We start from the raw sequence: 50554 nt of genomic DNA on the forward strand, positions 1-50554 counted from the left end.
CCCCTCCGGAGGGGCCCCGCGACCGGGTCCGGCATGGCGTACGCCACACTGTGCGGCGGACCGGGGTATGACGTGGACCACGTGTGACCACCCCGAACTCGCGTACGCTGGCGAATCACTCGCCCGTCGATGCCGGGCCCGAGGGACGCGCACCCCACTCGTCACCGTCGGTCCGCCGAGCGCGAGGGACTCATCGGGAGGTACGTAGATGTCCGGGACGACCACGGCCGGGGTCCGGCTGCGCAAAGCCGCCGACGACGCCAACCGCTGGGTCGTCCTCGTCGTCCTCTGTCTCAGTCTTCTGGTCGTCGCCCTCGACGCGACCGTGCTCCATGTCGCGGTTCCGTCGCTCACCGAGGACCTGCGCCCGAGCGGTACGGCCCTCCTGTGGATCGTCGACGCCTACCCCCTCGTCTGCGCCTCGCTGCTCATCCTCTTCGGCACGCTGGGTGACCGGATCGGCAGACGGCGGGTGCTCCTGATCGGTTACGCGCTGTTCGGGGTCGCCTCCGTGCTCGCCGCGACGGCCGACAGCTCCGGCGTCCTGATAGCGGCCCGCGCCCTCCTCGGCGTCGGCGGCGCGATGATCATGCCCGCGACGCTGTCGATCCTGCGCCAGGTCTTCCCCGACCGCCGCGAGCGTGCGCTCGCCATCGGCGTGTGGACCGCGGTCGCCGCGGTCGGCGCCGCCACCGGTCCTGTTGTCGGCGGCTTCCTGGTCGAGCACTTCTGGTGGGGCTCGGTCTTCCTCATCAACATCCCGCTGATGGCTGTGATCCTGCCGCTCGGTCGCTGGCTGCTGCCCGAGTCGCGCGGCGGCGACGACGGCCCGTGGGACGTGCTGGGCGCGCTCATGGCCGCGGCCGGGGTACTCGGCGTCGTCCTGGGCGTCAAGCGCCTGGGCGGCGGCGCGGGGCTCCTGGATCCGGTCGCGCTCGGCCCGCTGGCCTTCGGTCTCGCTCTCCTGATCCTCTTCGTCCGAAGGCAGAAGCGCCGCAGGCATCCGCTGATCGACGTCTCGATGTTCGCCCGCCCGGCCTTCTCCACCGCCGTCGGCTGCATCGTCCTCGCCATGCTGGCCCTGGTCGGCCTTCAGCTGATCGCCGTCCAGTATCTCCAGCTGGTGCTGGGGCTCACCCCGCTGGAGACCGGGCTGCGCCTGCTGCCGCTGACCTTCGCGGCGATGGCGGCGGGCGCCACCGGCTCGTACACCCTGCGCCGCTTCGGTCCCCGGCGCATGGTCGGCTGGGGCTTCGTCCTCACCGCGTCCTCGGTCCTGGTGCTCACCGCGATGGGTCAGCACGACCGGCCGGGCCTGCTGACCGCCGCGTTCGTCCTGCTCGGTTTCGGACTGCAGACCACGCTCTTCGGGGCGTACGAGTCGATGCTCAGCGACGCCCCGCCGGAGCGGGCGGGCGGCGCGGCGGCGATCGGCGAGACCTCCTACCAGCTGGGCGCGGGCCTCGGCATCGCCCTGCTCGGCAGTGTCATGAACGCCGCCTACGCCCCCGGCCTCGCCTCCCTCGGCGACAAGGGCGTCCCGGCCCGCGCCGGAGCCGAGGCCTCCCACTCGCTGGGCGAGGCCTACCAGGTCGCCGCGCAGCTCGGCGGCCCGATGGGCGATCTCCTGCGCTCGACTGCCCGGCACGCCTTCATCGGCGGACTCCACATCACGCTCTTCGTCAGCGCCGGGCTCCTGCTGCTCGGGGCGCTGGCCGCCCTGCGGCTGCCGAAGGTCATGGAGTGCCCGCCGAAGGAGCCCTGCCGCCGGAGCGAGGCAGAGCCGGCCGAATCAGGCGAGGCGGCCGAGGCTGTCCGTCCGGCCGCGCCGAACCGCCGGGTCCCGCGCCCGATGGTGCCCGCGCGCCGCGAACCGGCCGAGGCGGCGGGCTCTGGACGAGCGGCACACTGACCCGTAACGTCAGCACGACGCCCTGACTACCACTGCTAGTTTTCGGAGGGCGGGCGTCTCCCGGTCCCTCCGAGCACCGTGCGAGCCGCCGGAGGCACCCTCATGTCCAGCACCGAGTCCGCGAAGCCGTCGAAGCTCCCGCCGTTCGACGCCACGGATCCCCTCGGCATCGACGACCTGCTCGGCCCGGACGACCTCGCGATCCGCGACACCGTCCGCACCTGGGCCACCGACCGCGTCCTGCCGCACATCGCCGAGTGGTACGAGAAGGGCGAGCTGCCCGGCATCCGGGAGCTGGCCCGCGAGCTCGGCGCCCTGGGCGCGCTCGGCATGTCGCTGGAGGGCTACGGCTGCGCCGGGGCGAGCGCCGTCCAGTACGGGCTGGCCTGCCTGGAGCTGGAGGCCGCCGACTCCGGGATCCGCTCGCTCGTCTCCGTACAGGGGTCGCTCGCCATGTACGCGATCCACCGCTTCGGCTCCGAGGAGCAGAAGCAGCGGTGGCTGCCCGGCATGGCGTCCGGCGAGATCATCGGCTGCTTCGGCCTGACCGAGCCCGACCACGGCTCGGACCCGGCCGGGATGCGGACGTACGCCAAGCGCGACGGTGAGGACTGGATCCTCACCGGCCGCAAGATGTGGATCACCAACGGCTCGGTCGCCGGGGTCGCCGTCGTCTGGGCGCAGACCGACGAGGGCGAGGACGGCCGGGGCATCCGCGGGTTCGTCGTACCGACCGACGCCCCCGGTTTCTCGGCCCCGGAGATCCACCACAAGTGGTCGCTGCGCGCCTCGGTCACCAGCGAACTGGTCATGGACGAGGTGCGGCTGCCTGCCGACGCGGTGCTGCCGGACGCGAAGGGGCTGCGCGGCCCGCTCAGCTGTCTGAGCCATGCGCGTTACGGCATCGTCTGGGGGTCCATGGGCGCGGCGCGGGCCAGCTTCGAGTCGGCCCTCGACTACGCGCGAAACCGGGAGCAGTTCGGCCGCCCGATCGGCGGCTTCCAGCTCACCCAGGCCAAGCTGGCGGACATGGCCCTGGAGCTGCACAAGGGCATCCTGCTCGCCCACCACCTGGGCCGCCGGATGGACAAGGGCGGGCTCCGGCCGGAGCAGGTCAGTTTCGGCAAGCTCAACAACGTGCGGGAGGCGATCGAGATCTGCCGCACCTCGCGCACGATCCTCGGGGCCAACGGGATCTCGCTGGAGTACCCGGTCATGCGGCACGCGACGAACCTGGAGTCGGTGCTCACCTACGAGGGAACCGTGGAGATGCACCAGCTGGTACTGGGCAAGGCGCTCACCGGTCTCGACGCCTTCCGGTGACGGAGGTGCGCCGTGACGCACACGCCGACCGGCGGCGTTGACCGGAACGTTCCGGCGAGCGCCCTGCTCAGCTCTGGTTGAAGAAGCCGTCGGTCTTCCGGCCGGCGGCTTCGCCCGCCACCACCTGGGTGTCGGCGGGGGAGAGCAGGAAGACCCGGGTGGCCACCCGGTCGATCGAGCCGCGCAGACCGAAGATCAGCCCGGCGGCGAAGTCCACCACGCGCTTGGCGTCGGCGGGGTCCATGGCCGTGAGGTTGACGATCACCGGGACGCCGTCCCGGAACAGCTCGCCGATGGCCCGGGCGTCCCGGAAGCTGTCCGGGGTCACCGTCGCGATCCGGCGGTCCCGCTCCTCGGCCGCCTCGGCGGCCACCTGCACCCGCGGGTCGGTGACCCAGGCCTGGTTGCCCGTACCGGTCTCCGTGCCCTCGTTGTACTCGTCGTCGTAGTACCGCTCGTCGTTGTCCTCCACGAGGCCCAGCCAGGCACTCGCCTTGCGCACCGATCCCATGGACGCCTCCTCTCACCGCGGTTCTGTGGCGTTCCGCATCTCTTTCGTATCCCTATGGTCGTCCATGATGCGGATAGCGCGCCAAGTAGATAGTCGGCTCGCAGGCGATTCGTGACGCTACTGGTGCAGAGGATGTGGCTATTCGTCAGGGTTCGTCCTGCATAAGGGGGGTTGCGAAAAGAAAATATGACGCTTCGAGCCGTACGGGTGATCCTGCCGACGGACGGGTGAACGGATGGCTCGATACGATGCACGACGCCCCGGTGCACGAGCGTCGCGCACCGGCTGAACGGCTCACGGGGGATCGTCGTGTTCGGAATCGTCAGGCCCTGCACCCACCGCCTCTCCGAAGGGCTGAGAGTCGAGTGGATGGCCCATCTCTGCGGTCTCTGCCTGGCTCTGAGGGCGGATCACGGACAGTTCGCCCGTATCGTGACGAACTATGACGGCCTCATCGTTTCCGTCCTGACGGAGGCTCAGGCGGGCCCCGCCCCGGGCGGACGGCGCACCGCGGGTCCCTGCCCGCTGCGGGCCATGCGCACCGCACCGGTCGCCCAGGGTGAGGGGGCCCGGCTCGCCGCCGCCGTCTCGCTCGTCCTCGCCTCGGCCAAGGTCCGCGACCACGTCGCCGACCGGGACGGGCTGTTGGCCCGCCGTCCGGTCGCCGCCGCCGCGCGCCGGGTGGCCGCCGGGTGGGACCGGGCGGGTGCGCGGACCGGGGCGGCCCTCGGCTTCGACACCGCCCTCCTGGTCGACGCGGTCGACCGGCAGACCGGGATCGAGACGCTCGCCGGACTCGGCACCCCGCTGCTGACGGTCACCGAACCCACCGAGACCGCCACCGCCGCCGCCTTCGCCCACACCGCCCACCTCGCCGGGAAGCCGCAGAACGTGGCGCCCCTCGCGGAGGCCGGCCGGCTCTTCGGACGGCTTGCCCACTTGTTGGACGCGGTCGAGGACCGGGAGGCGGACGCCGCGTCAGGTGCCTGGAACCCGCTGACGGCCACCGGCACCCCCCTCGCCGAGGCGCGCCGGCTCTGCGACGACGCGCTGCACGGCGTACGGCTCGCCCTGCGCGAGGTGGAGTTCACCGACGGCAAGCTCGTCCACGTCCTGCTCGCCCATGAGCTGCGCCGCTCGGTCGACCGGGCGTTCGGCACCTCCTCCTGCTCGCATCAAGAGGGACAGGGGGGTCAGGGGCTGCTGACCCCGGACGGCTCCTTCGGGCCGCCGCCGGGCAATCCGTACGGTGCGCCGCCCGGCAACCCGTACGCCCCCGGCGGTCCCGGCTCACCGCCGCCTCCGCCGCAGCCGCCCCGCGACCGGCGCGGGCTGATCGCCGGCTGCCTGGTCTGGGTCGGGCTCGCCTGCACCTGCCAGATGTGTTGCGGGAGCTTCGAGGACCCCTGGAGCAGGGAGCAGCGGCAGTCGCCGTGCCAGAGCTGCGGCGACTGCTGCGAGGCGTGCAACTGCTGCGGTCAGTGCGGCGAGGGCTGCTGCTGTTGCGGCGATTCCTGCGGCTGCGACTGCTGAGGCCCGCCTGCCTCCCCGCCTCGCTGACGCCGGGTCACTTCAGCTCGGGCGGCGAGATCTCGGAGGTCTCGATCGCGGACTCGGTGGTGCCCCGAAGTCGGCCTGGACGACGTGGTCGACCGGGTCGTCCCGCTCCTCCAGGAGAGCGGCGCGTTCCGCTCCGAATACACCGGCTCCACGCTGCGGTCGCACCTCGGCCTCCCGGAGCCGGTATGGAAAGGTTGACCGCATGAGCACGGACGCACAGCAGCAGGAACAGGGCGGCGGCGGGCCGGACGCCGCGCGGGACTGGCAGCGGTGGCACGAAGGGCGCGTCGTCGCCGTCGCCGCCCCGTACGGCCCGCTCTCCCTGACCGGAACCCACTGGCTCTCCGATTACCCGGAAGGGCGAATTCCGGCCGTCCCCGGTCTCTGGTGCGAGGACGACGACGAGGTGGTCCTCACGGCCGCCGCCGAGGACGGCATCGTCGTCGACGGCAGGCCCCTGACCGGCGAGATCCGGCTCGGCGCGGACCGCGGACCCATCGACGACTCCCGGGTCGCGCAGAGAGAGCGGCGTCTGGTGGTCCTGCGTCGCGAAGGGCTGTGGGCGGTACGGGACTTCGACCCGGGATCACCGGCCCGGCACGCCTTCTCGACCATCGAGGCCACCCCGTACGACCCCCGCTGGACGCTGTCCGGGACCTTCCGCCCGTATGCCGACCGGACCGTACGGGTGGCCAACGCGGACGGGGTCGAGCGCGGTCTCGGGCTCGGCGGGGAGCTCGCCTTCACGGTGGAAGGACAGGAGCACACGCTCCAGGTCGCGGTCGAGCCCGACGGGTCGCTGTGGGCCGTCTTCGCCGATGTGACCAGCGGGAACGGTAGCTACCGCTTCCGTTTCCTGCGGCCCGGGGCGCCCGCCGCCGACGGCAGCGTGAGCGTCGACTTCAACCGCGCGCTGCTGCCGCCGTGCGCCTTCGCCGACCACTTCATCTGCCCTTTCCCGCCCCCGGGCAACACGCTCACCGTGGCGGTCCCGGCGGGGGAGCGGAACCGGATCGACGCCTGACCCGTGAGCGGTCACTCCGGCCCCGGCAGCCCCACGGCTCCCGGGGCCGGATGCGTGTGGGACCCGCGTGGCCGAAAGGCATTCTTGCGCCTCCCGACCGGGCCCCTCGATACTCCGGTCAGCGATTGTCAGGGGCACGGCAATTCCGGAATCCGGACAGGCCCCCGACTGCGCCTCACGGGCCCGCCACCCCACAGGAGGGCCCCCGATTCCCCTCGGAGGAACCCGACGTGAGGATCAAGCGCACCAACAACCGCTCCAACGCGGCGAGACGCGTCCGTACCACGGCCGTCCTCGCGGGGCTCGCCGCCGTCGCGGCGATGGCCATCCCCACCGCGAACGCCGAAACCCCCCGGACGTTCAGCGCCAACCAGCTGACCGCGGCGAGCGACGCCGTGCTCGGCGCCGACATCGCGGGCACCGCCTGGAACATCGACCCGCAGACCAAGCGCCTCGTCGTCACCGTGGACAGCACGGTCACGCAGGCGGAGATCAACACGATCAGGAAGTCGGCGGGCGCCAACGCCGACGCGCTGCGCATCGAACGCACCCCCGGCAAGTTCACCAAGCTGATCTCCGGCGGCGACGCGATCTACTCCAGCACCGGCCGCTGCTCGCTGGGCTTCAACGTCCGCAGCGGCAGCACCTATTACTTCCTCACCGCCGGACACTGCACCGACGGCGCGACCACCTGGTACGCCAACTCCGCCCGCACCACCGTGCTGGGGACAACCTCCGGGTCCAGCTTCCCGAACAACGACTACGGCATCGTGCGCTACACCAACACCACGATCCCGAAGGACGGCACGGTCGGCGGCCAGGACATCACCAGCGCCGCCAACGCCACCGTCGGCATGGCCGTCACCCGCCGCGGCTCCACCACAGGCACCCACAGGGGATCGGTCACCGGACTCAACGCCACCGTCAACTACGGGGGCGGCGACGTCGTCTACGGCATGATCCGCACCAACGTGTGCGCCGAGCCCGGCGACTCCGGCGGCCCGCTCTACTCCGGCACCCGGGCGATCGGTCTCACCTCCGGCGGCAGCGGCAACTGCTCCTCCGGCGGCACGACCTTCTTCCAGCCGGTCGTGGAGGCGCTGAACGCGTACGGCGTCAGCGTGTACTGACCGGCCCCGCCGATCAGGTACGGAGCTGTCCGTACATACGTGCCCCCGTCCGGAATTCCGGACGGGGGCTCCCGCTCGCCGGGGGGCTCTTGAGAGGATGTCGCCACGACGGATCGTCGTGACGGGGCGGCAGGGGGCGGGGGCGCTCCCGGGGTGCGCTCCGCTGGCATCAGGGGGTAGCAGGTCCGTGTATCGCATCGGAGTGACCGGTCACCGCTCCATCCCCGCCGAGGCGGAGGCTCATGTGCTCGCCGGAATGCGGGCCGCTCTCTGCGGCCCCGACCGCCCCGGCCAGGCCCTCTCCAGTCTGGCGGTCGGCGCCGACCAGCTCTTCGCCGACCTCGCCCTCACCTGCGGCGCCGAACTGACCGCCGTGATCCCCAGCGGCGACTACGAGGCCTGTTTCGACAACGCCGACGACCTCGCCCGCTACCGGACGCTCAAGGCGCGCGCGGCACGGGAGGTCCGGCTCGACTTCCCGCACTCCACCGACGAGGCGTACTACGCGGCGGGCGCCTATATCGCCGACCACTGCGACCGGCTGCTCGCGGTCTGGGACGGCCTCCCCGCCCGGGGCCTCGGCGGCACGGGCGACATCGTGACGTACGCCCGCACGCTCGGCCGCCCCGTCACCGTGATCTGGCGTGACGGGGTGCTGCGCGGCTGACCGGGGCCGGGGCGGGGAGCGGGTCACACGCGGTGTCTGACCAGCCAGTCGGTGTGCTCGGGCGACACGATCCGCTCGGTCTCGAACACCGCCGCCGGCCAGTGCCGTTCGGTGAGGGTGGTCTCCATGGCGGCCTGCATCGACTCCAGGTCCTGCTCCACCAGCGAGTGCGCCGAGATCAGCGGATGGTGCCGGCGCATCTCGTTCCAGGCGAGACAGGCCGCCGCCGCGGCGGACAGCGCCCCCGTCAGACCGAACGACCGGCCCACCCCGAAGGTCTGCAGCACACTCAGCGCCAGCGCGGGGAGCGTCAGCGCGACGATGGCGCCCGACCACATGAGCGCCCCGCGCCGGGAGGCCTGCTGACGTCGGCGGTACCAGCGGCGCTGCTCGATGAGCCGGTCCCGTACATACGTCTCCTTGCGGACCGTGTACGCCTTGTTCCGCAACGCCCGCATGGACTCCGTGATGAGGCCGCCGGAATCCGGCAGCTCCTCGCGCGGGTCGGCCCAGCCCACCTTCCGCAGCTCCTGGAGACCGTCCTCCAGACGATTGGCGAACAGCGCCTCCGGATGCTCGGACGCGCTGTCGAAGGGGGCGCCGTGCACCGCGTAGCGCCAGCAGTTCGATTTGATGAACTCCGCCGCGGAGCGGTTGAGTTGCCAATGCGACTTTGCTTTGCGCTGGGAGGCGAGGAAGGTCGTGAAGAGCACGCCCAGATAGGCCAGCACCGCCGCACCGTACAGCGCCCGGGCCGCGGGCCCGTCGTCGGCGTGCCAGGGCAGCGCCGCGGGCACCGTGCCGGCCACGAGCAGCGCCAGCTGCACCCGGGTGGTGTTCACGGCCTCGCGCTGGCGGGCCACGGCGACCGCGTCCGTGTGATGGAACAGCTCGGGCAGGTCGTCGTTCCTGAAGACCATGGATCTCAGCGGCTCGGGCAGCGCCGTCATGGTCGCCTCCGTCTGCAGTTGTCGTATGACCCGGCCGGCCGTCACGCCTGACCCGCCCGGGGCCACGAGAGTAGGGGGGAGGGAGGGGCCGGGCAAGAGCGCCCTGGCCCCCCGGACGGCCGCCACGACGGGGTTCGGCCACCTCCGCGAAGGGTGCGGCGAACAGGCCGGGCCGCCCCGTGTCCGGGCCGGGGGCCGGCGCACGGACCTCATGGCCGCCGCGCGGAAGGCGACCTACCCGGCCCGAAACCGGTGAACGAGTGAATTACCGACCTCGCCAGGGCGTCCCGGCGGCTCCGCGAGGCCGTGGCGGACGCGTCACGGTTCGCGCGAGCGCCTCCTCTCCGGGCCGGCTCCGAAGCCGCCCGCAAGCCTCCCACCTGCGAAAGCCGGCGGCGGACAAGCCGGCTCTCCCGCCCGAAGCCTCCGCCGCTCGTGGCCCGCTCACCCAAGAGGCCGAACGGAAGGGATGTTTCGACTTTCGAAACACTGAAGTGCAGGCTGTTCCGCCGGCATGTGGAGGGGCCCCACCGGTAGTAAAGTGCGCGTGCCGGGACGTGTGATGACACGGAATCCGGCAGCGTTTCAATGTCCGGAAACAGACCCCCTCAGGATCCCCCTAGGACGGCCGTGAAGACCTACGGAACCACCCCCGACTTCGCCCCTGCGAAGACCCGCGCAACCCTCGCGGCGACCGACGTCCGCAGCGCCGACATCGTCACCAAGATCAACCGCGTATGCGGTGCGACCACGGCCCGGTCCACCCGGATCTCCACGTTCAATTCCGCTCTCTGAGCAGGCGTCAGAACTGGCTAGAATGGCGGAATGACAGGACCCCTGGTCCCCTTCCGTGAATTCGTTCTCAAAGTGCACAGCAGGTGCGATCTCGCCTGCGACCACTGCTACGTCTACGAACATGCAGATCAGAGTTGGCTGACCCGACCGAAAGTCATCTCCGACGAGGCAATTTCCTGGACGGCCCGGCGTCTGGCCGAGCATGCCACCACCCATGCGCTTCCCTCCGTCACAGTGATCCTGCACGGCGGGGAACCGCTCCTGGCAGGGCCCGCGCGACTGCGCCGGGTCTGCGAGGAGCTCGGCTCGGCCCTGAACGGCATCGCTGAGCTGGACCTCAGGATCCACACCAACGGCGTCCAGCTCAGCCCCCGTTACCTCGACCTCTTCGACGAGTTCCACGTCCGCGTCGGGATCTCGCTCGACGGCGACCGCGCCGCCAACGACCGCCACCGCCGGTACGCCGACGGACGCAGCAGCCACCCGATGGTGCTGCGCGCGGTCGACCTGCTCCGCGAGGAGCGCTACCGCCATCTGGACCTCGGCCTGCTCTGCACGGTCGACATCCACAACGACCCGGTGGCCGTGCACGACGCCCTCGCCGAGCTCGAACCCCCGCTCGTCGACTTCCTGCTGCCGCACGCCACCTGGGACGACCCGCCGCCACGCCCGGACGGCTCGCCCACCGCGTACGCCGCATGGCTCCTGGCGGTCTTCGACCGCTGGACGGAACAGGGCCGTCCCATGCCCGTCCGGATGTTCGCCTCGGTGCTCTCCAGCCTGAACGGCGGCCCCAGCCTCACCGAATCGCTCGGCCTCGCCCCCACCGACCTCGTCGTCATCGAGACCGACGGGAAGCTGGAGCAGGTCGACTCGCTCAAGAGCGCCTACGAGGGCGCCGCCGCCACCGGGTTCGACGTCTTCAGCAATACGTTCGACGAGGTCGCGGCCCACCCCGGCGTCCGGGCCCGCCAGCTCGGGCTGGCCGGAGTCAGCGAGACCTGTCGCCGCTGCCCGGTCGTGCGGTCGTGCGGCGGCGGGCTCTACACCCACCGGTACCGCTCCGACCACGGAACCGATGGCGGCTTCGACAACCCCTCGGTCTACTGCGCCGACCTGGCCGCGCTGATCCGCGGCATCGAGGAACGGACCGCCGCCGCCACCGAGTCGCCCGCCGTCCGGGCGCCGGACGCCTTGCTCGCCGCCCACCTGGACCTGACCCGCACCCTGCTCGCCGCGCTCCACGACACCCTCGACGGACAGGGCGGAGAGCTCTGGGACGAGGCCTGGCGGCTCGCGGCGAGCGTGGAGGCCGACGCCCGGGGCGCCGACGCGCTCGACACGGTGCTCGCCCACCCCTACACCCGCACCTGGCTGATCGGCGCCCTGGAGGATGTCCACGCCGGCCGCGGCCTGACCGAGCCCGCCACCGAACGGCTCGGCGCCTGTGTGGCCGCCGCCGCCGTCCGGGCCGGACTCGACCTGCCGGTGCCGGTGGCGTACCGCGACGGAAGCCTGCATCTGCCCACCCTCGGCACCGCGGTCGTCGGCGGGCCGGGGGAGCGGGGTGTGGCGCTGGTGCGCGCCACGGGCGACGGCTTCCTCGTCCGCCGGCCGGACACAGGCACCGACGCCGTGCCCGCCGTTCACGGCCCGGAGCTGCGTATCGCGCGTGAGGAAGCGGAGGGCCCGCACTGGCGCCCCGTCCGCGTCCTGCGGCGGATGCCCGCTCCGGCCCTCCTGCTGGACGACCTCGACCCCTTCCGCGACGGCTTCGGCACCGCCCCGGCAGACCGGCTCACCGCGGAGCGGGCCGAGGCGTGGGGGCACCGGATCGCCGGCGCCTGGGCGCTGCTGGCCGACGCCGTTCCGGAGCAGGCGGCGGAGGCGGCCCGGACGCTCACCACGATGACCCCGCTGACCGCAGGTACGGCCGAGCCGGGTCGGTACGGCCACGGCGCGCTCGGCGTCGGGGAGGCGGCCGACGGCAAGGCGCTGGCACTCGGCCTGCTCAGCGGATTCCGCCGCGCGAAACTGCGCGCGCTCGGTGAAGTGACGGATCTTTACGCCCTGGACGGTACCTGGGACCATCGAACGCCCTGGGGGAGCGAACACGTGACGTTCTCCCGACTGCTGGCCGAGACATTCGAACGGGCGGGGCTCGGGCTGTACGATCCGCGCTTCCTCACGGGTGTTCCGGAAGCGCTCGACATGATCGAAAACGCGGCGGAGGTGACGGTCGACGGAAAACAGCTGATCGCCGCTGTCCGCAAGGAGATCAGCGGAACGCGGAGTGCGGCCGGGAAAAGTCGCGGCAGGAGCCTCTCGCCGTCCGGTCCGGTAGCGAACGTCCTGGCCTCTGACCGGAAAGTGACGTTCGAATGACCGAACGGGAGGGCCTGGAATGCGGCCCGCTCCGGAATGATGAGTTCGCTTGCACTCCCTTCCTCCTTCCGGGATGCGAGTGCTCATACAGGACGGGGGTCGTGTGCACGCATCGACGCAACAGCGAGCGGTGGGCCATCGGCCGTATTTCTTTCTGAGTTACGCCCACACGCCGGGGTACGGCGCCGGCACGGACCCCGATATGTGGGTCGAAAGGCTTTTCCAGGATCTCTGCGGCCATGTGATGGCCATGACCGACTTACCCGCCGGCGCGCCCGCGGGCTTCATGGACCGGGAGATACGCTCCGGCGAGGGCTGGTCGGAACGGCTCGGCGACGTCCTCGCCACCTGCCGGGTCTTCGTTCCGCTGTTCTCGCCGCGTTACTTCGCCAGTGAGATGTGCGGCAAGGAGTGGTACGCCTTCGAACAGCGGGCCATCCACCACCGGGCCCGCTCCAACCAGCCGGCCGAAGCCATCGTCCCCGCGCTCTGGGTGCCGGTGCCACCGAGCCAACTGCCCGGCTCTGCCGAGCGATTGCAGTTCAACCACCGCGACTTCGGCGAACGGTACGTCAGCGACGGCCTCTACGGTCTGATCAAGCTCAGACTCTTCGCCGAGGAGTACGAACGGGCCGTCTACGAACTGGCCAAACGCATCGTCAGCGTCGCCGACTCGGTCCGCATCGACACCGGCCGACCCGTCGACTACCGCCTGGCCCCCAGCGCCTTCGGCTCCCCCAGCAGCGGAGTCGGCGCACCCCGGCCGATGCAGATCACCATCGCGGCGCCCACCCGCCACGATCTGCCCGAGGGACGCAACAGCGACCACTACGGCGACCATCCCCAGGACTGGAACCCGTACTATCCCGCCTCCGCCCGGCCGCTGGCCTATGTGGCCGAGGAACTGGTCCGCTCGCTCAACTACCAAGCCGTCATCACCTCGTTCGACGAGGACCGGCACGACGGCAAGGCGCCGCCCAGCACTCCCGAGATCCTGCTCGTCGACCGCTGGGCCCTGAGGGACGAGGACCACTGCCGCAGGCTCGCCGCCTTCGACGCGGAGAACCGGCCCTGGGTGACCATGGTCGTCCCGTGGAGCCGCGAGGACCACCAGAGCCGAGCGGCGGAGACGGAGCTCACCGAGAAGCTCGAAGCGGTCATGCCGGTCAAGATGGGCCAGGGCCGGGCCCTCTGCCGCGCCGCCGCGAAAGGAGTGCCGACGATGGAGGCGTTCGGCCAACTCCTGCCCCAGGTGGTCGAGGTGGCCGCCCAGCAGTATCTGAAACACGCGAAGGCCTACCCGCCCGGATCCGGCGGCGGATCCGGCGAGCGGACCCGGCTCACCGGCCCCATGGGCAACACGAGCTACATACCCGACCCGCACGACCCTGCGACGGAAGCGGAGGACCTATGAGTGCCGGTCGTGACGGGCGCATCGTCACCTTCTACTCGTACAAGGGCGGTACCGGGCGCACCATGGCGCTCGCCAACACCGCCTGGATCCTCGCGGCCAACGGCAAGCGAGTGCTGGCCGTCGACTGGGACCTGGAAGCCCCCGGACTCCACCGGTTCTTCCACCCCTTCCTCGACCCGGCCACCCTCGGCGCCACCACCGGCGTGATCGACCTGATCACCGAGTACGCCTGGGCCGCGACCAGCCCCGCCCAGCGCGCCGAGGACTGGCACCGCGACTACGCCCGTATCCAGCCCCACGCCGTGTCGCTGACCCCGGAGTCGCTCGGCTGGGAGTTCCCGCAGGGCGGCACGCTCGACTTCGTCTCCGCCGGACGGCAGAACCGCGAGTACAGCGCCACGGTCTCCACCTTCGACTGGGACAACTTCTACGACCGGTTCGGCGGCGGCCACTTCTTCGACGCCCTGCGCGACGACATGAAGGCCAACTACGACTACGTCCTCATCGACAGCCGGACCGGCCTCAGCGACATCGCCGACATCTGCACCGTCCACCTCCCGGACGTCCTCGTCGACTGCTTCACCCTCAGCGACCAGTCCATCGACGGCGCGGCCTCCGTCGCCCGCCAGATCGCCGAGCGCAACACCGGCCGCCCGATCGCCCTCTACCCCGTACCGATGCGGATCGACGAGGGCGAGAAGGAGAAGGCGGACGCCGGACGGGCGCTGGCCCGGCTCAAGTTCGACCGGCTGCCGCGCGATCTGTCCGGCGACGAACTCACCGCCTACTGGGGGGCGGTGGAGATCCCGTACCGGCCCTACTACGCCTACGAGGAGACCCTGGCAACCTTCGGCGACGAGGCCGGGCTCACCAACTCGCTGCTCTCCGCCTTCGAACGGCTCACCGCGGTCATCACCGACCGGGAGATCACCTCGATGCCGCCGGTCGGCGAAGAGGTCCGGCTGCGGATCCGCGACGCCTTCACCCGGCGCAGGCCCGCCCTGCCCGCCGATCTCCACCTCAGCTATGTGGCGGAGAACCGGATGTGGGCCGACTGGCTCGAATCGATCCTCACCCGGGCCGGTTTCCGCGTCGTTCCGCGCGACGTCTCCGCCGAACGCCCGCCCGAGGAGCCGGCCGACACCACCGCCGAGAACGCCGCCCGCACCGTGGTCCTGCTCTCCAGCGCCTACCTCAAGTCCCAGCGCGCGGTCGAGCTGTGGGAACGGAGCGCATCCGAGTCCGTGGGCAGCGGCCGCCGCCGGCTGGTCCCGCTGCGGGTCGGGGACGTACGCCTGACCACCCCGTACATCGACCGGAACCCGATCGACCTCTACCGGCTGGACGAGGTGCACGCCACCACCGCCGTGATGCGGGCCCTGGACCGCCCGGTGCAGGTGACCGACGGGGTCTCGCCCGGGCCCCGCTTCCCCGGCACCGTGCCGAGGATCTGGAACGCGCCGCCCCGCAACCCCGGCTTCACCGGCCGCTCGCTCGTCCTGGAGCGGATGCGCGACCAGCTCGGCGGCGGCCTGGCCGTCGTCCTGCCGCAGCCGCAGACCCTGTACGGACTCGGCGGCGTCGGCAAGACACAGGTGGCCCTGGAGTACGTGCACCGCTTCATGGCCGACTACGACCTGGTGTGGTGGATATCGTCCGAGCAGCCCGACGACGTCGTCGCCTCGCTCGCCGAACTCGCCGGCCGGCTCGGCGCCCAGGGCGGCGACGACATGGCGGCCGCCTCCCAGGAGGCCGTCGACCTGCTGCGGCGCGGGGTGCCCTCCGACCGCTGGCTGCTGGTCTTCGACAACGCGGACGACCCCGAGCAGCTGCGCCGCTACTTCCCGCAGGGCGGATCCGGCCACATCCTGGTGACCTCCCGCAACCAGAGCTGGTCCCAGCACGGCGACGCGCTGCCCGTGGACGTCTTTCTCCGCGAGGAGTCCATCGAACACCTCCAGCGTCGGGCCCCGGGGCTCAGCGACGAGGACGCCGACCAGGTGGCGACCGCGGTGGGCGACCTGCCGCTGGCCGTGGAGCAGGCGGCCGCCTGGATCGCGGAGACCGCCACCCCCATCGGCACCTATCTCGAACAGCTCGCCCAGCAGGCGACCCAGGTCCTCGCGCTCAACCAGCCGGCCGGCTACCCGGAGCCGGTCGCAGCGACCTGGAACATCTCCATCTCCCGGCTCAAGGAGCGTTCGCCCGCCGCCGTTCGGCTGCTTCAGCTCTGTGCCTTCTTCGCCCCGGAGCCGATCTCCGCGAACCTCCTCTACAGCAAGGAGATGATCGACGCGCTGAAGCCGTACGACTCCTCGCTCCAGGAGAAGCTGGTGCTCGGCCGGGTCATCCGGGAGATCGGCCGCTTCGCCCTCGCCAAGGTCGACCAGGTCTCCAACTCCATCCAGGTGCACCGCCTCGTCCAGGCCGTGATCAAGGCACAGCTCAGCGAGGAGGAGCAGCGCGAGGCCCGGCACGTCGTGCACCGCATCCTCGCCGGGGCCCGGCCCGACGACGACGAGCCGATAGACAATCCGGCCACCTGGCCGACCTTCGCCACGATCTGGCCGCACCTCGGCCCCTCCGACGCCCGCAACTGCACCGAGCCGGAGACCCGCAGGCTCCTGATCGACCGGGTCCGCTACCTCTGGAAGCGCGGTGACGTCAGGACCGCGTGGGCGCTGGGCGAGGATCTGCGCGAGCTCTGGCGCGAGAAGCTGGGCGAGCGCGATCTCCAGTACCTCTACCTCCGCTTCCACCTCTCCAACATCCTGCGCACACGCGGACGTTACGTGGAGGCGAGGGAGCTGGACGAGGTCACCCTGGAACGCCAGCGCGAGGTGCTGGGACCCGAGCACCCGCACACGTACATGACCACCAGCAGCCTGGCCATCGACCTCGGGCTGCTGGGGGATTACGCGGGGGCGATCGAGATGGCGACCGAGGCCCACGAGGGGTTCGGGCAGATCTTCCACGACTCCCACCCCCGGACCCTGGCCGCGGCCAACAACCTGGCGCTGAACCTGCGCAGCGTCGGCCAGTACGCCCGCGCCCGGGAGATCGACCAGGACGTCTACGACCTCCGCTCCCAGGTGCTCGGAGCGGAACACCCCTACAGCCTCTCCTCGGCCATGAACCTCGCCCGTGACCTGCGGGAAGTCGGGCGTTACGAGGACTCGGCGGCACTGCTCAGCACGACGTACAACAGCTTCAAGGAGACGATGGGCCGCAGCTTCCCCGCGACGCTGAGCGCCGCGAAGAGCCTCGCGGTGTCGTTGCGCAGGGCGGGCCGACTGGAGGACGCGCGCCGTCTCACGGTGGCGACCCGCGCCCGGTACCGGGCGAAGTACACCACCGCCAACCCCGATTCACTGGCCTGCGACCTCAACCTCGCCGCGGACCTGTTCGCGGCCGGGGAGAGTGCCGAGGCGAGGGACACGGCGCAGGAAGTCGTCGACCAGTACATGAAGGTGCCGGGGGAGAAGCACCCGTACACCCTGGCCGCGCAGAACAACCTCGGCGTCTATCTGACCGGGGCCGGAGAGCCGGAAGCGGCGGAGCGGGTGCTGAAACTGGTCGTCGCGGGCATGCGCGAGGCCTTCGGCCGGGAGCACCCCAACACCCTGTTCTGTGTGATGAACCTGGCCAGCGCGACGGCGGACCGGGGTGAGCTGGACATCGTGCTGGAGACCGAGCAGCGGCTGTGCGGCCAGTTGCGGGATGCGCTCGGGGCGCACCATCCGGAGACCCTGGCCATGACCTCGAACATGGCGGTCACGCTGGACGCCATGGGGCGCGAGGAAGAGGCGGTGCAGTTGCGGGCGGACATCGTTCCCGACCTGTCGCGCCAGCTCGGCGACGATCATCCGCTGGTCCGGATCGCCCGGTCCGAGGAGCGGTTCCGGCGGGAGCTGGAACCCATGTCGGTGTGACACACCTCGCGCCGGGAGGCTCGGGGGCATCCGGCCCTGATCCGCCGGACACCCCTCGTCCTCCCGGCGCGAGGCGGCCGGGGTCAGTTCCCGCCGCAGTGCTCCCGCTCGTCCAGCAGCCAGTCGAGGATGCGGGGGAGCATGGGGAACGCGTCGAAGTGCGCCGCCCTCGGCTCCAGTACGGTGGTGGCGCCCGGGATCTGTCCGGCCAGCCAGCGGGAGTGGCCGACCGGGGAGAAGACGTCCTTCTCCCCGTGCCAGAGCAGCACCTCGCCGACGATGTGGGCCGGGTCGAAACCCCAGGGGCGGCAGAACGCGATGGCGTCGTCGATCCAGCCGTACGCCGAATGGCGCAGCCCCTCGCTGAAGTTGCGCAGCAGCATGGACCGGATGCCCGCGTCGTTGACCACCAGCCGGTCGGAGTCCGTCAGTTCCCGGCGCAGATCGTCCAGCAGCCGGACCGGGTCCTGCCGGATCTGTGCCGAGCGGACGATGAAGGACTGCGCCAGGGACTCCGGGTCGTCGGCCGCCGTGGAGTACGCGAGCACATTGGACGCGCTCATCCCCTCGAACCAGTCGAGCCCGGCCGCGTCCCGGGGTGCGAGACTGACCAGGGCCGCGGTCCGGGTGACCCGTTCCGGCATCAGCGCCGCGCAGGCCAGGGCGTGCGGCGCCCCGCCGGAGCGGCCGACCACGGCGAAGCGATCGAGTTCCAGCGCGTCGGCGATGGCGCGGACGTCCTCGACGACGTCGCTGATCCGCCGGCCCTCGTGCCGGTCGCTGCCGCCGTAGCCCGGGCGGTCGTACGCGATCAGCTGTGTATGGCGCTGGTAGAGGACCATGCCGCGGGGAGCGGGGCCGAGTCTGCTGCCCGGAGTGCCGTGGAGGAGGAAGACCGGTCTTCCCCGTGGATCGCCCATCCGCTCGACCATCAGATGCCGCCCGTCCGCCGCGAGCACCCGATCGCGCACCCGTGCCTCCCCCGCTCGGTCACCCGGTCACCCGGCGGGCCCGGACCCGATGCGCTCCCGGTGCCTGCCGCCGTTTCGATGATGACCCATCAGGGGCGTTACGGGGACCGTTCGTCGACGAGGAACTGTGAAGGTCCTGGGAGGCCGTCGGCGGACGATTCCCGCCGCCATCCGGACGGACCGCACCATCATCCGGACCGAGGGGGCGAAAATCGGACAGGACTAGTCCTCACCCTGGGGCCGCCGACGGTTGCACCGGGTGTTTGCGAAGGGAACCGACATGGCATGACCGTGGGTAAGTGAACGACCCGAGGGTGAAGCGTCGGTGTCGTGTGCACGTCCGGAAGTCGGCCTTGTGTGCGTTTCCCGGCCTCGGAATAGTGGGCGCCCCATCCTCCGTGTACGGGCACCCCACATGATCCGTGCACGGCCCCACAGGAGGTCGAAGTTGAAGCATCGACGCATATCCAGGAAGCGCGCGACGCTGGCCGGCTCGGCCGTCGTTGCCCTGGTCGCAGCGGGATTCACGTTCCAGTCTGCGAACGCCAGTGACGATGTGCCGCAGTTCGCGGCCAAGACCCTCAGCGCGGGCGCGGCCGGAAAGCTGGCCGACACCCTGGACCGTGATCTGGGTGCGGACGCGGCGGGCTCGTACTACGACACCTCGGCGAAGGCCCTCGTCGTGAACGTCGTCGACGAGGCCGGCGCCGAACAGGTCCGCCAGGCGGGCGCCAAGGCCAGAATCGTGGAGAACTCCCTCGCCGAGCTGAAGTCGGCCCGGCAGACCCTCACCGACAAGGCGACGATCCCGGGCACGTCCTGGGCGGTCGACCCGGTGACCAACAAGGTGAAGGTCACCGCCGACAGCACCGTCGACGGCGCGGCCTGGAAGAAGCTCTCGGCCGTGGTCGACGGCCTCGGCGGCAAGGCCGAACTCGCGAAGACCAAGGGTGAGTTCAAGCCGCTGATCGCGGGCGGCGACGCGATCTTCGGCTCCGGCTCCCGCTGCTCGCTGGGCTTCAACGTGGTCAAGGACGGCGAACCGTACTTCCTGACCGCCGGCCACTGCACCGAGTCGGTCACCAGCTGGTCGGACTCGCAGGGCGGCGCGGAGATCGGGGCGAACGAGGGCTCCAGCTTCCCGGAGAACGATTACGGCCTGGTCAAGTACACCTCGGACATCGAGCACCCGAGCGAGGTGAACCTCTACGACGGCTCCACCCAGGCGATCACCCAGGCCGGTGACGCGACGGTCGGCCAGGCGGTCACCCGCAGCGGTTCCACCACCCAGGTGCACGACGGCGAGGTCACCGGGCTGGACGCCACGGTCAACTACGGCAACGGCGACATCGTCAACGGCCTCATCGAGACGACGGTCTGCGCCGAGCCGGGCGACTCCGGCGGCGCCCTCTTCGCGGGCGACACCGCGCTCGGTCTGACCTCGGGCGGCAGCGGCGACTGCTCCTCGGGCGGTACGACCTTCTTCCAGCCGGTACCGGAGGCGCTGGCCGCCTACGGCGCCGAGATCGGCTGACACGCACCACCGCTCCACCGTACGACGGCGCGAGGAAGGGCCCCCGGTTCGCCGGGGGCCCTTCTCGTATGTCCTGACGCGGACGGGCTCAGGCGGCCTGGGGCAGATTGCGGGTGCCCGCCTCCGCCGGGGAGACGCCGAAGACCTTCACGGCCTGGTAGTAGGTCCAGGCCGTGCTGTTGCACGAGGTCTTCGTCGCGCCCGAGTAGCCGGCGCACACGCGCTTGAGGTCCTCGTAGAAGGCGGAGTCGATCCGGGCCTTGTTGGCGGAGAACGTGCCCTGGGCCTTGTAGTTCCGGTACCCGAAGTCGTGGCGGGCGCAGGATTTCTGGAACGGGAAGCCGAAGGGGTTGTCGGGGGAGCTGCTGCAGTAGTCCGTCGACCAGTCGAAGCCGTACGCGGCCCAGGCGCCCTGGTTGTTGCGGGCCGAGTTCCAGGCGTTGTAGCTGGAGGCGCTCGTCTGGGTCCAGGAGCTGAGCACCTGGGGCTTGTCGGCGGGGGCGGCCGAGGCGGAGACGGCGGAGCCCAGGGTGAGGGGGAGCGACAGGGCGACGGCGGCGAGCGGAACCGTGAAGCGACGACGCATGGACGACCTCCGTGGGGGTGAATGGAGTTGCTCCTGAGGTGCTCCTCGCCGGGTGGTGCGAGGGAGCAGGAGCAGCATGTCGTCATGAACGCGTCATGCCAAGATGTCGCACCGAGCGGACATCAGGAATTGTTCGTCCGGCACCGGGAGTTGGGGTGTTCGACGGGCGGGGGCGCCGAGGTGTCCTCGGGGCGGCGTTCGCGCGCCGCGTGCGACCGTCGGGCACGGATCACGTGTGGCTGAGGATCACCGTCAGGGCCACGAACTCCGCGAGGAGCTGGGCGGCGAAGGCTCCTTGGCGTGTGCGTACGGCCGTCGCGGCCAGGGCGACGACGCAGGCGACGACGGCCAGAGCGATGCTCCAGCCGAAGAGCCAGTCGGGCAGCGCGTCGCCGCACTGCTGCCCGTACGTCATGCAGCGCCCCGCTCGCTCGCCGGTGAGGGTCAGGAGCCCCGCGAGCAGGGCGGCGGGCACGAAGAGACCGGCGCACAGGCCGGACCAGAAGCGCGTGCGGTCCGTGGTGGCGGATCCCTCTGCCGCCGCCGGGCCCTCTTCGGTCGGCTGCGTCGGCTGGTGCGGCTGCGGTGCTGTGGTGTCCATGTGGTGATCCAACGCGGTCCCGCGGCCCACCGCATCGGTTCAGGTACTCGTATCGGGGTGCGCGACATACTCATGCGCACGCCGTCATGCGCGACGGGAGTGGCGGCGTCGCCACCGTCCCTCACCCATTACGCGATCCGGGCCGAGGCCGTGCCAGTTTTTACCGACGCGTAACTTCCCTCGCCTGCTTACTCGTGCGTAATTTGGCATGAGCACACTCAGCTTGTGGTCCGGGCCACAGGGCGCACCGCCATCGCACCTCCCTTGAGCCGCAAGGAGACCACACGATGCTGCCCTGGATCCGTGCTGCGCGCGTTCCCCGCACGCGCAGTCTGCTCGCCGCCCTGCTTCTCGCCCTCACCGTTCTCGTCGCCCCCACGGCGACCGCGAGCGCGGCCCCCGCTGCTGCCGAAGCGGCCACATCGCGAGGCTGGAACGACTACTCCTGCAAGCCTTCCGCCGCTCATCCCCGCCCGGTCGTCCTGGTCCACGGAACGTTCGGGAACTCGATCGACAACTGGCTGGTCCTTGCCCCCTACTTGGTCAACCGGGGATACTGCGTCTTCTCCCTCGACTACGGTCAGCTCCCCGGCGTGCCGTTCTTCCACGGCCTCGGACCCATCGACAAGTCCGCCGAACAGCTCGACGTGTTCGTCGACAAGGTGCTCGACGCCACCGGAGCCCCGAAGGCCGACATCGTCGGTCACTCCCAGGGCGGCATGATGCCGAACTACTACCTGAAGTTCCTCGGCGGCGCCGACAAGGTCAACGCCCTCGTCGGCATTGCCCCGGACAACCACGGCACCACGCTGCTCGGCCTCACCAAGCTGCTGCCGTACTTCCCCGGCGTGGAGAAGTTCATCAGCGACAAGACCCCCGGACTCGCCGACCAGGTCGCGGGGTCGCCTTTCATCACCAAGCTCACGGCGGGCGGCGACACCGTTCCCGGCGTCCGCTACACCGTCATCGCGACCAAGTACGACCAGGTCGTGACCCCGTACCGTACGCAGTACCTGGACGGGCCGAACGTACGCAGCGTGCTGCTTCAGGACCTGTGCCCGCTCGACCTCTCCGAGCATGTCGCGATCGGGACCATCGACCGCATCGCCTTCCACGAGGTGGCCAACGCCCTCGCCCGACGTCCCGGAGGGGCGCGGCAGGGGTACGGAGAGGGGCGCTGCGGTCAGCGGCTGTGGCGCCCCGTCGCGGCGGCGGCCCGCCGGCGCTGCGAGGCGAACAGCACGGCCGCACCGGCGGCGAGCACTCCGGCGCCCCCGATCGCCAGGTAGGTGCTGCTGCTGGAACCACCGGTCTCGGCCAGCACCTCGTCCTTGCTCGCGGTGTTGACCTCGGGGGTGTTGCCCTCGGCCTTCGTCTCCGGGGCGGCCGGAGCGGCGGCGGTGACCTTCGCCCCGGTGCCCGCGTCGTCGTCGCCGTGGCCGTTGTGCTCGACGGAGGACTTCTCGGCGCCCTCGGTGATCGCTTCCTCGGACGGCGCGGAGGGGGCCGGCGCCGGAGCCTCGGCGCCGGCGTCACCACCGGACCCCTGCTCAGCCTCTTCCTTCTCCGCCGACCCGCCGCCCGCCGACCCGCCGCCGAACGTCACGTCGGAGCAGGCGTAGAACGCCTCGGGGGAGTCGGAACGCTGCCAGATCGTGTAGACCAGCTGCCGCCCGGAACGCTCGGGGATCGTCCCGTCGAAGACGTACGAACCGTCCACCAGCGCCGGGTCGGTGACCTCGGCGAAGGGCTTCGCCTCCAGGTCCGACCAGGCCAGCGGCTTCGTGGCGTCGTACCCCGGCTTGGTCATGTACAGCTCGAACGACCCCTTGTGCGGGGCCGTCGCACGGAACCGGAAGGTGTGCTTGCCCGCCGACAGCGCGGTGGCCGGCCAGTCGGCGCGCGGAAGGTCGAGGCCCTTGAACTTGTCGTTGGCCGCGCTGCAGAGCTTGCCGTCCGGGATCAGATCACGGTGCTTGCCCGCCGCGTTGGCGATGTTGACCCCGTTCCAGTCGTACAGCGCCTGCGTACCCCCCGCCGCGACGGCCGCCTGGCACGCCGCCGACTTCGGACTCTCCGGCCCCTCCGCGAAGCACGCCGACACCCGGCTCACCGGGTCGGTCAGCGAACCGTGCGCGACGGCCGGCGTGGCGGTCAGCCCGGCCAGCGCGAGCGGTGCGAGTCCGAGGGCGAGAACTCCGGCGGCCTTGCGACGAGCGGTCATGGGTGGATCTCCTTCGATACGGCACTGCTGTCGGGGGTGGCGATCAGCAAGCTAGCCGTTCGGGAGGGCGAAAACCGCTGTTGGGAGGGGGTGAGGGTGATCCTTATGGTCGCTTTAAGGAAGGGCTAAGAGGGCGCTCAGGAAGCGCGGCGCGCGATACTCGACGGTGACGGGCGCAGCAGCCCGACGGGGGAGGGCGAACGGTGACGGTCGACCGGTGGGGCGAGGGCGAGCCGGTGCGGGAGGAGAGTCTGCCGCTGGAGTACGCCGTGCTTCCCGGGCAGCGGCGGTTGTGGCGGTGGATCGCTGTGGGATGGCTGGTGACCTATGCCCTCGCCGTTCTGTATCTGGGCGCGGGCAGCGGGGCCGCGCTGCCACTGTGGGCGGCGGCTCTCGTATGTCTGCCGGTGGTGACGGGGGCGGTGCAGTCCTGGCGCCGGTCGGCCGGCGGGACCCGTATCGACGAGGACGGGGTCACCACCGGGGTGTGGCCCGCCCGGCAGGTGTGCCGCTGGGAGGAGGTGCAGGCCGTCACCACCGTGCGCACCGGCAGTGGGCCCAGCGCCCGCACCTTCATCCAGCTCATACGGGCCGACAGCCGAGCCGTCACACTCCAGGCGCCCGTCGATCTGGCGGAGGACCCCGACCACAGGTTCCGGCGCGCCCACGCGATCGTGTGTGGTGCCTGGGAGGAGCGGCGCGCTCGCGGTACCTCCTGAGCGTGCGCCGTCAGCGGCGCCCCGGACCCCTCACCCCTTCCAGCGGTACCGCCGCTCCGGTCGCCCCGTCCCCCCGTAGCGCAGCGTCACCTCCGCGCGGCCCGTTCCGGTGAACCACTCCAGGTAGCGGCGCGCGCTCACCCGGGACAGGGATCCCGCCTCGGCGCACTCCGATGCCGACAGGCCCCCGGGGTGGTCGCGCAGGGTGCGTTCCACCAGGTCGGCCGTGGGGGCGGCCAGGCCCTTCGGCAGCTCGCGGGAGCCGGGTGGGCGGGTGCCGAAGATCTGGTCGACGTCCTCCTGGCGGGCCTCTCCCAGCTCGTCCAGGCGGGTCCGCAGCGAGGCGACATGGCGCAACTGCTCCTGGAGGGCGGAGCGGTTGAACGGCTTGATCAGGTAGTGCAGGGCTCCCGCCCGCAGCGCCGCCCGGATCACGCCCGCGTCCCGGGCCGCCGTGATGAACAGGGCGTCCGTGCTGGGGCGCGAGGCGTCCCGCTCCTCCGCCGTGCGCAGGGCCCGCAGCACGTCGATCCCGTCCATGTCCGGCAGGTAGATGTCGAGCAGCACCAGATCGGGGTGCAGCCGCTCGGCGGCCCGCAGGGCGTCGGCGCCGGTGTGCGCCACCCCGACCACCGTAAAACCGTCCATCGCGGACACATAGCGGCCGTGCAGCTTCGCGACCATGAAGTCGTCGTCCACCACCAGCACAGTTGTCACGCCGCCACGCTAGGCCGCGACCTCAATGACCACAACGTCCGTTGATACCGGAAGAGAGACAGCTTCTTAACGCGCAGGCAACATGTGGGCCACTTCACAGCGAAAGGCGGAACCTGTGCGACTGCGCACTCTCCTCGCCCTGTTCGGGGCCGCGTTGCTCGTGGTGGTGGGGCCACCCCTGCTCTCCACGGACGACGGCTCCGACACCGGCACTCAGATTCCCGGGCTCCGCTTCATGGTCCCCAACACCCCCGGCGGCGGTTACGACATCACCGCCCGCACCATGGCCAAGAACGCCGAGGACGCCGGGCTCACCCACAACATCGAGGTGTTCAACCTGCCGGGCGCCGGCGGAACGGTCGGCCTGACCCGGCTCGTCGGCGAACACGGCAACGGCAAGCTCGCCCTCTCCATGGGCCTCGGCGTCGTCGGCGCCGTCCACACCAACAAGTCCCCGAGCACCCTCGCCGACACCACCCCGATCGCCCGGCTCACCGAGGAGCCCGACATCGTGGTGGTGGCCAAGAACTCGCCCTACCGCACCATCGCCGATCTCCTCGCCGCCTGGAAGAAGGACCCGGCCCGGGTCCCGGTCGGCGGCGGCTCCTCGCCCGGCGGCCCGGACCACCTCGCCCCGATGCTCATGGCGCAGGCCGCCGGCATCGCGCCCAAGACGGTCAACTACGTGCCGTTCGACGGCGGCGGCGAACTCCTCGCCTCCATCCTGGGCAACAAGGTCGGCTTCGGGGTCTCCGGGCTCGGGGAGTACCGCGACCAGATCGAGGCGGGCGAGCTGCGGCTGCTCGCCGTCACCGGCCCCAAGCGCGTGCCGGGCCTCGACGCCCCCACTCTGCGCGAAGCCGGACTCGACACCGAGTTCACCAACTGGCGCGGCATCGTCGCCCCGCCCGGTCTCTCCGACGCCGAACGCGACAAGCTCACCGGTCTCATCCGCGAGCTCCATGCCTCGAAGGAGTGGAAGGAGTCGATGAAGACGAACGGCTGGGACGACGCCTTCCTCGCCGGTGAACCCTTCGGCGACTTCCTCGACGAGCAGGACCGGCGCGTCGCCACCGTCCTCAAGGAGCTGGGGCTGTGACCACCGAATCGACAGAACCCGCCGGGTCCGCCGGACCCGCCGGACCCGCCGGATCGGCCGGGACCGCCGGGACCGCCGGAGCCAGTGGCGGTGCCCGTGCCTGGCTGCGTGAACGCTCCGAACTCGGCGTCTGCGTCCTGCTGTTCGCACTCGGCGTGCTCGTGCTCACCGACGCCCTCACCATGGACGTCGACATCGCCCAACGCGGTCCCATCGGCCCCCGCACCGTCCCCTTCGTCGTCGGCGCCGGGCTCCTGCTGGTCGGCGCCCTGCTCGCCGTCGACGTCCTGCGCGGCGGACGCGGCGAGGCCGAGGGCGGCGAGGACGTCGACCTCGACGAACCCGCCGACTGGCGCACCGTCCTCCTGCTCACCGGCGTCTTCCTCGCCGCCGCCGTCCTGATCGGCCCGCTCGGCTTCCCGATCGCCGGGGCGCTGCTCTTCTGGGGGGCCGCCTACGCGCTGGGCAGCCGCCACTACGACCGCGACCCCCTCATCGCCGCCGGGCTCTCCCTCTTCACCTACTTCGTCTTCGACAACCTGCTCGGTGTCCCCCTTCCGGGCGGCCCGCTGATGGGGGTGCTCTGACCGATGGATTCCCTCAACTCCCTCATCGACGGCTTCGGTACCGCGCTCACTCCGATGAACCTGCTGTGGGCCGCGATAGGCGTCCTGCTCGGCACGGCGATCGGCGTGCTCCCCGGCATCGGCCCGGCGATGGCCGTGGCGCTGCTGCTCCCGGTGACGTACGGACTCGACCCGACCGGCGCGTTCATCATGTTCGCGGGCATCTACTACGGGGCGATGTTCGGAGGCTCCACCACCTCGATCCTCCTCAACACCCCCGGCGAGAGCGCCGCCGTGGTCGCCGCGATCGAGGGCAACCCGATGGCCAAGGGCGGGCGCGGCGCCCAGGCGCTCGCCGCCGCCGCGATCGGTCACTTCGCGGGCGGCATGATCGGCACGATCCTGCTGGTCGTCCTCGCCCCGACCGTCGCATCCCTCGCCATCGGCATCGGCGCACCCGACTACTTCGCCATCATGGTGCTGGCCTTCATCGCCGTCACCTCCGTCCTCGGTGCCTCCCGCATCCGCGGCATCGCCTCCCTCCTCATCGGCCTCACCATCGGTCTGGTCGGCCTCGACCAGATGACCGGCCAGCAGCGTCTGACCTTCGGTTCGCTCCACCTGGCCGACGGGGTCGACGTGGTGATCGTCGCGGTCGGGCTCTTCGCGATCGGCGAGGCCCTCTGGGTCGCCGCCCACCTGCGCCGCTCCACCGGAAAGCCGATCCCCGTCGGCCGGCCCTGGCTCGGCCGGGCCGATCTGAAGCGCACCTGGAAACCCTGGCTGCGCGGGCCCGTCATCGGCTTCCCGTTCGGGGCGATCCCGGCGGGTGGTGCGGAGATCCCCACCTTCCTCAGTTACGTCACCGAGAAGCGGCTCTCCAAGCACCGCGACCAGTTCGGCAAGGGCGCCATCGAAGGCGTCGCCGGACCCGAGGCCGCCGCCTCCGCCTCCGCCGCCGGGACCCTCGTCTCGATGCTCACCCTCGGACTGCCCACCACCGCCGTCGCCGCCGTGATGCTGGCCGCCTTCCAGCAGTACGGAATCCAGCCCGGCCCGCTGCTCTTCGAGCGTGAACCGGAGCTGGTCTGGGGCCTGATCGCCTCGCTGTTCGTCGGCATGGTGCTGCTGCTCGCCCTCAACCTGCCGCTCGCGCCCGTCTGGGCGAAGCTCCTGCGGATCCCGCGTCCCTATCTGTACGCGGGCATCCTCTTCTTCGCCGCCGTCGGCGCGTACGCGGTCGGCGGCGAGTCCCTCGACCTGGTGATCCTCCTGGTCATCGGGCTGATCGGGTTCGGTATGCGGCGGTACGGGCTGCCGGTGCTGCCCGCCGTCATCGGGGTGATCCTCGGCCCGGCCGCCGAACAGCAGCTGCGCCGCGCCCTCCAGATCAGCGACGGCAGTGTGACCGGCCTGGTCAACACCCCGTTCTCCGTCACCGTCTACGTGATCGTGGTGCTGATCGTGACCTGGCCGCTGATCGGCCGGCTGATCGCGCGGTTGCGCGGTGACCGGAAAACGGCAGAGGAGTCCCGCACTGTCAGTGGCGGCTGAGAGCATCGGAGCCATGACCACGATCGACTGGGACGCGGCGGCCGGATCCTTCGACGAGGAGCCCGACCACGGGCTCCTCGACCCCGCGGTGCGCGACGCCTGGGCCGGGCGGCTGGAGAGCTGGCTGCCCGCCACCCGCGGCGACGTGCTTGACCTGGGGTGCGGCACCGGCAGCCTCTCCCTGCTCGCCGCGGGTCAGGGCCACCGCGTCACCGCCGTCGACCGCTCGCCCCGCATGGCCGAGCTGGCTCGGGCCAAGCTCGCCGGGACCGGTGCGGAGGTCCTCGTCGGGGACGCCGCCCGGCCCCCGGTCGGGGAGCGGGCGTTCGACGTGGTCGTGGCCCGGCATGTCGTCTGGCTGCTGCCCGACCCGGCGGCGGCCCTGGAGCACTGGTTCGGCCTGCTGAAGCCGGGCGGGCGGCTCGTCCTGGTCGAAGGCGTGTGGAACGGCACCGGACTGTCCGCCACCACGCTCACCGCCCTGCTCTCGGCCCACACCGAGCGCATCCACCACGAGGACCTGGCTTCCGACAGCCGGCTCTGGGGCAAGGAGGTCGACGACGAACGCTATGCGCTCATCGCCCGCGCGATGCCGCCCCACCGCCACACCGAGGTCGTCGACGTCCATCTGATCCTGCGCCGGGGCCCGGACGTCCTGCTGGCCCGCCGCTCCAACACCGGCTATGCGGACGGACTGCTCCACATGCCCTCCGGCCACGCGGAGGACGGCGAGGACGTCCGCGAGGCGATGATCCGGGAGGCCGCAGAGGAGATCGGCCTCCATCTCGACCCCGACGAGCTGCGGGTGGCCCTGGTGATGCAGCACCGGGGCCCCGGTGGCGGGGCGCGCATGGGCTGGTTCTTCGTCGCGGAGTACGACCCGGAGCGCCCGCCGCGCAACACCGAGCCGGAGAAGTGCTCGGAGCTGGCCTGGTTCCCGCTGGCCGCGCTGCCGGACGACATGGTGGCGTACTGCCGTGCGGGCCTGGACGGTTACCGGGCGGGCGAGTACTTCATGATCCACTGGCATCGGGACGGGGAGCCGATCGCGTACGTTCCGGGCGGTGCCGGGCGGGCCGTCCCGCTGCCCGCCGCCGGGGAGACCACCGGCCGGGTGCACCACATCGAGCTGTGGGTGGCGGACCTGGCGGCGACGGAACGCAGTTGGGGGTGGCTGCTGGGCCGCCTCGGCCATGTCCCGTACCAGCACTGGGCGCACGGCCGCAGCTGGCGGCGCGGCGACGCGTATGTCGTGCTGGAGCAGTCCCCGGACCTGGTCGCGGGTGATCACGACCGCCGCCGCCCCGGGCTCAACCACCTGGCGTTCCACGTCGGGGACCGGGCCGCTCTGGACGCCCTGACGGCCGAGGCCCCGGCGTACGGCTGGCGCCTGCTGTTCCCCGACCGCCATCCGTACGCGGGCGGCGACGGGCACCAGGCCGCCTATCTGGAGGACCCGGCGGGGTACGAGGTGGAGCTGGTCGCCGCCTCCCGGCCCGGCCCCTGAGCCGGGTGCCGTGCGGGGAACCCCCGTGCGACCTCTGAGCCGGGAGCCGTACATCGGGCCCGGGGGGCGGGGCCGGTCGGATCAGGCCAGCAGAGGAGCCAGCCCCTCGGACCTCGCCAGGCGTTCCAGCTCGTCCAGGGCCGAGGCCGCCGCACCGGCTGCCGCCGGGTCACGCTCAGCCAGGTCGCTCGCCTCGAACTCGTCCTCGTCCAGCCGCAGTACGCACGAGCCGTCGGCCGAGACCCACAGGTCCAGGTCCAGGTCCTCGACCGCCAGCACCCCGTCCGCGAGTACGGCGGGCCGGGCGATGTCGCAGTACCAGCCCTTGAGTCCGCCGTCGCCGGTGCGGACCTCCTTCACCGCGAACCACCGGTCCCGCCAGTAGTGCTCGGTGAACACGTCGCCCGGCTCGAACCGGACGAAGCCGAAGTCCCGCACCCCGGGCGCGGCCCACGGCGCCCGGACGGTCACGCGGACACCGTCGTCCCGGACCAGCTCCGCCGGATAACGGATCTTGGTGCGGCCCGCCTTGGTCAGGGCCACGACCAGCTCGTCCGAGCCGCCCGCGTGGGGCTCAGAGGGTGCGGACATGGCGGACCTCCGTCGCGCAGACCTGGTAGCCGAACCACTGGTTGACGGCCAGCATCGGGCCGTTGCCGGTGTCGTTGGAGGTGTAGGCGTCCGTGTAGCCGGCCGCCCGCGCCCGGTGCAGCGAGTCGTTCTTCGCCAGCTTCGCCAGGCCCCGCCCCCGGAACTCCCGAAGGGTGCCGGTCATGGAGCTCAGATACGTCCGTTCGCCGTCGGTGGTCGCCGCGCTGAACGCCGCCACCTTCCCGTCCACCAGCGCCACCGACGTGAGCCCCTGGTCGAAGGCCGGGTGCCGCCAGACGTTCGTCAGCCAGTCCTCGTAGTCGTCCAGCTCGGACGTGATGTCGCCCGGTTCGTCCGCCGTCACCTCGGAGTCCGCCTCGAACAGCGCCCGGGGGTCGTCGGCGAAGTCCGCCCCGGTCCGCAGCTCTACGCCCGGCGGCAGCTCCTGACACGGCGGCAGGGTGCCGCCCGCCAGGTCCAGCCGCTGGAAGTGGGCCGAGCGCTTGGGCTCGTAGCCCCGCTTACGGGCGAACTCCAGGCTCTCCGGGTTGTCCAGCACCCACGCGTACAGCACCGTGGCCCCGACCCCGGCCAGATGTTCCTCCGCCGTGCGCAGCAGCAGCGAGCCCGCGCCGCGGTTCGTGCGGCCGGGGAGCGTCTGCGGGGTGAAGTAGCCCTGCCCCGGCTCGGGGCTCTCGTGGGCGATGCCCGCCTGGGCCGTGGCGATGATCTCGCCGTCCTCCTCGGCGACCAGCAGCCGGTAGTGCTTGTCCGGATGGGCGTGCGTCAGGTCGTGGACGACCTGTTCGGGGGTGGCCACCATCCAGGGGACCGAGGCCCGGCGGACCCGGGTCCAGGCTTCCGCGTCGGACGGGCGGAAATCACGCACGATCACAGTCATGCGGTGGACCGTATGCGCAGCCGCGCCCCGAACGCCTCCCCTTTTTCCGCCGGTGGGGGACAATCGGCCCGTGACTGAGAAGATCGTCCTGGACCCGGACTCCGGCATCGCCCCGTACGAGCAACTGCGCACCCAGCTCTCCGAACTGGCCCGTTCCGGTGCGCTGCCCGTCGGCCACCGGCTCCCGACCGTACGCGGCTTCGCCGAGGAGCTGGGCCTCGCCGCCAATACCGTCGCCAAGGCCTACCGGGCCCTGGAGGCGGACGGGGTGATCGAGACCCGGGGGCGTAACGGAACGTTCGTCGCGGCCGCCGGGGGAGCGGCCGAACAGCGGGCCGCGACCGCCGCGCAGCAGTATGCCGAGACCGCCGAACGGCTCGGCCTCACCCGGCAACAGGCGCTGTCGCTGGCCAAGGACGCGGTCCGCGCCGCGTACGGGGACTGACCCCGCAGCCGTAAGCCGGGCCCCGGGCCCAAGGGTGTAAGCCGTAACCCTTGGCCCGTACGGCTCAGAGGTAAAGCCCCGCGTTCGCCCCCGTGTCCTGCTTCGGCACCGACGCGGGGCCGATGCCCCGGCGCAGCGCGTACAGCTCGGCCAGGGAGTTGCCCTCCCGGCCCACGCCTTCGTCCGTGCCCAGCCATGCCACCGACTCCTGGCGGTTCAGCGGGCCGACCTCGATCCTGGCCAGGCAGCGGCCGGGCCGGACGACCGCCGGGTGCAGCCGCTCCAGGTCCTCGTTGGTGGTGACCCCCACCAGCACGTTGCGGCCCTGGCCCAGCAGACCGTCCGTCAGGTTCAGCAGCCGGGACAGGGCCTGGCCCGCGGTGTGCTTGGCCTCGCCGCGGATCAGCTCGTCGCAGTCCTCCAGGAGCAGCAGCCGCCACCGGCCCTTCTCCGTGCCGTCGTCCTCGCCGATCGCGATGTCCATCAGATAGCCGACGTCGCTGAAGAGCCGCTCGGGGTCCAGCACACAGTCGACCTGGCACCACTCGCGCCAGGAACGGGCCAGGGTGCGCAGCGCAGAGGTCTTGCCGGTGCCGGGCGGGCCGTGCAGCAGGAGCAGCCGGCCCGCGATGTCGTCCGGGGTCACCTTCATCAGCCGGCCCATGGCATCGGCCACCGGCGCGGTGTAGTTGGGGCGGACCTCGTCCCAGCTCCCGGCGGCGATCCGGCGGCTGGTGCGGTGCGGACCACGGGTCGGCGAGACGTACCAGAAGCCCATCGTCACGTTGTCGGGCTGGGGTTCCGGCTCGTCCCGCGCCCCGTCCGTGGCCCGGCCGAGGACCTTCTCCGCCAGCTCCGCGCTGGTCGCGGTCACGGTGACGTCCGCGCCCCGGTTCCACCGGGAGACCAGCAGGGTCCACCCCTCGCCCTCCGCCAGCGTCGAGCTGCGGTTGTCGTCGCGGGTGGTCCGCAACACCCGGGCGTCCGGCGGCAGCAGTGTCGCCCCGGCCTTGATCCGGTCGAGGGAGGAGCTGTGGGAGTACGGCTGCTCGCCCGTCGCGAAGCGGCCGAGGAAGAGCGCGTCGACCACGTCGGACGGTGAATCGCTGTCGTCGAGGGTGAGCCGGATCGGCAGAGCGGATGCGGGGGAGTCGGGCATGGCGCTCATGATCCGGCACGGGGGAACCCCGCGCACCCGGTTTCCCGGCGCGTGCAGGGCGCCCCGGGGGTGCTGCAGCCGACGGGGCGACAGGAGGGTTTCGATGAGCGCCCGTTGAACCGCCGGGGGCGGACGGAAGCACTCCACTCTATTTTTGGCATGGACACTTCCGGTCGGGCGAGGGTGCTGCTACTACGGAGTAGGCAGATACCCCCTGCTCAAGGAGGTTCCATGAAAATGTCCAGACTCGTGGCGTTCTCGTCCTCTCTCCTGCTCGGCGCCGCCCTCGCCCTGACCGGTGCGGGGGTCGCGAACGCCGACTCGTCCGCCGCCGCCGTCGACTACGTCGCCCTCGGCGACTCGTACTCCTCCGGCGTCGGAGCCGGCAGTTACGACGGCTCCAGCTGCAAGCGCAGCAGCCGCGCCTATCCCGCCCTCTGGGCGGCCGCCAACTCCCCCTCGTCCTTCGACTTCGCCGCCTGCTCCGGCGCCAGGACCAACGACGTCACGGGCAGTCAGCTCGGCAGGCTGAACGCCTCGACCGACCTCGTCTCGATCTCCATCGGCGGCAACGACGCCGGATTCGCCGACGTCATGACGACCTGTGTCCTCCAGTCCGAGGCCACCTGTCTCAACCGGATCGCCACCGCCCGCGCCTACGTCGACTCCACCCTTCCGGGCCGGCTCGACTCCGTGTACTCGGCCATCCGCTCCAAGGCCCCCTCCGCCCAGGTCGTCGTCCTCGGCTACCCCCGCTTCTACCAGCTCGGCGGCAGTTGCGTCGCCGGTCTGAGCGAGAAGGAACGCTCCGCGATCAACGGGGCGTCCGACCACCTGAACACGGCCACCGCCAAGCGGGCGGCGGACCACGGCTTCACCTTCGGCGACGTCAGGACGACCTTCACCGGGCATGAGATCTGCTCCGGCAACTCCTGGCTGCACAGCGTGAACTGGCTCAACATCGGCGAGTCCTATCACCCCACCGCCGCCGGACAGTCGGGAGGCTATCTTCCGGTCTTCAAGTCGGCTCTCTGACCGGCGCGTTCCTCTGTCGGCCGCCTCATGCGGGAGTTGCGGGAGTCCTCGCCGGTCGGGGCCTCCCGCTTCGGGCCCGAACGACGGCGACCTAAGGGGCAAACCTGTCGAACTGCCCCAAGTCGTCCTGGAATCGCGCGGATTCGGTAACGGCCCGTCAACCTCCGTATATGTGTGCGCAATCGTGTGGCCGGGATACACGGGTGTCACCGCGGGACGATAGGGTTAACCTGCCCGGACCGGGTGCCCTCGTACGGGTGGGGAGTGACATGGAACAGATAACGGTGCGAAGCAGGCCGCGTGTGCCTGCCATCACATGCGGGAGCGGTGCGACCAGTACGCGCCTCGACCGCCATCTCGCGGTGCTCGGCGGTCCCGTCGTCCCGCAGCGCGAAGCGGCCGAAGCGACGCTGCTCATGCGTGAGCTGACCTCGCGTGATGCCGCGCACACCCGCCGGAGCAGGAGCGCCCGCGTGTCGCTCTTCGCGCCGCTGCGGCGACTGCGGCGCTCGCTCTTCGGCAGCCGCCGCTGACCCACGGCCCGGCTCGCCCGGGACCGAGCCGTCCCACCGCTCGGGACGGACCGGGTCAGGCGATCACTCCGTCCCGGCGCAGCACCGATGTCTGCTCGTCCGTCATCCCCAGGGCTCGCAGCAGCGCATCGGTGTGCTGGCCCAGCGCCGGTACGGCACCCATCCGTGGATCCTCGCCGCCCGGCAGCGTGATCGGCGGCAGCAGCGCCCGCAACGGCCCCACCGGTGAACCCACTTCCCGCCACCGGTCCCGTGCCGCGAGCTGCGGATGCGCCGCGACGTCGGCCACCGTGTTCAGCCGGGCACAGGCGATACCCGCCGCCTCCAGGCCGGCCAGCGCCTCCTCGCCCGTCAGGTGTGCCAGCGCCCGGCCCACCGCGTCGTCGGTCCGCTCCCGGTTCGCGGTCCGCGCCGCGTTCGTCGCGAAGTCCGGGTCCCCGGCCAGCTCGGGCCGCCCCAGCACCTGCTCCGCCAGCCGCCGCCACTCCCGGTCGTTCTGCACGGAGAGCAGCACCTGCTCTCCGTCGGCCGTGGTGAAGGCGTCGTACGGAGCGATCACCGAGTGCGCGAGACCGGTACGCGGCGGGGGCGTGGCCCCGTGCATCCCCTGGTGCAGCGGGTGGCCCATCCACTCGGCCAGCGCGTCCAGCATGGAGACCTCCACCGGGCCGCCCCGCCCGGTGGCCGACCGCCGCAGCAGCGCCGCGAGCACCCCGGAGAACGCGTACATGGCCGCCGCGATGTCGGCCGCCGGAACACCCGCCTTCACCGGCTGCTCCGCCGTCCCCGTCACCGAGACGAGCCCGGCCTCGCACTGCACGAGCATGTCGTAGGCCCGCTTGTGGGCGTACGGCCCGCCGGCCCCGTACCCGGAGATGTCGACGGCCACGAGCCGTGGGTGCGCGGCACAGAGCGAGGCGGCGTCGAGCCCGAGCCGGGCCGCCGCTCCCTGCGCCAGATTCTGGACGAACACATCGGCCCCGGCAACGAGTTCACGCACCACCGAGAGGCCGCGCGGGTCCTTGAGATCGACGGCGAGGGACTCCTTGCCGCGGTTGCACCAGACGAAGTGCGAGGCGAGACCGCGCGCCGCCGTGTCGTAGCCGCGCGCGAAGTCACCGCCGTCGGGGCGCTCCACCTTGATGACCCGGGCTCCGAGGTCCGCGAGCTGCCGGGTGGCGAAGGGGGCGGCGACCGCCTGCTCGACGGCCACCACCGTGATGCCGTCGAGGGGGAGGGGCAATGTGTTCATGACCCCGTGCATACCTGCTGACCGGCGCTTTCGCCACCCTCCGCTGCCCGGGCCGCCGCTACAGCAGCGCGAACTGCCCCTCCGGCCCCTCCTCCTGGTGGCCCAGGACGGATGCGGGGCGCCGCGCCGGGGCCGGGACGGGCAGCACGCCCGCCGCCCGCAGCTCGGCCGGACCGATCAGCGGCCCCGCCTCCAGCGCGGCCCGCAACTCCTTCCGGGGGCCCGCCGTGCCGTCCAGCAGAGCCAGTACGGTGATGAGTTCGAGCAGCTCCGAGGTCCACTCCCGGGGCCAGCCGCGCGCCCCGACCGCGTCGAGGCCGTCCGCGGCCGTGCCGTCCGGCCCCCGGCCCGCCGCTGCCGCAGCCCGGCGGCCGAACCAGAGCTCCAGCACCCGCACCCCGCCCACCGTGAACTCCCAGGCCTCCGCGGGCACCGGCGAGATCCGGCCGTCGCCGACGATCAGCGCCTCCTCCCCGGCGTCGTAGGACAGCTCCGTGGGACGGTCGGGGAGCGCCGCCCGCACATAGGGCCTGCGCCCGCCCGGCAGCCGGGGCCGCTCCCCGCCCCGGGCCCCGCGCGACTGGAGCCGCAGCAGCTCCCGGCCGAGCGCCACCCCCGCCGACCACAGCTCCGCGTCGGCCGGCAGCGGGACCAGGACGCCCGAGGCGGAGGGCCGGGCGGCGGCCAGGACCCAGGCCAGCACCGCTTCCGGGGTGAACGCGTCCGGCTCGGCGCCCCTGCCGCCGAGCCGCCCGCGCAGCAGGTCCAGCAGCCCCGGCGCCAGGTTGGGCTCCGTGCCGCCGGGCCTGCGGTGAAGCGGCCTGATCCGGCCGGGCCGCCCGGCCGGGGAGTGCCCGTCGGGCAGCAGCGCGGTCACGGACAGGGCGGGCCCGGCGTCCTCGGGGGCGGCGCTGTGTTCGACCGCGAAGAGCTGCTGCTCGTCGGCGACCCGCCACAGCTCCGGACGGGCCGCGTCGATCAGCCGGTGGTCGGGGAGCAGCCACTGTTCGTCGTACGGGCCGTGCAGGATCCGTACGGGGTCGGGACAGGGGCCCGGGTCCCGGGCGAAGCGGGCCGTGCCGGTGGACTGGCCGGGCAGGGCCGCGACCGAGGTGTGCGGCGTACGGGAACGGGTGGGCGCGAACAGCCGCTCCTGCTCGGCGGCTTCGGCGCCGGCCAGCCGCTCCCAGCGGGCCCGGAGCGCCACGGGGTCGGGGCCGCTCGCCCAGGCGCGGCCGGTTCTCAGCGGCCGTACCGACCACGGCATCAGCTCGTCCAGGGGGACGAACGCTTCGAGCGGCGAGGACTCCGTGTCCCCGCCGGATCCGGCCGCCGCCGTCCTGCGCGCTGCCACCGAGTCGTCCCTCCCCTGTCCGCCGTGACCTGGCCGCGGTGACCCGTCGGTCGTGGCTCTTCGCATCGTAACGGCGGGCGGTGTCCCCCCGGAGCGGGGTCAGTGGGCCTCCACCGTCACGGAGAAGGAGAACCGGTCGCCCCGGTAGCGGATCCGGGCCACGTCCACCACGCGCCCCTCCTCGTCGTACGTCACGCCCGTGTAGTGCAGGATCGGGCTGAGCAGCGGGACCTGGAGCAGCTCGGCGGTGACGGGGTCGGCGAGCCGGGCCTCCACCGTGTCGGTGATCCGGGAGATCCTGACCCCGACGACATCGCGCAGGACCTTCGTCATCGGCCAGCGTTCGAGGTCGGCCACGTCGATCCGGGCGGCGATGTCGGGGCGCACCGCGTTCTCCGCCCAGTTGGTGGGCTCGTCGCTCTCGCCGTCGCGGCGCAGACGCCGGTAGCGGGTCACCTCGGCGCAGTCGGGGAAGAACTCCGCGAGATCGCCGGGCAGGGGCACCGGGCCGTGGCCGAGCACGGTCGTCGCCTCGCCGGACTGCTGGGCCACGATCGCGTCGACCGAACCCAGCAGCCGGACCGGGGAGACCCGCCGGGCGCGCGGCTCGATGAACGTGCCGCGCCGCCGGTGCCGGCTGATCAGACCCTCCGTCTCCAGCTCCTTGAGCGCCTGGCGCATCGTGAGCACGCTGACCCCGTAGTGCGCGGCGAGCTGTTCCTCGGTGGGCAGCCGGGCGGAGGCGTCCTGCGGGCGGCCCAGTATGGAGGCCCGCAGGGACTGGGAGACCTGGTACCAGAGCGGCAGCTTCCGGTTCAGGACGAGGGAGTCGGGGGCGAAGGCGGGCGGATGGCGTGGCTGGTCCACGCCGCTGTCCGCCCCGGCCTGCTCATGGCTCTCGGTCATGTCGTCCCCGTCCCCGTCGCGTCCCATTCCGCCCCTCCGGGCCTCCGTGCCCGTCGGCTACGGCCGGAAGTTGCGGCTCAGACCCTGCCACACGTCGTCGTAACCGCGCTGCAGATGACCGGCGGAGGCCGCCTGCTCGGTCGCCGTGACCGGCCAGCGGGTCTCGAACATGAAGGCCAGACCGTCGTCGATCTTCTGCGGCTTCAGCTCCGCCGCGCTCGCCCGGTCGAAGGTCTCCCGGTCCGGGCCGTGCGCCGACATCATGTTGTGCAGGGAGCCGCCGCCGGGGACGAAGCCGTCGGCCTTCGCGTCGTACGCCCCGTCGATCAGGCCCATGTACTCGCTCATCACGTTGCGGTGGAAGTACGGCGGGCGGAAGGTGTCCTCGCCGACCAGCCAGCGCGGGGCGAAGACGACGAAGTCCACCCCGGCCAGCCCCGGGGTGTCGGACGGCGAGGTCAGCACCGTGAAGATCGACGGATCGGGGTGGTCGTAGCTGATCGTGCCGATCACGTTGAACCGGCGCAGGTCGTAGACGTACGGGGTGTGGTTGCCGTGCCAGGCGACCACATCGAGCGGCGAGTGGTCGTACGTCGCGGACCAGAGGTTCCCGCAGAACTTGTTGACCACCTCCACCGGGCCGTCGTGGTCCTCGTACGCGGCGACCGGGGCGAGGAAGTCCCGGGCGTTCGCCAGGCCGTTGGCGCCGATCGGGCCGAGGTCGGGCAGCGCGAAGGGGCGGCCGTAGTTCTCGCAGACGTAACCGCGCGCGGTCTCCTCCAGCAGCTCCACCCGGAAGCGGACCCCGCGCGGGATCAGCGCGACGTGGCCCGGCTCGACGTGCAGCAGGCCCAGCTCGGTGCGGAGCAGCAGCCCGCCGCGCTCGGGGACGATCAGCAGCTCGCCGTCGGAGTCGCTGAACACGCGGTCCGTCATCGAGGAGTTGGCGTGGTAGAGATGGATCGCCATCCCGGCGCGCTGCGCGGCATCGCCGTTGCCGCCGAGCGTCCACAGTCCGCTCAGGAAGTCCGTGCCGGGCGCGGGGTCGGGCAGCGGGTTCCAGCGGAGCCGGTTCGGGTCCGGCACGGTCTCGGTGAACGGGGCCGAGCGCAGGGCGCCGTTGTCGGTGCGGGTGAACGCCGGGTGGGCGGCCGAGGGGCGGATCCGGTAGAGCCAGGAACGGCGGTTGTCCGCGCGCGGCTCGGTGAACGCGGAGCCGCTCAGCTGCTCCGCGTACAGCCCGAGGGGCGCGCGCTGGGGGGAGTTGCGGCCGTGCGGGAGCGCCCCCGGCACCGCCTCCGAGCTGTGCTCGTTGCCGAAGCCGGAGGAATAGGTCAGCCCCTCGGCCGTCTTCCTCGCCTGGTCGATCGCGCTCATCCCGCACTCCCGGTGCCCAAGAAAGCCCTCGGATCCGCCGGACGACGAATCCTATGCACCACCGTAGGAATAGGAGCGGGGCGCGTCAACGGCATACATCGCGCCATACGGTGCGTGTGCCCGGGGGAGCCGGCCCTGTCGCCTCCGGTGTCCGGTCCGTGCGCGGGGCACGGCATCATGGGCCCGTGCCTCCTCAGCCCCCTGTCAACCCGAACCTCCGCCGCGCCCCCGTGCAGCAGCGCAGCGCCGACCGGCTGGCCCGGATACTCGACTCCTGCGCCGGGCTCCTCGACGAGACCGGTTACGAGCAGCTCACCACCCGGGCCGTCGCCGAGCGCGCCGAGGTGCCGATCGGCTCCGTCTACCGGTTCTTCTCCAACAAGCGCGCGCTCGTCGACGCCCTCGCGCTGCGCAACCTGGACACCTACGCGGACCGCATCGCCGCCCGGCTCGCGGACCTGCCCGCCGCCGACTGGCGCGCCGCCATCGACGCGGTGCTCGACGAGTACCTGGCGATGAAACGGAGCGTCCCCGGCTTCGCGCTCGTCGACTTCGGGCCGCCGTTCCCCGCCGAGGGGGCGGCGGACGACGCCAACCGGCGGCTGGCGGACCGGCTCGCCGTGCTGCTCGCCGGTCACCTCGGCCGCCGGCCCGAGGAGGGGCTCTCCCGGGCGATCCTGGTCAGCGTCGAGGCCGCCGACGCGCTGCTGCAACTCGCCTTCCGTACGGATCCCTCGGGGGACGCGGCCATCATCGCCGAGACCCGGACCCTGGTCAGGTCCTATCTCGCGCAGACGCTGGACTGAGCGACGGCCCCTGCCCGGGCCCCGCCCGCCTTCTCCTTCGTGCGACACCTCCCCACCGTGCGTACCGGTCGGTATGCTCGCCCGTGCCGGGGCTTTCGGGCTCGTCCCCGCCCGGCCCATGTCCGCGTGCCGTCGCCGCAGCCGCCCGGGGAGGGCCCATGTCCCACGATTCCCGCACCGCACCGCGTATCTGCCCCCTCTGCGAGGCCACCTGCGGCCTCACCCTCACCATCGAGGGGACCACCGTCACCGGTGCGCGCGGCGACCGCGACGACATCTTCAGCCGGGGCTTCATCTGCCCCAAGGGGGCCTCCTTCGGAGGGCTCGACGCCGACCCCGACCGGCTGCGCCTCCCCCTCGTGCGCGGCGAGGACGGGGAGCTGCGCGAGGCGGCCTGGGGCGAGGCGTTCGACCTGATCGCCGCGCGGATACCGGACCTCGTGAAAGCCCACGGCCCGCAGGCCGTCGGCGTGGTCCTCGGCAACCCCAACGTGCACACGATGGCGGGCTTCCTCTATCCGCCCCTCCTGCTCGGGGCCCTGCGCACCCGCAACGTGTTCACCGCGAGCACGCTGGACCAGATGCCCAAGCACGTCTCCAGCGGCCTGCTCTTCGGCGACGCGCACGCCATCCCCGTACCGGATCTCGACCGCACCGGCCACCTCCTGCTGATCGGTGCCAACCCGCTGGAATCCAACGGCAGTCTGTGCACCGCCCCCGACTTCCCCGGCCGGCTCAAGGCCCTGCGCCGGCGCGGCGGCACCCTCACCGTCATCGACCCGCGCCGCACCCGCACCGCCCGCCTCGCCGACCGACACGTCGCGATCCGGCCCGGCGCGGACGCTCTGCTCCTGGCAGCCGTCGCGCACACCCTCATCGACGAGAAGCTCGCCGACCCCGGGCCGCTGGCCGAGCACCTGGACGGCCTCGACGAACTCGCCGCCGCCCTCGCGGACTTCACCCCGGACGCGGTCGCCGCCGCCTGCGACGTGGACGCGGACACCATCACCGCCATCGCCCGCGAACTCGCCGCCGCCCCCACCGCCGCCGTCTACGGGCGCATCGGCAGCTGCACCGTCGAGCACGGCACCCTGGCCAGCTGGCTGGTGGACGTCCTCAACATCCTCACCGGCAACCTCGACCGGCCCGGCGGTGCGCTCTTCCCGCTCTCCGCCACGGCCCGTGCCCCACGTGCCGCCGCACCCGGGACCCGTAACGCCGCCCCCGGCAAGGGCTTCGCGCTCGGCCGCTGGTCGAGCCGGGTCTCCGGGCACCCCGAGGCCAAGGGCGAACTGCCCATCGCCGCCCTCGCCGAGGAGATCGACACCCCGGGCGAGGGCCGTATCCGCGCCCTGGTGGTCATCGCGGCCAACCCCGTGCTCTCCGCGCCCGACGGCGACCGGCTCGACGCAGCCCTCGCCGACGGGCTCGACTTCATGGTCAGCGTCGACCCGTACCTCAACGAGACCTCCCGCCGCGCCGACGTCGTCCTGCCCCCGCCGCCGCCCTCGCAGAGCGCCCACTTCGACTTCGCGTTCAACAACTTCGCCGTCCACAACCAGGTCCGCTACACCCGCGCCGCCGTCCCCCTGGAGGACGGGCGGATGGACGAGAGCGAGATCCACGCCCGGCTGATCCTCGCGGTGAGCGGCATGCACGGCGCGCCGCCCTCCGCCGTCGACGACCTGGCCGTCGACACCGCCCTCACCCGCGCCGGGGCCCCCAAGGAGCTGGCCGCCGGGCTCACCGGCGAGAGCGGCCCCGAACGGCGACTGGACCTGCTGCTGCGCCTCGGCCCGTACGAGCTGACGCTTCAGCAACTCCTCGCCCACCCGCACGGCATCGACCTCGGCCCGCTGAAACCCCGCCTCCCGGAGGTCCTGCGCACCCGCTCCGGCCGCGTCGAACTGCTTCCGGAGCCGATCGCCGCCGATCTGCCGCGCCTGCGCCGGGCGCTGGGCGACCGGCCGGCCCCGCTCGTCCTCGTCGGCCGCCGCCATCTGCGCTCCAACAACAGCTGGATGCACAACGTCGGCTCGCTCACCGGCGGGTCCAACGTCTGCACCCTCCAGATCCACCCCGACGACGCGGCCCGCCTCGGGCTGGCCGACGGGGACACCGCCCGCATCGAGTCGTCGGGCGGCGGGATCGAGGCCCCCGCCGAGATCACCGACACCGTGCGCAGCGGGGTGGTGAGCCTCCCGCACGGCTGGGGCCACAGCCGCCCCGGCACCCGCATGTCGGTCGCCGCCGCCGACCCCGGGGCGAACGTGAACCAGCTGCTCGACGGCACGCTCCTGGATCCGCTGTCCGGCACCGCGGTCCTGAACGCCATTCCGGTCTCCGTCACCCCAGCTCACCAGAAGCTGCCCTAGCATCACCGCGTTGACCTGGGGTTTTGCTCGTATTGCTCACGCGTCAACGTCTTGTTAACTCTTCGAGGAGGCCCCTAACGTCATCCGGACCGACCGCCGAGACCGGTGGGAGTTCAAGGATGAACGTTAGGTATCCCCCATGCTGACAATCCTCGGCTTCGCCATGATCGCGACCTTCCTGGTCCTGATCATGACGAAGAAGATGTCGCCGATCGCGGCGCTGGTACTGATCCCCGCACTCTTCTGTGTCGCCGTCGGACAAGGAGCCCAGCTCGGCGACTACGTGATCGAAGGCGTCGGCAACCTCGCCCCCACCGCCGCCATGCTGATGTTCGCCATCGTCTACTTCGGCGTGATGATCGACGTCGGCCTGTTCGACCCGATCGTCCGGGGCATCCTGAAGTTCTGCCAGGCCGACCCGATGCGCATCGTGGTCGGTACGGCGGTGCTCGCCGCGATCGTCTCGCTGGACGGCGACGGCTCCACCACCTTCATGATCACCGTCTCGGCGATGTATCCCCTCTACAAACGCCTGAAGATGAGCCTGGTCGTGATGACCGGCGTCGCGGCCACCGCCAACGGCGTCATGAACACCCTGCCCTGGGGCGGCCCCACCGCCCGCGCCGCCACCGCCCTCAAGCTGGACGCCTCCGAGATCTTCGTGCCCATGATCCCGGCGCTGGCCATGGGCCTGCTCGCCGTTTTCGTGCTGGCGTACGTGCTCGGCATCCGGGAGCGCAAGCGCCTGGGGATGCTCACCCTCGACGAGGCGCTCGCCCGGGAGCCGGAGCCGGAGACCGTCCCGGCCGGCACCGGCGGCACCGGCGGCAAGGACCGCCTCCGCAAGGGCACCGCCGCCTCCGCAGGCGGTACGGGAACCGGGTCCGGGGCCTTTGCCAGTGGTACGGAGAACGAGGACGCGGACGACGGCGCGTTCCAGGGCCTCGACCCGGACCGGCCCACGCTCCGCCCCAAGCTCTACTGGTTCAACGCCGGACTCACCGCCGCCCTGCTCACGGCGATGATCATGGAACTGATGCCGATCCCGGTGCTCTTCCTCCTCGGCGCGGCCCTCGCGCTCACCGTCAACTTCCCTCACATGCCCGACCAGCGGGCCCGGATCGCCGCCCACGCCGACAACGTGCTCAACGTGTCCGGCATGGTCTTCGCCGCCGCCGTCTTCACCGGGGTCCTCACCGGCACCGGCATGGTCGAGCACATGGCCGACTGGGTCGTCGGCGCGGTCCCCGAGGCGATGGGCCCGCACATGGCCATCGTCACCGGCCTGCTCAGCCTGCCGCTCACCTACTTCATGTCCAACGACGGCTTCTACTTCGGCGTCCTGCCCGTCCTCGCCGAGGCGGGCGCGGCCCACGGGGTCTCGCCGCTGGAGATCGCCCGCGCCTCCCTGGCCGGTCAGGCCCTGCACATGTCCTCGCCCCTCGTGCCCGCCGTGTACGTCCTCGTCGGCATGGCGAAGGTCGAGTTCGGCGACCACACCCGCTTCACCGTCAAGTGGGCGGTGCTCACCTCCCTCGTGGTGCTCGCGGCGGGCATCCTCTTCGGCATCATGTGATGACCGTCCGACCGCGATCCGGGCCCGGCAGGGGCTGGCTGCTGCGCCTCGTCATCGCCTTCGCCTTCGCGCAGGGGGCGGTGTCGATGGCGCGGCCCGCCGTCTCCTACCGGGCCCTCGCGCTGGGCGCGGAAGAAACAGCTGTCGGCGTCATCGCCGGGGTGTACGCCCTGTTCCCGCTGTTCGTCGCCGTACCGCTGGGCCGCCGCACCGACCACGGCCGCTGCGCGCCCCTGCTGCCGCTCGGCGCCCTCCTCATCTCCGGCGGCTGCGCGCTCAGCGGCCTCGTCTCCTCGCTGCCCGCGATGGCCGCCTGGAGCGGGGTGATGGGCCTCGGCCACCTGTGCTTCGTGATCGGCGCGCAGTCGATCGTGGCCCGGCAGTCCGCACCCCACGAACAGGACCGCAACTTCGGCCACTTCACCATCGGCGCCTCGCTCGGCCAGCTCATCGGCCCGATCGCGGCGGGCGCGCTCATCTCCGGGCAGGGCGGAGCCCTCGGCCGTACGAGCGCGCTCGCGCTCCTCGTCTCGGCCGGGGTCTGCGCGGTCGCCCTCACCTCGCTCTGGCGCATCGAGCACCGCCGGACGACCGACACCCGGCCGCCGACCGACGGCAAGGTCCCCGTCCGGACGATCCTCGGCGCGCGGGGCGTCCCCTCGGGCATCCTCGTCAGCATGGCGGTGCTGTCCGCCACCGACATCCTCACCGCCTACCTGCCGGTCGTCGGCGAACACCGCTCCATCGCGCCGGCCACCGTCGGCCTGCTGCTGAGCCTGCGGGCCGCGGCCACGATCGCCTGCCGGCTGGTGATGACGCCGCTGCTGCGGCTGCTGGGCCGCCGGGCCCTGCTGACCACCAGCTGCCTGCTCGCCGGACTCCTCTGCGCGGGCGTCGCCCTCCCGGTCTCCGTCCCCGTCCTCGCCGTGATGCTGGCCGTGCTCGGCTTCTGCCTCGGCGTCGGCCAGCCGCTGTCCATGACCACGGTCGTCCGCGCCGCCCCCGACGGGGCCCGCTCCACCGCGCTCGCCCTCCGGCTGACCGGCAACCGGCTCGGCCAGGTCGCCGCCCCGGCCGCGGCGGGCCTGATCGCGGGCGCGGTGGGGGTGGCCGCCCCGTTCGTCCTGCTCGGCGTGGGGCTGGTCGGCGCGGCGGGCCTCGGCCTGCGCGGCGAGGGCCGTACCGAACAGCCGCCCGCCGACGAGGGCCGTACGAAGACGGAGCCGGCGCCCGCCCACGCGCCCGCCACCGATGCGGTCAGCGACCGGTCGAACCGTCGATCAGCTCCCGGAGTATGTCCGCGTGACCGGCGTGCCGCCCGGTCTCCTCGATCAGATGGGTGAGGGCCCACCGCACACTGGGGGCGGGCTTGTTCGGCTGGGCTCGGGGCAGCGGTGCGCCGAGGTCGGTGCACGCGTCGAGGACGGCGTTCGCCTCCGTGACCGCCTCCCGATAGCGGGCCACGACCTCGGCCACGCCGTCCTCGGGGGCGGCGTGAAACGTCGACGGCCAGTCGGTGACGCGGTCCCCGAGGAAGGTGGTCCGCTCGACGGAGGTCAGATGGTGGAGCAGCCCCAGCAGGTTCGTACCCGAAGGCACCCCGGCGGCCCGGGCCTCCGGACCGGGGGCGCCCTCGACCTTCGCGGCGATCGAGGCGCGCAGGTAGTCGAGGAAGCCGCGCAACACCTCCGCCTCGCTGTCGCCGGTCCGGGGCGGCGGGGTGTCCCGGCGCCGGGTGCGGGGGGTGGCGGTCATGGTGCCTCCTCGGTCGGTACGGCGAGCGTGCGAGCTCGCCGGTCTCGTCCCAGTCTTGTCCGGTCGGCCACTGCCGGGGCAAGGGATCATGCCGTTCCGGCAAGTAGCCCCCCGTGGCGATACGGTGCGACGGCGTGACCGGTGTCTCGGAAGGCTCTCTGGCGTCGGAAAACTAACGGCGCTAGTTTGGGCGGGTGCGACGTGTGCCCCGCGCCCGCCGCACGGCTTCGGCGCTCCGCACAGCCCGTCCGGGAGGAAACAGCCATGCAGGCCCATGACCAGATGTACATCGACGGTGCGTGGCGGCCCGCCGTCGGCCGGGACACGATCGCGGTCGTGAACCCGGCCGACGAGCAGGTCATCGCCCACGTGCCGGCCGGGACGGCGGAGGACGTCGACGCGGCGGTGCGGGCCGCGCGCGCCGCCTTCCCCGCCTGGGCCGCGACGCCGCCCGCCGAGCGCGCCGCCCGGCTCACCGCGCTGGCCGACGCGCTGGCCGCCCGCAAGGACGTGCTGGCGGAGACGATCACGGCCGAGCTGGGATCGCCGCTGCCGCTGTCGCAGATGGTCCACGCGGGCGTGCCCGTGCTGGTGGCCGCCTCGTACGCCGAACTGGCCGCCCGCCACGCCTTCGAGGAGCGGATCGGAAACTCCACCGTGCTGCTGGAGCCGGTCGGCGTGGTCGGTGCGATCACCCCCTGGAACTACCCGCTCCACCAGATCGTCGCCAAGGTCGCCCCCGCCCTCGCCGCGGGCTGCACCGTCGTCCTCAAGCCCGCCGAGGACACCCCGCTCACCGCCCAGCTCTTCGCCGAGGCCACCGAGGCAGCGGGCCTTCCGTCGGGGGTCTTCAACCTCGTCACCGGCCTCGGACCGGTCGCGGGTCAGGCGCTCGCCGCCCATGAGGACGTCGACCTGGTCTCGTTCACCGGCTCCACCGCCGTCGGCAGGCAGATCGGCGCCACCGCCGGGGCCGCGGTCAAGCGCGTCGCCCTGGAGCTGGGCGGCAAGTCCGCCAATGTGATCCTCCCCGGCGCCGACCTCGCCAAGGCGGTCAACGTCGGCATCGCCAACGTGATGACCAACTCCGGCCAGACGTGCAGCGCCTGGACCCGGATGCTGGTGGACGCCGAACGGTACGACGAGGCCGTCGAGCTGGCGGCGAACGCCGTCACCAAGTACGTGGCCGGGGAGCGGGTCGGTCCGCTCGTCAACGCCAAGCAGCAGGCCCGGGTGCGGGGTTACATCGCGCAGGGCATCGAGGAAGGGGCCCGGCTGATCGCGGGCGGCCCGGACGCGCCCCGGGAGATCGGCTACTACGTCAGCCCGACGGTCTTCGCCGACGTCACCCCGGACATGACGATCGCCCAGGAGGAGATCTTCGGCCCGGTCGTCTCGATCCTGCGGTACGAGGACGTGGACGACGCCCTCCGGATCGCCAACGACACCGTGTACGGGCTCGCCGGGGCCGTGTGGGCGGCGGACGACGAGGAAGCGGTGGCCTTCGCCCGCCGGATGGACACCGGGCAGGTCGACATCAACGGCGGCCGGTTCAACCCGCTGGCCCCGTTCGGCGGTTACAAGCAGTCGGGGGTCGGCCGCGAGCTGGGCCCGCACGGTCTGGCGGAGTACCTCCAGACCAAGTCGCTCCAGTTCTGACCTCCGTAACCCCTTCCGCGTAACTCATAAGGAGCCTGTTCGTGGTCCGCGCCGCCGTACTGCCCGCCGTCGGAGCTCCGTTGGAGATCACCGACATCGTCCTGCCGGAGCCCGGCCCCGGCCAGGTGCGTATCGCGCTCGCCGCCGCCGGGGTCTGCCACTCCGACCTGTCCCTGTCCAACGGCACCATGCGCGTCCCGGTGCCGGCCGTCCTCGGCCACGAGGGCGCGGGCACCGTCCTGGCCGTCGGCGAGGGCGTCACGCACGTCGCGCCCGGCGACGGCGTCGTCCTCAACTGGGCGCCCTCCTGCGGGGTCTGCTTCCACTGCGGGATCGGCGAGGTGTGGCTCTGCGCCGACGCCCTGAAGGGGGTCTCCCGGCTCCACGCCCGTACGGCGGACGGCACCGACCTCCACCCCGGACTCAACGTCGGGGCCTTCGCCGAGGAGACCGTCGTCGCCGCCAACTGCGTCCTCCCCGCCCCCGACGGCATCCCGCTCACGGACGCCGCCCTCCTCGGCTGCGCGGTGCTGACCGGCTACGGGGCGGTCCACCACAGCGCCCGGGTCCGCGAGGGCGAGAGCGTCGTCGTCTTCGGCATCGGCGGCGTCGGCCTCGCCGTCCTTCAGGCCGCCCGGATCGCGGGCGCCTCCAGGATCATCGCGGTCGACGTCTCCCCGGCCAAGGAGGAGCTGGCCCGGCGGGCGGGCGCCACCGACTACGTCATTGCCTCCGCCACCACCCCGCGCGAGATCCGCACGCTGACCGGCGGCCAGGGCGCGGACGTCGCGGTGGAGTGCGTCGGCCGGCCCGCCACCATCCGGGCCGCCTGGGAGTCCACCCGGCGCGGCGGCCGCACCACGGTCGTCGGCATCGGAGGGAAGGACCAGGAAGTCAGCTTCAACGCCCTGGAGATCTTCCACTGGGGCCGGTCCCTGACGGGCTGCGTCTACGGCAACAGCGACCCGGCCCACGACCTGCCCGTCCTCGCCGACCACATCCGCGCGGGCCGCTTCGACCTGTCGATGATGGTCACCGAGCACATCGGCCTGGACGGAATCCCCGCCGCCTTCGACAACATGATCGCGGGCAAGGGCGGCCGGGCGCTCGTCGTCTTCTAGTAGTCCGTGGTCCGGGAGGTCGAGGCGACCGGCCCCAGCAGCCGGGCGTCCATCTCGCCCTCCTCGAACAGCCGGGAGGCCGGGCCCACGATCAGCGGGTCCGGCTTCCCCACCACCTCCGGGTCCTTGCCGGGGTAGTCGAAGCGGTCCAGCACATGCCGCATCGCCTCCAGCCGGGCCCGCTTCTTGTCGTTGCTCTTCACCACCGTCCAGGGCGCGTCGGCCGTGTCGGTGTGGAAGAGCATCAGCTCCTTCGCCTCCGTGTACTCGTCCCACTTGTCGAGCGAGGCCAGGTCGACGGGGCTCAGCTTCCACCGCCGTACGGGGTCGATCTGCCGGATCATGAACCGGTTGCGCTGTTCGTTGCGGGAGACGGAGAACCAGAACTTCACCAGGTGGATGCCGTCCCGGGCGAGCATCCGCTCGAAACCCGGGGCCTGGTGCATGAACTCGAGGTACTCGCGGGTCGTGCAGAACCCCATCACCCGTTCCACGCCCGCCCGGTTGTACCAGGAACGGTCGAACAGGACGATCTCCCCGGCGCTCGGCAGATGCGCCGCGTACCGCTGGAAGTACCATTGGGTGCGCTCGCGCTCGGTCGGCTTCTCCAGCGCCACCACCCGCGCGCCACGCGGATTGAGATGCTCGGTGAACCGCTTGATCGTGCCGCCCTTGCCCGCCGCGTCCCGGCCCTCGAAGAGGATCACCAGCCGCTCGTCGCGCTCCTTCACCCAGTGCTGGAGCTTCAGCAGCTCGATCTGGAGCGCGCGCTTGGCCTTGTCGTAGTCGCGGCGGCGCAGCTTGCGGTCGTACGGGTAGTCCTCGCGCCAGGCGTCGCGGGCGTGGCCCTCCGGCGTGACGATGACCGGATCATCGTCCCCGCTGTCGAGCACACCGAACCCGTCCGGATACGCCCCGCCGTGACGCGCCGCCCGCCCGCCGGCCTCGGAGCCGCCGGGGCTCTCGGGGTTGTCGGGCGCGCGCGACCCGGTGGCGCCGCGCTGCTCGGGCGCGCCTGCCCCGGGGGCGTCACGTTCCTCGGGGGCGGCGGGCTTGTCCCGGCCCGCCCTGCCCTCGGCCCCGCTACGTCCGTTCCGCTTGGCGCTCCTCGTCATGACGGGATCCCTCCACCGGCCGGGCCGGGTTTCCGCGTGTGGGCCCAGTCTGCTGACGGCTCCGGGAGACCGCCACCCCGGCCAGGCACAGCACCCCGCCGACGATGCCGAGCGGGGTCGGCACCTCGTCCAGCAGCACCCACGCCATCCCCACGACGAGCGCCGGGACCGCGTACGTGGTCGCTCCCATCTTCCCCGCGGTGGTCCGGGCCAGCGCGTAGCCCCAGGTGGTGAAGGCCAGCGCGGTCGGGAAGACGCCCAGGTAGACCATGTTCAGGGTGGCGGACAGCGGGGCGTCGGCGGCCTCGGAGACCAGCACCCCGGTGAACGGCAGACAGGCGACGGCCCCGATCAGGCAGCCGAAGGTGTTGATCTGGAGCGAGGAACCGTGCGCGAGGGCCGGCTTCTGGCTCACCACGCCCGCCGCGTACGCCACGGCGGCCAGCAGGCAGAGGGCCACGCCCAGCACGGAGGAGCCGCCGTGCCCGGACATCGCGAGCCCCACGACGACCGCGCCCGCGAACGAGACGCCCATCCCCAGCAGCAGCCGGCGGGGCAGCCCCTCGCCGAGCATGCGGGCGCCGAGCAGGGCGATCAGGATCGGCCCGATGTTCACGAGCATCGCGGCCGTTCCGGCGTCGACCTCCTGCTCGCCCCAGTTCAGGGCGACCATGTACAGCCCGAACCACAGCACTCCCGAGGTGATGATCCCGGGCCAGGCGCCGCGCCTCGGGAGCCCCTCCCGGCGGACGATCAGGATCGCTCCGAGCACCAGCGTGCCCGCCAGCAGCCGGCCCAGGGCAAGGGCGCCGGGGGAGTAGGCCTCGCCCGCACTGCGGATGGAGACGAAGGCGGAGGCCCACAGCACGACGGTGGTGCAGGCGGCGGCGGGGGCCCGCCAGCGGTGGGCGGG

General features: G+C 72.0%; 42 protein-coding genes and 1 pseudogene. 26 read left to right on the forward strand and 17 right to left on the reverse strand.

Going from position 1 to position 50554, the window contains the following annotated elements; translation table 11 throughout:
• The first annotated feature begins 208 nt into the window (after positions 1-208).
• A complete protein-coding gene (locus D3105_RS13160) occupies positions 209-1912 on the forward strand; it encodes an MFS transporter (RefSeq protein WP_118903425.1) in 1704 nt (567 codons plus the stop codon).
• A 102-nt stretch (positions 1913-2014) separates the two neighbouring features.
• Positions 2015-3235, forward strand: coding sequence for an acyl-CoA dehydrogenase family protein (locus D3105_RS13165; protein ID WP_118903426.1), 1221 nt, complete (start codon positions 2015-2017; stop codon positions 3233-3235).
• Between the two features lie 67 nt (positions 3236-3302).
• Here the strand turns inward: D3105_RS13165 and D3105_RS13170 are convergent, their stop codons facing one another.
• Positions 3303-3746 carry a cell division protein SepF gene (locus D3105_RS13170; RefSeq protein ID WP_032767521.1) on the reverse strand — a complete coding sequence of 148 codons (444 nt, stop codon included), beginning with the start codon at positions 3744-3746 and terminating at the stop codon, positions 3303-3305.
• A gap of 309 nt (positions 3747-4055) precedes the next feature.
• Here D3105_RS13170 and D3105_RS13175 point away from each other — a divergent pair, with 309 nt between their 5' ends.
• The 4 genes from D3105_RS13175 to D3105_RS13190 all read left to right on the forward strand — a co-directional run bounded on the left by D3105_RS13175 (position 4056) and on the right by D3105_RS13190 (position 8127).
• A complete protein-coding gene (locus D3105_RS13175; protein WP_118903427.1) occupies positions 4056-5279 on the forward strand; it encodes a DUF5685 family protein in 1224 nt (407 codons plus the stop codon).
• A 229-nt stretch (positions 5280-5508) separates the two neighbouring features.
• On the forward strand, positions 5509-6330 hold the full coding sequence (locus D3105_RS13180; protein ID WP_118903428.1) for a DUF1684 domain-containing protein: 822 nt from the start codon (positions 5509-5511) through the stop codon (positions 6328-6330).
• A 230-nt stretch (positions 6331-6560) separates the two neighbouring features.
• A complete protein-coding gene (locus D3105_RS13185; protein WP_118903429.1) occupies positions 6561-7460 on the forward strand; it encodes a S1 family peptidase in 900 nt (299 codons plus the stop codon).
• A gap of 187 nt (positions 7461-7647) precedes the next feature.
• Complete coding sequence (locus D3105_RS13190) at positions 7648-8127, forward strand: hypothetical protein (protein WP_118903430.1); 480 nt, start codon at positions 7648-7650, stop codon at positions 8125-8127.
• A 23-nt stretch (positions 8128-8150) separates the two neighbouring features.
• Here D3105_RS13190 and D3105_RS13195 read toward each other — a convergent pair whose 3' ends face one another.
• Complete coding sequence (locus D3105_RS13195; RefSeq protein ID WP_118903431.1) at positions 8151-9077, reverse strand: DUF4231 domain-containing protein; 927 nt, start codon at positions 9075-9077, stop codon at positions 8151-8153.
• Between the two features lie 630 nt (positions 9078-9707).
• Here D3105_RS13195 and fxsA point away from each other — a divergent pair.
• The 4 genes from fxsA to fxsT all read left to right on the forward strand — a co-directional run bounded on the left by fxsA (position 9708) and on the right by fxsT (position 17603).
• Positions 9708-9872, forward strand: a complete 165-nt coding sequence (fxsA, locus tag D3105_RS13200; RefSeq protein WP_118903432.1) for an FxSxx-COOH cyclophane-containing RiPP peptide — start codon at positions 9708-9710, stop codon at positions 9870-9872.
• Between the two features lie 30 nt (positions 9873-9902).
• The gene (gene fxsBH, locus D3105_RS13205; RefSeq protein ID WP_118903433.1) at positions 9903-12257 is read left to right on the forward strand and encodes a radical SAM/SPASM protein FxsBH, inactivated beta-hydroxylase extension form; all 2355 of its coding nucleotides are present in this window, start codon (positions 9903-9905) and stop codon (positions 12255-12257) included.
• A 73-nt stretch (positions 12258-12330) separates the two neighbouring features.
• Positions 12331-13671 (forward strand): FxsC protein, encoded by a 1341-nt coding sequence (gene fsxC / locus D3105_RS13210; RefSeq protein ID WP_158514062.1) that lies wholly within the window; start codon positions 12331-12333, stop codon positions 13669-13671.
• Entirely contained in the window at positions 13668-17603 is a 3936-nt protein-coding gene (gene fxsT / locus D3105_RS13215) for an FxSxx-COOH system tetratricopeptide repeat protein (protein WP_118903434.1), read from the forward strand. Before fsxC ends, fxsT begins: the two co-directional genes overlap by 4 nt.
• Positions 17604-17686: 83 nt before the next feature.
• On the opposite strand, the gene D3105_RS13220 is transcribed toward fxsT, so the two are convergent.
• A complete protein-coding gene (locus D3105_RS13220) occupies positions 17687-18574 on the reverse strand; it encodes an alpha/beta fold hydrolase (RefSeq protein ID WP_118903435.1) in 888 nt (295 codons plus the stop codon).
• A 355-nt stretch (positions 18575-18929) separates the two neighbouring features.
• On the opposite strand from D3105_RS13220, the gene D3105_RS13225 reads away from it, so the two are divergent.
• Positions 18930-20108 (forward strand): S1 family peptidase, encoded by a 1179-nt coding sequence (locus D3105_RS13225; protein ID WP_206272727.1) that lies wholly within the window; start codon positions 18930-18932, stop codon positions 20106-20108.
• 88 nt (positions 20109-20196) lie between these two features.
• Here D3105_RS13225 and D3105_RS13230 read toward each other — a convergent pair whose 3' ends face one another.
• A complete protein-coding gene (locus tag D3105_RS13230) occupies positions 20197-20694 on the reverse strand; it encodes a phospholipase (protein WP_118903437.1) in 498 nt (165 codons plus the stop codon).
• 229 nt (positions 20695-20923) lie between these two features.
• The gene (locus D3105_RS13235; protein WP_097874772.1) at positions 20924-21295 is read right to left on the reverse strand and encodes a hypothetical protein; all 372 of its coding nucleotides are present in this window, start codon (positions 21293-21295) and stop codon (positions 20924-20926) included.
• A gap of 287 nt (positions 21296-21582) precedes the next feature.
• On the opposite strand from D3105_RS13235, the pseudogene D3105_RS13240 reads away from it, so the two are divergent.
• Positions 21583-22428: pseudogene (locus D3105_RS13240) on the forward strand (esterase/lipase family protein); the annotation flags it as partial.
• A 50-nt stretch (positions 22429-22478) separates the two neighbouring features.
• On the opposite strand, the gene D3105_RS13245 reads toward D3105_RS13240, so the two are convergent.
• Positions 22479-23519, reverse strand: coding sequence for a lytic polysaccharide monooxygenase auxiliary activity family 9 protein (locus D3105_RS13245; protein ID WP_118903438.1), 1041 nt, complete (start codon positions 23517-23519; stop codon positions 22479-22481).
• Between the two features lie 203 nt (positions 23520-23722).
• Here D3105_RS13245 and D3105_RS13250 point away from each other — a divergent pair, with 203 nt between their 5' ends.
• Positions 23723-24238, forward strand: coding sequence for a hypothetical protein (locus D3105_RS13250; RefSeq protein ID WP_118903439.1), 516 nt, complete (start codon positions 23723-23725; stop codon positions 24236-24238).
• 30 nt (positions 24239-24268) lie between these two features.
• Here D3105_RS13250 and D3105_RS13255 read toward each other — a convergent pair whose 3' ends face one another.
• Positions 24269-24922 (reverse strand): response regulator, encoded by a 654-nt coding sequence (locus tag D3105_RS13255; RefSeq protein ID WP_240646889.1) that lies wholly within the window; start codon positions 24920-24922, stop codon positions 24269-24271.
• Between the two features lie 148 nt (positions 24923-25070).
• Between D3105_RS13255 and D3105_RS13260 the strand changes: the two genes are divergently transcribed.
• Genes D3105_RS13260 through D3105_RS13275 form a run of 4 tightly spaced genes read left to right on the forward strand, consistent with a single transcriptional unit; the run spans position 25071 to position 29681 of the window.
• The gene (locus tag D3105_RS13260; protein WP_118903441.1) at positions 25071-26054 is read left to right on the forward strand and encodes a Bug family tripartite tricarboxylate transporter substrate binding protein; all 984 of its coding nucleotides are present in this window, start codon (positions 25071-25073) and stop codon (positions 26052-26054) included.
• The gene (locus D3105_RS13265) at positions 26051-26641 is read left to right on the forward strand and encodes a tripartite tricarboxylate transporter TctB family protein (RefSeq protein ID WP_118903442.1); all 591 of its coding nucleotides are present in this window, start codon (positions 26051-26053) and stop codon (positions 26639-26641) included. The genes D3105_RS13260 and D3105_RS13265 overlap by 4 nt, the downstream gene beginning before the upstream one ends.
• Before the next feature lie 3 nt (positions 26642-26644).
• On the forward strand, positions 26645-28174 hold the full coding sequence (locus tag D3105_RS13270) for a tripartite tricarboxylate transporter permease (protein WP_118903443.1): 1530 nt from the start codon (positions 26645-26647) through the stop codon (positions 28172-28174).
• 13 nt (positions 28175-28187) lie between these two features.
• On the forward strand, positions 28188-29681 hold the full coding sequence (locus D3105_RS13275; RefSeq protein WP_118903457.1) for a trifunctional class I SAM-dependent methyltransferase/NUDIX hydrolase/VOC family protein: 1494 nt from the start codon (positions 28188-28190) through the stop codon (positions 29679-29681).
• Positions 29682-29762: 81 nt separating this feature from the next.
• On the opposite strand, the gene D3105_RS13280 is transcribed toward D3105_RS13275, so the two are convergent.
• Positions 29763-30272, reverse strand: coding sequence for a DUF402 domain-containing protein (locus tag D3105_RS13280; protein WP_118903444.1), 510 nt, complete (start codon positions 30270-30272; stop codon positions 29763-29765).
• Complete coding sequence (locus D3105_RS13285; RefSeq protein WP_118903445.1) at positions 30256-31173, reverse strand: GNAT family N-acetyltransferase; 918 nt, start codon at positions 31171-31173, stop codon at positions 30256-30258. Before D3105_RS13285 ends, D3105_RS13280 begins: the two co-directional genes overlap by 17 nt.
• Positions 31174-31243: 70 nt before the next feature.
• On the opposite strand from D3105_RS13285, the gene D3105_RS13290 reads away from it, so the two are divergent.
• The gene (locus D3105_RS13290; protein WP_030721578.1) at positions 31244-31618 is read left to right on the forward strand and encodes a GntR family transcriptional regulator; all 375 of its coding nucleotides are present in this window, start codon (positions 31244-31246) and stop codon (positions 31616-31618) included.
• Positions 31619-31682: 64 nt separating this feature from the next.
• Here D3105_RS13290 and D3105_RS13295 read toward each other — a convergent pair whose 3' ends face one another.
• A complete protein-coding gene (locus D3105_RS13295) occupies positions 31683-32777 on the reverse strand; it encodes a DUF5925 domain-containing protein (RefSeq protein ID WP_118903458.1) in 1095 nt (364 codons plus the stop codon).
• Positions 32778-33008: 231 nt separating this feature from the next.
• Between D3105_RS13295 and D3105_RS13300 the strand changes: the two genes are divergently transcribed.
• Both D3105_RS13300 and D3105_RS13305 read left to right on the forward strand, forming a co-directional pair.
• Positions 33009-33812 (forward strand): SGNH/GDSL hydrolase family protein, encoded by an 804-nt coding sequence (locus D3105_RS13300; protein ID WP_118903446.1) that lies wholly within the window; start codon positions 33009-33011, stop codon positions 33810-33812.
• A gap of 269 nt (positions 33813-34081) precedes the next feature.
• Positions 34082-34345 (forward strand): hypothetical protein, encoded by a 264-nt coding sequence (locus tag D3105_RS13305; RefSeq protein ID WP_006123458.1) that lies wholly within the window; start codon positions 34082-34084, stop codon positions 34343-34345.
• Between the two features lie 55 nt (positions 34346-34400).
• Here D3105_RS13305 and D3105_RS13310 read toward each other — a convergent pair whose 3' ends face one another.
• From D3105_RS13310 to hmgA, 4 genes are all read right to left on the reverse strand, one after another.
• Positions 34401-35597 carry a CaiB/BaiF CoA transferase family protein gene (locus tag D3105_RS13310; protein WP_118903459.1) on the reverse strand — a complete coding sequence of 399 codons (1197 nt, stop codon included), beginning with the start codon at positions 35595-35597 and terminating at the stop codon, positions 34401-34403.
• A 58-nt stretch (positions 35598-35655) separates the two neighbouring features.
• On the reverse strand, positions 35656-36951 hold the full coding sequence (locus tag D3105_RS13315; RefSeq protein ID WP_118903447.1) for a type ISP restriction/modification enzyme: 1296 nt from the start codon (positions 36949-36951) through the stop codon (positions 35656-35658).
• A 99-nt stretch (positions 36952-37050) separates the two neighbouring features.
• Entirely contained in the window at positions 37051-37857 is an 807-nt protein-coding gene (locus D3105_RS13320) for a GntR family transcriptional regulator (RefSeq protein WP_118903460.1), read from the reverse strand.
• Positions 37858-37914: 57 nt separating this feature from the next.
• On the reverse strand, positions 37915-39234 hold the full coding sequence (gene hmgA, locus D3105_RS13325) for a homogentisate 1,2-dioxygenase (protein ID WP_118903448.1): 1320 nt from the start codon (positions 39232-39234) through the stop codon (positions 37915-37917).
• Positions 39235-39419: 185 nt separating this feature from the next.
• Here hmgA and D3105_RS13330 point away from each other — a divergent pair, with 185 nt between their 5' ends.
• The 4 genes from D3105_RS13330 to D3105_RS13345 all read left to right on the forward strand — a co-directional run bounded on the left by D3105_RS13330 (position 39420) and on the right by D3105_RS13345 (position 45334).
• Entirely contained in the window at positions 39420-40040 is a 621-nt protein-coding gene (locus tag D3105_RS13330) for a TetR/AcrR family transcriptional regulator (RefSeq protein WP_118903449.1), read from the forward strand.
• A 158-nt stretch (positions 40041-40198) separates the two neighbouring features.
• Entirely contained in the window at positions 40199-42415 is a 2217-nt protein-coding gene (locus D3105_RS13335) for a molybdopterin oxidoreductase family protein (protein ID WP_118903450.1), read from the forward strand.
• A 139-nt stretch (positions 42416-42554) separates the two neighbouring features.
• On the forward strand, positions 42555-43991 hold the full coding sequence (locus tag D3105_RS13340; RefSeq protein WP_118903451.1) for a CitMHS family transporter: 1437 nt from the start codon (positions 42555-42557) through the stop codon (positions 43989-43991).
• A complete protein-coding gene (locus tag D3105_RS13345) occupies positions 43991-45334 on the forward strand; it encodes an MFS transporter (protein ID WP_118903452.1) in 1344 nt (447 codons plus the stop codon). The genes D3105_RS13340 and D3105_RS13345 overlap by 1 nt, the downstream gene beginning before the upstream one ends.
• On the opposite strand, the gene D3105_RS13350 is transcribed toward D3105_RS13345, so the two are convergent.
• Positions 45249-45746, reverse strand: coding sequence for a DinB family protein (locus D3105_RS13350; protein ID WP_118903453.1), 498 nt, complete (start codon positions 45744-45746; stop codon positions 45249-45251). The genes D3105_RS13345 and D3105_RS13350 overlap by 86 nt on opposite strands.
• Before the next feature lie 264 nt (positions 45747-46010).
• Here D3105_RS13350 and D3105_RS13355 point away from each other — a divergent pair, with 264 nt between their 5' ends.
• Together D3105_RS13355 and D3105_RS13360 are read left to right on the forward strand one after the other, a co-directional pair.
• The gene (locus D3105_RS13355; RefSeq protein ID WP_118903454.1) at positions 46011-47405 is read left to right on the forward strand and encodes an aldehyde dehydrogenase family protein; all 1395 of its coding nucleotides are present in this window, start codon (positions 46011-46013) and stop codon (positions 47403-47405) included.
• 41 nt (positions 47406-47446) lie between these two features.
• Complete coding sequence (locus D3105_RS13360; RefSeq protein ID WP_118903455.1) at positions 47447-48526, forward strand: Zn-dependent alcohol dehydrogenase; 1080 nt, start codon at positions 47447-47449, stop codon at positions 48524-48526.
• Here the strand turns inward: D3105_RS13360 and ppk2 are convergent.
• Entirely contained in the window at positions 48523-49641 is a 1119-nt protein-coding gene (ppk2, locus tag D3105_RS13365; RefSeq protein WP_118903456.1) for a polyphosphate kinase 2, read from the reverse strand. The genes D3105_RS13360 and ppk2 overlap by 4 nt on opposite strands.
• On the reverse strand, positions 49610-50554 hold a 945-nt coding region (locus D3105_RS13370; protein WP_133305681.1), incomplete at its 5' end, for a DMT family transporter. The genes ppk2 and D3105_RS13370, both read right to left, overlap by 32 nt.

Origin of the sequence: Streptomyces globisporus (genome assembly GCF_003501885.1) — a bacterium.
Taxonomy (GTDB): Bacteria; Actinomycetota; Actinomycetes; order Streptomycetales; family Streptomycetaceae; genus Streptomyces; species Streptomyces globisporus_D.

Bases quoted from the DNA above. Each gene is read 5' to 3' on its own strand.
- fsxC (WP_158514062.1), top strand. From the start codon at position 12,331: ATGCGAGTGCTCATACAGGACGGGGGTCGTGTGCACGCATCGACGCAA.
- D3105_RS13300 (WP_118903446.1), top strand. From the start codon at position 33,009: ATGAAAATGTCCAGACTCGTGGCGTTCTCGTCCTCTCTCCTGCTCGGC.
- D3105_RS13160 (WP_118903425.1), top strand. From the start codon at position 209: ATGTCCGGGACGACCACGGCCGGGGTCCGGCTGCGCAAAGCCGCCGAC.
- D3105_RS13275 (WP_118903457.1), top strand. From the start codon at position 28,188: ATGACCACGATCGACTGGGACGCGGCGGCCGGATCCTTCGACGAGGAG.
- D3105_RS13335 (WP_118903450.1), top strand. From the start codon at position 40,199: ATGTCCCACGATTCCCGCACCGCACCGCGTATCTGCCCCCTCTGCGAG.
- D3105_RS13195 (WP_118903431.1), bottom strand. From the start codon at position 9,077: ATGACGGCGCTGCCCGAGCCGCTGAGATCCATGGTCTTCAGGAACGAC.
- D3105_RS13170 (WP_032767521.1), bottom strand. From the start codon at position 3,746: ATGGGATCGGTGCGCAAGGCGAGTGCCTGGCTGGGCCTCGTGGAGGAC.
- D3105_RS13270 (WP_118903443.1), top strand. From the start codon at position 26,645: ATGGATTCCCTCAACTCCCTCATCGACGGCTTCGGTACCGCGCTCACT.
- D3105_RS13255 (WP_240646889.1), bottom strand. From the start codon at position 24,922: ATGGTCGCGAAGCTGCACGGCCGCTATGTGTCCGCGATGGACGGTTTT.
- D3105_RS13355 (WP_118903454.1), top strand. From the start codon at position 46,011: ATGCAGGCCCATGACCAGATGTACATCGACGGTGCGTGGCGGCCCGCC.
- D3105_RS13230 (WP_118903437.1), bottom strand. From the start codon at position 20,694: ATGCGTCGTCGCTTCACGGTTCCGCTCGCCGCCGTCGCCCTGTCGCTC.
- D3105_RS13305 (WP_006123458.1), top strand. From the start codon at position 34,082: ATGGAACAGATAACGGTGCGAAGCAGGCCGCGTGTGCCTGCCATCACA.
- D3105_RS13285 (WP_118903445.1), bottom strand. From the start codon at position 31,173: ATGACTGTGATCGTGCGTGATTTCCGCCCGTCCGACGCGGAAGCCTGG.
- D3105_RS13235 (WP_097874772.1), bottom strand. From the start codon at position 21,295: ATGGACACCACAGCACCGCAGCCGCACCAGCCGACGCAGCCGACCGAA.
- D3105_RS13340 (WP_118903451.1), top strand. From the start codon at position 42,555: ATGCTGACAATCCTCGGCTTCGCCATGATCGCGACCTTCCTGGTCCTG.
- D3105_RS13345 (WP_118903452.1), top strand. From the start codon at position 43,991: ATGACCGTCCGACCGCGATCCGGGCCCGGCAGGGGCTGGCTGCTGCGC.
- hmgA (WP_118903448.1), bottom strand. From the start codon at position 39,234: ATGAGCGCGATCGACCAGGCGAGGAAGACGGCCGAGGGGCTGACCTAT.
- fxsT (WP_118903434.1), top strand. From the start codon at position 13,668: ATGAGTGCCGGTCGTGACGGGCGCATCGTCACCTTCTACTCGTACAAG.
- D3105_RS13320 (WP_118903460.1), bottom strand. From the start codon at position 37,857: ATGACCGAGAGCCATGAGCAGGCCGGGGCGGACAGCGGCGTGGACCAG.
- D3105_RS13165 (WP_118903426.1), top strand. From the start codon at position 2,015: ATGTCCAGCACCGAGTCCGCGAAGCCGTCGAAGCTCCCGCCGTTCGAC.
- D3105_RS13310 (WP_118903459.1), bottom strand. From the start codon at position 35,597: ATGAACACATTGCCCCTCCCCCTCGACGGCATCACGGTGGTGGCCGTC.
- D3105_RS13280 (WP_118903444.1), bottom strand. From the start codon at position 30,272: ATGTCCGCACCCTCTGAGCCCCACGCGGGCGGCTCGGACGAGCTGGTC.
- fxsBH (WP_118903433.1), top strand. From the start codon at position 9,903: ATGACAGGACCCCTGGTCCCCTTCCGTGAATTCGTTCTCAAAGTGCAC.
- D3105_RS13295 (WP_118903458.1), bottom strand. From the start codon at position 32,777: ATGCCCGACTCCCCCGCATCCGCTCTGCCGATCCGGCTCACCCTCGAC.
- D3105_RS13350 (WP_118903453.1), bottom strand. From the start codon at position 45,746: ATGACCGCCACCCCCCGCACCCGGCGCCGGGACACCCCGCCGCCCCGG.
- ppk2 (WP_118903456.1), bottom strand. From the start codon at position 49,641: ATGACGAGGAGCGCCAAGCGGAACGGACGTAGCGGGGCCGAGGGCAGG.
- D3105_RS13180 (WP_118903428.1), top strand. From the start codon at position 5,509: ATGAGCACGGACGCACAGCAGCAGGAACAGGGCGGCGGCGGGCCGGAC.
- D3105_RS13245 (WP_118903438.1), bottom strand. From the start codon at position 23,519: ATGACCGCTCGTCGCAAGGCCGCCGGAGTTCTCGCCCTCGGACTCGCA.